Source organism: Microcoleus sp. B7-D4, assembly GCF_036705125.1.
GTDB lineage: Bacteria > Cyanobacteriota > Cyanobacteriia > Cyanobacteriales > Microcoleaceae > Microcoleus.
The window spans coordinates 19,863-77,533 of the sequence record NZ_JAUBTT010000003.1 but is presented as its reverse complement, the minus strand read 5'-3'; the positions used below and the strand labels follow the sequence as shown (position 1 = coordinate 77,533).

The 57,671-nt window shown below is 45.4% G+C and carries 42 protein-coding genes (1 of these 42 only partly in view); 13 read left to right on the top strand and 29 right to left on the bottom strand.

All coding sequences use genetic code 11. From position 1 onward, the window contains the following. The 9 genes from QUB12_RS01755 to QUB12_RS01715 form a co-directional block, all read right to left on the bottom strand. Positions 1-80 carry the beginning of a hypothetical protein gene (locus tag QUB12_RS01755; protein WP_333305195.1) on the bottom strand. The gene continues 412 nt to the left of window position 1, outside the view, so only the first 80 of its 492 coding nucleotides appear in the window; it begins with the start codon at positions 78-80; the stop codon falls past the left edge of the window. A gap of 123 nt (positions 81-203) precedes the next feature. Then, a complete protein-coding gene (locus QUB12_RS01750; protein ID WP_333140359.1) occupies positions 204-941 on the bottom strand; it encodes a PEP-CTERM sorting domain-containing protein in 738 nt (245 codons plus the stop codon). Positions 942-1,303: 362 nt separating this feature from the next. After that, positions 1,304-1,447, bottom strand: coding sequence for a hypothetical protein (locus tag QUB12_RS01745; protein ID WP_333300549.1), 144 nt, complete (start codon positions 1,445-1,447; stop codon positions 1,304-1,306). 369 nt (positions 1,448-1,816) lie between these two features. Then, entirely contained in the window at positions 1,817-2,035 is a 219-nt protein-coding gene (locus QUB12_RS01740) for a hypothetical protein (RefSeq protein WP_333105450.1), read from the bottom strand. Positions 2,036-2,179: 144 nt separating this feature from the next. After that, on the bottom strand, positions 2,180-3,397 hold the full coding sequence (locus tag QUB12_RS01735) for a DNA double-strand break repair nuclease NurA (protein ID WP_333305193.1): 1,218 nt from the start codon (positions 3,395-3,397) through the stop codon (positions 2,180-2,182). Between the two features lie 399 nt (positions 3,398-3,796). Next, entirely contained in the window at positions 3,797-4,591 is a 795-nt protein-coding gene (locus QUB12_RS01730; protein WP_333305191.1) for an HAD family hydrolase, read from the bottom strand. Between the two features lie 37 nt (positions 4,592-4,628). After that, positions 4,629-5,369, bottom strand: coding sequence for a DUF928 domain-containing protein (locus tag QUB12_RS01725; protein ID WP_333305189.1), 741 nt, complete (start codon positions 5,367-5,369; stop codon positions 4,629-4,631). Positions 5,370-5,504: 135 nt separating this feature from the next. After that, positions 5,505-6,239 carry a DUF928 domain-containing protein gene (locus QUB12_RS01720; RefSeq protein ID WP_333305187.1) on the bottom strand — a complete coding sequence of 245 codons (735 nt, stop codon included), beginning with the start codon at positions 6,237-6,239 and terminating at the stop codon, positions 5,505-5,507. A gap of 285 nt (positions 6,240-6,524) precedes the next feature. Continuing rightward, positions 6,525-7,265, bottom strand: a complete 741-nt coding sequence (locus QUB12_RS01715; protein ID WP_333305184.1) for a DUF928 domain-containing protein — start codon at positions 7,263-7,265, stop codon at positions 6,525-6,527. Positions 7,266-7,600: 335 nt separating this feature from the next. Between QUB12_RS01715 and QUB12_RS01710 the strand changes: the two genes are divergently transcribed. From QUB12_RS01710 to malQ, 4 genes are all read left to right on the top strand, one after another. Next, entirely contained in the window at positions 7,601-9,391 is a 1,791-nt protein-coding gene (locus QUB12_RS01710) for a CHASE2 domain-containing protein (RefSeq protein ID WP_333305182.1), read from the top strand. 74 nt (positions 9,392-9,465) lie between these two features. Further along, on the top strand, positions 9,466-10,224 hold the full coding sequence (locus tag QUB12_RS01705; RefSeq protein WP_333140347.1) for a MinD/ParA family protein: 759 nt from the start codon (positions 9,466-9,468) through the stop codon (positions 10,222-10,224). 175 nt (positions 10,225-10,399) lie between these two features. After that, on the top strand, positions 10,400-10,525 hold the full coding sequence (locus QUB12_RS01700) for a photosystem II protein Y (protein WP_333140345.1): 126 nt from the start codon (positions 10,400-10,402) through the stop codon (positions 10,523-10,525). A gap of 463 nt (positions 10,526-10,988) precedes the next feature. Beyond that, a complete protein-coding gene (gene malQ, locus QUB12_RS01695) occupies positions 10,989-12,497 on the top strand; it encodes a 4-alpha-glucanotransferase (protein WP_333140343.1) in 1,509 nt (502 codons plus the stop codon). A 527-nt stretch (positions 12,498-13,024) separates the two neighbouring features. Here the strand turns inward: malQ and QUB12_RS01690 are convergent. Together QUB12_RS01690 and QUB12_RS01685 are read right to left on the bottom strand one after the other, a co-directional pair. Next, complete coding sequence (locus QUB12_RS01690) at positions 13,025-13,906, bottom strand: RodZ domain-containing protein (RefSeq protein WP_333140341.1); 882 nt, start codon at positions 13,904-13,906, stop codon at positions 13,025-13,027. Beyond that, entirely contained in the window at positions 13,903-14,697 is a 795-nt protein-coding gene (locus tag QUB12_RS01685) for a pseudouridine synthase (protein ID WP_333140430.1), read from the bottom strand. Before QUB12_RS01685 ends, QUB12_RS01690 begins: the two co-directional genes overlap by 4 nt. A 617-nt stretch (positions 14,698-15,314) precedes the next feature. On the opposite strand from QUB12_RS01685, the gene QUB12_RS01680 reads away from it, so the two are divergent. Continuing rightward, entirely contained in the window at positions 15,315-16,106 is a 792-nt protein-coding gene (locus QUB12_RS01680; RefSeq protein ID WP_333140339.1) for a DUF2993 domain-containing protein, read from the top strand. A gap of 114 nt (positions 16,107-16,220) precedes the next feature. On the opposite strand, the gene QUB12_RS01675 is transcribed toward QUB12_RS01680, so the two are convergent. The 8 genes from QUB12_RS01675 to QUB12_RS01640 all read right to left on the bottom strand — a co-directional run bounded on the left by QUB12_RS01675 (position 16,221) and on the right by QUB12_RS01640 (position 33,144). Beyond that, positions 16,221-17,138, bottom strand: coding sequence for a phosphatidate cytidylyltransferase (locus QUB12_RS01675; protein ID WP_333305180.1), 918 nt, complete (start codon positions 17,136-17,138; stop codon positions 16,221-16,223). 400 nt (positions 17,139-17,538) lie between these two features. Beyond that, positions 17,539-18,132 carry a precorrin-6Y C5,15-methyltransferase subunit CbiT gene (gene cbiT / locus QUB12_RS01670; RefSeq protein WP_333140335.1) on the bottom strand — a complete coding sequence of 198 codons (594 nt, stop codon included), beginning with the start codon at positions 18,130-18,132 and terminating at the stop codon, positions 17,539-17,541. Between the two features lie 99 nt (positions 18,133-18,231). Next, positions 18,232-19,818 (bottom strand): aminotransferase class I/II-fold pyridoxal phosphate-dependent enzyme, encoded by a 1,587-nt coding sequence (locus QUB12_RS01665; RefSeq protein ID WP_333140333.1) that lies wholly within the window; start codon positions 19,816-19,818, stop codon positions 18,232-18,234. A 440-nt stretch (positions 19,819-20,258) separates the two neighbouring features. Further along, entirely contained in the window at positions 20,259-21,860 is a 1,602-nt protein-coding gene (locus QUB12_RS01660) for a penicillin-insensitive murein endopeptidase (RefSeq protein WP_333140331.1), read from the bottom strand. 349 nt (positions 21,861-22,209) lie between these two features. Then, positions 22,210-23,400 carry a WD40 repeat domain-containing protein gene (locus tag QUB12_RS01655; RefSeq protein WP_333140330.1) on the bottom strand — a complete coding sequence of 397 codons (1,191 nt, stop codon included), beginning with the start codon at positions 23,398-23,400 and terminating at the stop codon, positions 22,210-22,212. A 55-nt stretch (positions 23,401-23,455) separates the two neighbouring features. Next, positions 23,456-27,949 (bottom strand): nSTAND1 domain-containing NTPase, encoded by a 4,494-nt coding sequence (locus QUB12_RS01650; protein WP_333305178.1) that lies wholly within the window; start codon positions 27,947-27,949, stop codon positions 23,456-23,458. Positions 27,950-28,016: 67 nt separating this feature from the next. Then, positions 28,017-31,979: a caspase family protein gene (locus QUB12_RS01645; RefSeq protein ID WP_333140326.1), complete on the bottom strand. Its 3,963-nt coding sequence runs from the start codon at positions 31,977-31,979 to the stop codon at positions 28,017-28,019. Between the two features lie 103 nt (positions 31,980-32,082). Continuing rightward, positions 32,083-33,144, bottom strand: coding sequence for a C39 family peptidase (locus QUB12_RS01640; RefSeq protein ID WP_333140324.1), 1,062 nt, complete (start codon positions 33,142-33,144; stop codon positions 32,083-32,085). 579 nt (positions 33,145-33,723) lie between these two features. On the opposite strand from QUB12_RS01640, the gene QUB12_RS01635 reads away from it, so the two are divergent. Beyond that, positions 33,724-33,972: a gamma-aminobutyric acid A receptor, epsilon-like protein gene (locus QUB12_RS01635; RefSeq protein WP_332979482.1), complete on the top strand. Its 249-nt coding sequence runs from the start codon at positions 33,724-33,726 to the stop codon at positions 33,970-33,972. Between the two features lie 132 nt (positions 33,973-34,104). Here the strand turns inward: QUB12_RS01635 and QUB12_RS01630 are convergent, their stop codons facing one another. Further along, positions 34,105-34,461, bottom strand: a complete 357-nt coding sequence (locus QUB12_RS01630) for a hypothetical protein (RefSeq protein WP_333305176.1) — start codon at positions 34,459-34,461, stop codon at positions 34,105-34,107. Between the two features lie 121 nt (positions 34,462-34,582). Here QUB12_RS01630 and ychF point away from each other — a divergent pair, with 121 nt between their 5' ends. Then, positions 34,583-35,674 carry a redox-regulated ATPase YchF gene (gene ychF, locus QUB12_RS01625; RefSeq protein WP_333105604.1) on the top strand — a complete coding sequence of 364 codons (1,092 nt, stop codon included), beginning with the start codon at positions 34,583-34,585 and terminating at the stop codon, positions 35,672-35,674. Between the two features lie 27 nt (positions 35,675-35,701). Further along, positions 35,702-36,067 (top strand): phage holin family protein, encoded by a 366-nt coding sequence (locus QUB12_RS01620; protein WP_333140429.1) that lies wholly within the window; start codon positions 35,702-35,704, stop codon positions 36,065-36,067. A gap of 150 nt (positions 36,068-36,217) precedes the next feature. On the opposite strand, the gene QUB12_RS01615 is transcribed toward QUB12_RS01620, so the two are convergent. The 3 genes from QUB12_RS01615 to QUB12_RS01605 form a co-directional block, all read right to left on the bottom strand. After that, positions 36,218-36,664, bottom strand: coding sequence for an NUDIX hydrolase (locus tag QUB12_RS01615; protein WP_333140319.1), 447 nt, complete (start codon positions 36,662-36,664; stop codon positions 36,218-36,220). Positions 36,665-36,843: 179 nt separating this feature from the next. Then, a complete protein-coding gene (locus QUB12_RS01610; protein ID WP_190659407.1) occupies positions 36,844-37,296 on the bottom strand; it encodes a DUF3531 family protein in 453 nt (150 codons plus the stop codon). Between the two features lie 128 nt (positions 37,297-37,424). Next, positions 37,425-38,441, bottom strand: a complete 1,017-nt coding sequence (locus QUB12_RS01605; protein ID WP_333305174.1) for a Sll0314/Alr1548 family TPR repeat-containing protein — start codon at positions 38,439-38,441, stop codon at positions 37,425-37,427. Positions 38,442-38,885: 444 nt separating this feature from the next. Here QUB12_RS01605 and QUB12_RS01600 point away from each other — a divergent pair, with 444 nt between their 5' ends. Beyond that, complete coding sequence (locus QUB12_RS01600) at positions 38,886-39,557, top strand: energy-coupling factor ABC transporter ATP-binding protein (RefSeq protein WP_333053058.1); 672 nt, start codon at positions 38,886-38,888, stop codon at positions 39,555-39,557. 152 nt (positions 39,558-39,709) lie between these two features. Beyond that, complete coding sequence (gene rsmG / locus QUB12_RS01595; protein WP_333305171.1) at positions 39,710-40,453, top strand: 16S rRNA (guanine(527)-N(7))-methyltransferase RsmG; 744 nt, start codon at positions 39,710-39,712, stop codon at positions 40,451-40,453. 265 nt (positions 40,454-40,718) lie between these two features. On the opposite strand, the gene QUB12_RS01590 is transcribed toward rsmG, so the two are convergent. The 3 genes from QUB12_RS01590 to rpiA form a co-directional block, all read right to left on the bottom strand. Further along, a complete protein-coding gene (locus QUB12_RS01590; RefSeq protein WP_333140310.1) occupies positions 40,719-41,474 on the bottom strand; it encodes a Fe-Mn family superoxide dismutase in 756 nt (251 codons plus the stop codon). A 216-nt stretch (positions 41,475-41,690) separates the two neighbouring features. Beyond that, positions 41,691-42,896, bottom strand: a complete 1,206-nt coding sequence (locus tag QUB12_RS01585; protein ID WP_333305168.1) for an aldo/keto reductase — start codon at positions 42,894-42,896, stop codon at positions 41,691-41,693. A gap of 353 nt (positions 42,897-43,249) precedes the next feature. Continuing rightward, on the bottom strand, positions 43,250-43,966 hold the full coding sequence (gene rpiA / locus QUB12_RS01580; protein WP_333140306.1) for a ribose-5-phosphate isomerase RpiA: 717 nt from the start codon (positions 43,964-43,966) through the stop codon (positions 43,250-43,252). A gap of 214 nt (positions 43,967-44,180) precedes the next feature. Here rpiA and QUB12_RS01575 point away from each other — a divergent pair, with 214 nt between their 5' ends. Then, positions 44,181-48,632 carry a tetratricopeptide repeat protein gene (locus tag QUB12_RS01575; protein ID WP_333140304.1) on the top strand — a complete coding sequence of 1,484 codons (4,452 nt, stop codon included), beginning with the start codon at positions 44,181-44,183 and terminating at the stop codon, positions 48,630-48,632. A 243-nt stretch (positions 48,633-48,875) separates the two neighbouring features. Here the strand turns inward: QUB12_RS01575 and QUB12_RS01570 are convergent, their stop codons facing one another. Then, entirely contained in the window at positions 48,876-49,004 is a 129-nt protein-coding gene (locus QUB12_RS01570; protein ID WP_333140301.1) for a hypothetical protein, read from the bottom strand. 50 nt (positions 49,005-49,054) lie between these two features. Next, the gene (locus QUB12_RS01565; protein ID WP_333305166.1) at positions 49,055-53,008 is read right to left on the bottom strand and encodes a PAS domain S-box protein; all 3,954 of its coding nucleotides are present in this window, start codon (positions 53,006-53,008) and stop codon (positions 49,055-49,057) included. Between the two features lie 387 nt (positions 53,009-53,395). On the opposite strand from QUB12_RS01565, the gene QUB12_RS01560 reads away from it, so the two are divergent. Then, positions 53,396-53,533 carry a hypothetical protein gene (locus tag QUB12_RS01560; RefSeq protein ID WP_333305164.1) on the top strand — a complete coding sequence of 46 codons (138 nt, stop codon included), beginning with the start codon at positions 53,396-53,398 and terminating at the stop codon, positions 53,531-53,533. A 255-nt stretch (positions 53,534-53,788) separates the two neighbouring features. Beyond that, positions 53,789-54,376, top strand: a complete 588-nt coding sequence (locus tag QUB12_RS01555) for a cytochrome b (RefSeq protein WP_333140295.1) — start codon at positions 53,789-53,791, stop codon at positions 54,374-54,376. A gap of 127 nt (positions 54,377-54,503) precedes the next feature. Here QUB12_RS01555 and QUB12_RS01550 read toward each other — a convergent pair whose 3' ends face one another. Next, complete coding sequence (locus QUB12_RS01550; protein ID WP_445300649.1) at positions 54,504-57,440, bottom strand: alpha-mannosidase; 2,937 nt, start codon at positions 57,438-57,440, stop codon at positions 54,504-54,506. Positions 57,441-57,671: the final 231 nt, after the last annotated feature.

Here is a 57,671-nt window from a genome sequence, read left to right as displayed (position 1 = left end):
CCTGCCTCCTGCCTCAAAACTCCAATTTCTAGCGGAGGGCTGCAAAGGTGAGATGCTCCCTCTGGCAATCCTGGCCGCATGAGGCAAGCGGTGTTAAGTGTGTGGCCTCAAGGCGCGTTTTGGGTGTTTGTTGGGGGATTAGTCGGCTGCACTTCCAAGTGGGTTTTCGAGCAAGCTGTTGCCCGCAACTGATAAGTTGAGATTTAAACTCTTGTCAAACGGTAGATTAACCGCATCGGCGTTGTTTTATGCTGCGGATTTGATTTCTTTCGTTTCAGCCATCCTCCCAAGCCCAGGGCTATAGCTGAACCAAAGATTGTGGTCGGTTCAGGCACAGGCTCGGCAACGTCGGCGGTTTCAATTACTAGACTGGAACGACCAAGAGCATCAGTACCTCCCAGAGCGACCCCACCAACGTTCAAGAGACTGATGGCAAACCCAGCAAAAGTATCGCCATTGCTAACTCGCTGATTTACAAACGGAGTTACGTCAAAGTTAAGAGTATCACCCGGAGATGAGGATGATATATCTACAGAAGTTAACAATACTTCATCCCCCAAAAGATCTGATGCTTCGGCTGTTCCGTTTCCTAAATAGCCAAAGATGCCCAGAGTACCAGGACGGCCTCCTTGGAAACTGGATATCTTATCCTGAAAGATAGCACTACGAATAATTGTGTTAGGAGCAAGAAAAAAGTTGCTAATATTAAATTCAGCTAACCTGGTTGTTATACTACCCGGCCCGTATGACACGTACTCATCCCCAGGGATAAGCCTAACGTCCTCATACACACCCATCTGATACATACTTGCGGTCGCTCCAAATTGGATAGTAGGTGTCAAGGTAAATGTAGCTGCTTTAACTTCTTCGCTTGTTCCCAGAACAAAACCTAGAGCGGTGCAAACAGAGGCAACGGCAACTTTGCGGTATAGATTCTTCATACAAACTACATTTCCTTTTGTACTAAACAACTTGACTAAAAAGCCCATTTAGTAATCAAATTACCTAAATACTAGCTAGCTTACTGAAAAAACCATAATTCTTTATTTAACTTATTCAATCTTAACTAGAAAGTTAGCTGAATCAATGCTCTAAAGAGCAAGTAACGATCGCCATTATCAAAACAGAACCGCTGCGACCATCGCCTCAAACCGAATCATCCATCCATCCATCCACACTCCGAACAATCCCGATGAACAGGTGGCGTTTCCTATTTGGGATAAGTCATTTCGCAGCGGGGACATTGACCAGTAAACAGTGGGTGGGTATCCAAAAGTTCTAACTGTTGTTCCAAAGTCCACCCCTATCTCGGTTGCAGGATGAGTTCGCCGTTGTAGTAGCTTGCACCTTCGGGTTCCCATAGTTCCTCCGGCGGGGCGTTGGGGTTGACGGGGTGACAAGCAGGTTGAAAGCAAAGCTGCGTCAAGGTTTTGAGTTGAGTGACCAAGCGAAAATATCTTCGCGGGCGTGAGTGAATAAAAGAGAATGGCGAGATCATTTGAATCAGGTTCAAGGATCTCTCGGAGGATCTTATGAGTAAGATAAGCCTGTCAATAATCCGCTATCTTTTTTGAGGTTCAGGGGCTTCAATGCTTTTACCATCAAGATTCCAGAGGCGTTGTCACCCCCTCAATGATTTTTCCCCGATCCCCATCGGACCCTCTCCCACTCTCGCCTATGGGTAGCAGCTTATTATATCAAGTCTGATAGTGAATACCCTCTAAGTTGGGTTGAGGAATGAAACCGAACACTATCGATTTTAGATTTTAAATTTGTCCTCGCATCTAAAATCTAAAATCTAAAATCTAAAATCGCCTCACTTGCCCGAAATCATTTTTCCCAGGGTTTCCGGCAAGTGAATTATATGTTGGAAAAGCTGATTTGGGCCGATGCCAAACAATAACTGCATCGTCAGCACAATTGCTGCTAAACCAATCGCTGTCCCGATGCTGGCTTTCAATACTTTAAAAGCCCAATTAAAGACTAGCCAAGATACAAGTAACGAAGCAATTAAGATAATTATTTCTATTGGCATATAACATTTTTAACTTGATTTTAACTCTACATAACTTACGCATCAATACCAAAGAAACCGGGTTTTTTATCTGTGTTAAAGGCTTAAATGCAGTATTTCTGTAAAAACCCGGTTTCTGCGTCCCAGATTACTCTACTTATTACTTTAAGCAATACTGCCGCGCTTCCGTGTTTCCTTATAAGAAATTCCGACATTTTTTAAGCCGGCTTTAATCATTTGCTGCTCTAACAAAGCGAAAAAGCGAGTTCGATCGCCCCCCGTGACTACCGCTTGATTGTGAGCTTCTGCTAGCGTCACCGGATACCCACCGCCTTTGTGTACTTGAGCCAGCATCATTCCTAATGCTAAATCTAGCTGTGCTTTATCTTGTGCTACCCATTCCGGTACTTCTATTCTAGCAATTTCTGTGCCAACGTGAACGTAACAGAAATAGACGGAATTAAGACCATACAAATCTAAAATTCGAGCTTGGGATTTCCACAAAGGGCTTCTTTGTCCCGGTGACAGGATTGTTGCCCACAATATGGCATCCCGCAAGGGTTCAAATTCTTGACAAGGTGCTTTTTCGGCGAAAGAAATTGTGGCGGCAAATCCGACGTTCGGGCAATTTGTCATGCAGTCTGGGACTTCGTGGGTGCAAGCTTCAAACCGTAAAAAAGATAAGCTTTCGGTGCTGCGAGAAGCACTTAAGTATCCTAACAGCGGAATTCCTGCTAAACGCAACTTGTCCCAAGATTCTAAAATTGGCAGCAAAATTTGATCGCGCGCTTCGCTGGGTAACTGTTCCAAAAACCAATAAATCAGAGAACCGTCTACCATTGCTAAAGCTGGCGCGGGCAATTTATTGTCGTTAACTTTTGCCCAATTGCAGCCCATTTCTGCCAAGGCAATTGCTTCGGAAACTGCCCGCCGATATCCCATCCATTCTTCGGTTCTAATTCCCCACTGTCGCGAACCGTACAAGTCTTCGGGTTTGTAGAAAACTTCGGGTACGCTGTCTAAAACTGGGTGGCGGCTTTGCCCGTAGTGCAGCATGACTGTGCCGACGTTTAGCAGGTAGCAGTAGGCTATTTCGTGATGGTTGGGGGAAATTTGCGATCCGTCTGTGGCAAAGACTGTGTGGGCGGCGGGGGGTGCGGTGATGTAGGTGCGATCGTCTAAGGGCTCGATCGGCGTGGCAGCATTGAATAAAGTGCGATCGCGCCAATTCTCTTGCAATTCCACCAATTTTTCCTGTTCCGCTGCAGCCTTTACCAGCAAATTCTGAGCCACTTCCAAACGTTGGCGAGCGGCAGCCGCTTCCACATTCAAATGTTGGCTCATTCCCTGCATTGCCTTGGCTGCTTTAGTTAAATCGAGCATGGGTTTTAAGTCTCAATATCAGAAAGCTTTGAAGCTGAGAAATTATCAAAACACTTTTCAATTTTTTGGTGCCGAAGCTTGGTTTTTTGTCATACACGCGGTTTGATCAACTAAAATACTTCGTAGCAGCCCGCAGAAATAGTAAAAAAACCCGGTTTTTGAGGTCAAGAGTACCTGAAAAAAACCTTTTTTTTTTGTCGAGATCCTTGCTTTTTTGAGGAATTTCTGTTATATTTATCTTATAATGGGATGGTGGCAAAAATATTATTTTTGCCACCATCCCATTATATTAAAATACCATGTCTACGCCGCAAAAGTCAACAAAAAAGATGTAAATTTTTGTTGTTTTTTTTGACTCTGAAAAGCGAAAAAAAAATCCACCTGTCCACAAATCTAACATCAACAGTCGCTCGGCAGCCAATCGGCAAAATCTCCGGCAAACTGGGACAGAGAAAGCAATTGAACGGGTGGATTTTGAGCCACAGATTCCCGTTCTGGCAAAGTATTGTAACCCCAATCAGCCAAAAATAACCTCACCTGAGATAAATCCGGCTGCTGCTTCACCGACAGCAAGGTTTTTAACCGGTCTTCCACAAACCAAATAGTCGAATCTTTGCCAGACGCAGCCATAAATTCCCGCAAAATTTGGTGTTTGGGCTTGTTGTATTCCTTACCAAAAATCAACTCCGACGGCATTTGTACGCCTGCTAGCTGCAAAAGTTCCCGCACAAAACGGCCTTCCTTGGTAGTGACGATCACCACTTTCACCGAACTCTCCTGCAACGAGTGCAAGCGATCGGCAACCCCTGGATAAAAGCGGTGCAAAGACAGCCACCCAGCTAAATCCTCAGCAATCCAATTATCGCGCAATCCGTCTAACATAGCGCCGACAGACTGCGCTTTCAAATTATTTTCGGTCAATAAATGCGGTACTATATTGGGCCACTCTAGCAAAATTTGCTCTGGGGAAATTCCTGTCAGCAGTGCGCGGATCAGCAGCGGCATTTCCCAACCAGTTTCGATGGCGGGTCGCACTCGGTAAAAACTCAAAGCTAAATCTGGATCTGGTACTGTTTCGACTGGTTTCCAGATTTGACAGTAGGTACGCCAAGCAGTTTGGAAATATTCGATTAGTCCGTCACAAATCACACCGTCAAAATCAAGAGCTAGAATATTTGGCAAGTTCTTAGTCATTAGTGAAGAATCATTAGTTGTGAGTCAGGAGTCATTCTTAAAAAAACTGAACCAGGGGTTGATTAGCGATCGAATCAAGCTTTTGGGACTGCAACAAGTGCCTCCACTCGGCTGTCAGCATCGCATCGTCAGGAGCTTTACGTCGCATATCAGCTAGAGTAGCCACAGTATCGTACCAAATCTCATTTTTAGCATAAGCGATCGCTCTAGCCATAGGATCGGGATTTGCCAACTCGCTTGTGAGACTTGGCACAGGTTCAATTCGTTGCACTAACCCATGAACATAATAATCCGTAGATCGATCTTCTGGATCGCAAACCACCGAAAACACCCATTGATATTCCTTCCCAACCTCAATAGATTTCTTTTTGTCACGAGTAGCAGGAATGCTAACTCCGACAATCCCGGCTTTTTCAACTGTGAAAGTAGTTTCGTAAATTAGCGTTTGGTTTGTATCTTGAGTTTGCAAAATAAACTCTAATCGAGTCGAAGCTTGAGAAATATAAGCAAATAATATTGGCGATTCTGCTACCGTTAAACCGCGATTGCTCGGAGGGATTAAAGCAATAATAGATAAGTCTCTCGGACAGATCACGCCAGCAGGTGTCCCCTTTTTCCGGTTGTCCGGGGCGCCGAAATCAGGATGTTTGAAATTAACATTTTGACTAAGCAGAATTGGCGCAGAGTTTGCCAGCATTGGCGCCGAAAAACTTGGGAAAATACCTGCGATACCCGATAAAGCCAGCGAAAATACAGCATCATGTAGAAAACGTTTCATTCTTTCACCAACTTGTAGAGATTTTACCGATCTCTGTCTACTGCGCGTCAGGAGTTAAAACCCCTGGCGCAACCCAAAAATTGGTCAACCTTCCTATCATATTAGGAACCACAAAGCCATGAGAGATAGCCAGCCTTAAAAAGACTGAACTAGCGGTTGACCGGCAATCGATTCTAGTCCTTGGGACTGCAACAATTGCGTCCACTCGGTTGTCAGCCGCGAATCATCGGGTGCGAGGCGCCGCATTTCGGCTAGAGTAGCAAGAGTCTCGTACCAAATCCCATTTTTAGCATAAGCAATCACCTTAGCCATAGGGTCGGGATTTGCCAAATCGTTCTTGAGATTTGCCTGGGGTTCAATTCGCTGCATCCATCCTTTAACAATATAATCTCCAGAACGCTCCAGAGGATCGCAGGCTAGTGCAAACGACCAGACATATCGCTTACCAACCTCAATTTTTTTTGTCTTGTCTTTCTCCGAAAGGCTAACTCCAACTATTCCAGCTTTGTCATTTTTTAAAGTAGTTTCGTAAACTACTTCGGATTCATCTGCGTTTAGCAAAATAAACTCTACTTGAGCTGCCGGTTGAGAAACATATACAAAAAATGTTGGCGACTCTGTTAGCGTTAAGCCAATATTGCTTTCAGGTACTAAGGGAGTAATGAATAAACCATCCCGTAACTTACAGCCTCGATGCGTCCCCCCTTGCCGGTTGTCGGGGGCTGTTACATCGGGAGGTTTGAAATTAACATTCTGACTCAGGAGAATGGGTGCAGGTACAGCCTGCATCGGTGTCAGCAAACTGGGGAGAGTAACGGCGATCGCCAATACAGTCATCACCAGTGCAGTAAAATGTATAAAACGTTTCATTTTTCCACCCACTTGTAAAAATATTTATAGAACGCATCTCTAATGTAAACCCGGAGTTTTAGCCCCGGGCGCGATCGAGTAAATGGGTCAATCGATTTTCGATTTTCGATTTTAGATTTTAGAGGCGACCCCCCGGATAAATGCGGGGGCAATAAGTGATTTTAGATTTTCGATTTTGGATTCATTCCACGGATAAATCACGTGGCGGGTACCACATGAAGAAATTCGTGGTCAATTTTCACATCGCCATCGGCAGACCGACCAAACTTCAAGAAATAGCGAGATTTAAAGAGGCCCAACCAGCGGTTGAGTTGCAACAGATTCCAGTCCTTGGGACTCCAACAATTGCGTCCACTTGGCTGTCAGCTTCACATCCCCCGGTGTCTGGCGCCGCATTTGGGCTAAAGTAGCGAGAGTTTCGTACCAAATCCCATTTTGAGCATAAACGTTAAGCCTAGTCATGGGGTCGGGATTTGCCAAATCGCTCTTGAGTGTTGCCTGCGGTTCAATTCGCTGCACGAAGCCTTTAACAACTAAATCTGCCGATCGGTCTTCCGGGTCGCAAACCATCGAAAATGACCATACGTATCGCTTGCCAACTTCAAGGGATTTGTTGTTGTCCACGGTAGCAGGAATACTAACTCCTACAATCCCGGATTTGTCAAGTTTAAAGGTTTTTTCGTAGACTACTTTGTCTTCGTTTTCGTTGAGCAAAGTAAACTCTATTTCGGGCGAGGTGTTAGGAATATAGACAAAAATTGTGGGAGAATCTGTTAGGGTTAAACCGATATTAGTTGGAGGCATTAAAGGAGTAATAGATACACCCGCTGGACAAAGCTTGTTGCCGCGATGTGTTCCTCCTTGTCGGTTGGCGGGGGCTGTTACGTCGGGAGGCTGGAAATCAAAATTTTGACTCAGCAGAAGCGGCTGGGATTGTGCGCGCATCGGTGCAAGTGAACTGGGGACGGTAGCTGCGATCGCAGATACGGCGACAGCAAGTGTAGCCCGATGTAGAAAACGTTTCATTTTGTTGTACCTTTCAGTATAATTGCAAACACAGGCATTCGCTGATGGCGACAAATATTTTTGAGATGCTAGTCGAGGGCGCAGATACACAATTTCAACCTTTACATATCATCAATAACATTTATTAATTCGATCGGCAAGTGCATTCTCCGTCCGAAAAATCAGGTTGCCTAGGTTGCCAGTATCATTGAATACAGTTGCTCGCTACGTAAGGTAAATTTTTGTAACAAAGTTCTCGGAGTTTCCGAGTGTTCTAAGATGGAGGAAGTCTCCAGCAGGGGGAAATGTGAAACAACTGCTGTTCCAGAAACGAGTCAAACTTTTATGCTCGGATAATGAGTAAAATATCTAACAACATTCGATCGGCAGCGACTCAATTGAGTCAAAGGTATAAACCATCACTAGCATTGGCTAAGTCTGTATTAATTGCCAGCGTGGCAGTAACATTATCCTTGATGGGGGCCAGACAGCTAGGAATACTCGAACCAGTAGAATTAAGCGCTTACGACCAAATGGTGAGGTGGCGTCCCGATGAACAGCCAGACTCGCGTTTGCTAGTTGTGGGGATTACCGAAGCAGACATTCAGAAACTGAATCAGTGGCCAATATCCGATCGCAAAATAGCTGAAATCTTACAAAAACTCGACAAAATGCAGCCTGCAGTCATCGGTTTAGATGTACTGCGAGACGTACCTTTAGGAGACGGGCGCGAGGAATTAACTAAACTTTTACAAAAAAGCGATCGAATTATCGGGGTATGTTTAGTCACCGACGGAAGCCCGGACAATCCCGGTTCTCCGCCTGCGCCGGGGCTGCCAAAAAACCGGGTGGGATTTGCAGATTTCGGAGTCGATCCGGGTGGCATACTCCGCAGGGCTTTATTATTTATGAAACCGCCGAAAATTGAGGGCAACTCCTCGGTTCAAAAACATCTTTGCAATGACAATTCTCAAGTTTTAGCTTCCTTCAACCTCCACCTAGCACTCCGCTACCTGCAAGGGCAAAAAATCTCTCCCAAACTTGCACCAGATCAATCTTTATGGCTGGGAAAAACCCAATTAAAACAACTAGCAAGCAATGACGGAGGATACAAAAATGCCGATGTCAGGGGATATCAAATATTAATTAACTATCGTTCCAAGCAGCAAGTCGCAAACCAAGTCAGAATTACCGATGTTTTAGAAGGGAAAGTTGACCCAAATTTAGTTAAAGATAAAATAGTTCTCATCGGTTACACCACAGAAACCGTTAAAGATTTATTTTATACTCCTTACAGTGGGCGACAGCAAAGCAACCAATTCATGCCTGGTATCGTGGCACACGCACAAGTGGTCAGCCAAATTTTGAGTACAGTTTTAGACAACAGACCGATGTTTTGGTTTTGGCCGGAATGGGCAGAAATCCTGTGGATTTCGGGATGGTCAATTGTGGGAGGAACCTTGGCATCGCGGATGGCTCACCCAGCGAAGTTGACAGTGACATTCGGAGCACTGCTGTGCGGGTGCTGCGCGATCGGCTTTGGGATTTTTCTGTTGGGAGGGTGGGTGCCTGTGGCAGCGCCAGCCTTAGCATTAATCGTAACTGGCGGTAGCATAGTATCAGCAGACAGATTTAATAAAGCCGGATACGGGAAAGCAATTAGCGATCGAGTAAAACAAGTCTTCAAAATCGAAATAGACCAAGCCAAAAAAGAACAGCAAGTCGCAGAAATCACAGAATCTGATTTCTTTAAAGAATTGCAGCAAAAGAAAGATAAACTGAGGATTAGCAAACAAGAAACCTCTGAAAAAACACCTTCCGAACCCCAAGAAATAATTGCCATTACCCCAGAGCTTCCCAATGTCGAAAGTCAGACAGACGAATATCTAGCTCAGTTGCAGGAAAAATCCCAACACCAGAAGCAGCGCGCCGCCGTGACTGAATCGGAAAGCGCCTCTCCAACGGGTGTCCCGATAGGTAGCGGTGGTGGTGCTAGTTCCGCCGAAACTAAACCTGATGACGAGTTCAGCGATTTGCAAACCAAAGCCAAACAGATGCGGCAGCGCAGGGGCGCCCAAAAGATGATAAAAGAGGAAAAAATTGATACTTTCACAGATAAGGAGGATTTGGGGGGGAAGGAAGAATGACCGACAACTCTACTGCATCATCGAGAATTGCATCATAATGGGTTCTCGCAGTTTCTTACCCTAATACGCAGATCATGTCCAAAATCATCTCTGTCCACTCTTACCGGGGCGGAACTGGCAAATCGAACACGACAGCAAACCTGGCATCTATTATCGCTCGCAGCGGAAATCGGGTCGCCATTGTGGACACAGACATTCAATCACCGGGGATTCACGTGCTGTTCGGTTTCAGCGAGAGCAACATGGATCGCTGCCTGAACGATTACCTGTGGGGCCGCTGTCCGATCGCGGATACGGCCTACAATGTGAGTTCGCTGCTGCCAAAATTAGCCAGTAACGGCAACCTCTACCTGATTCCTTCGAGCATTAAAGCAGGGGAGATAGCGCGAGTTTTGCGGGAAGGCTACGACGTGGGACTGCTTACCGACGGCTTTCAAGAACTGATCGAGGTTTTGAACTTAGACTACCTATTTATAGACACGCACCCGGGGCTCAACGAAGAAACCCTCCTCAGCATCACCATTTCCGACATCCTGCTGCTGATTCTGCGTCCGGATCAGCAAGATTTTCAGGGAACGGCTGTCACGGTAGATGTGGCCCGCAAATTAGAAGTTCCCAAGATTTTGATGACGATCAATAAAGCCCCTGAATCCCTAGATTTCGAGGATTTGAAGCAACAAGTAGAGAGTATTTACAACATTCCAGTGGCAGGGGTACTGCCCCACAGCGACCAGATGATGCTGCTCGCCAGCAAGGGAGTGTTTGCGCTGCACTTCCCTAACGACCCTCTAACTAAGGTTGTGGAAGGGATTGCCAAACAGATTGTGGGATAATTGCTGCAGCGAATGCCGATCGCCCGCCCAGGAGTTTCGCTTTCGCTCTCCATTCCTGCGGAGCCATGTCCTCCTGCGTATCCCGAATATTTGGTTAAAGAGTCAGGAGAATGGCGACAAAATGAGATACAAATAGATTATGAGAATTTGTTAAAAAACTTTAGGAGGAGAACTCATGGAATTTGACTTCCGCATACTAATAGTATTGATGCCCGTATTGTTGGCGGGCGGCTGGGCTGCTTACAACGTCGGTGCTATAGCTCTCAAACAAGTACAGAAAATGTTGAACAAGCAAGCATGAACTAAGCATTATCACCAGTAATTTCGCAGCCGGCTGTTTTTTGAGATACAAAACAGCCGGCTGATTTGTGCATGGGATCTGCTTAAGTGATGGCTGATTCTTGGTGGGCAATTTACGACTGCAGAGAGAGGGGGCAAAAACCAAAGAAAAGTTACGTTTAAAGATTAGGCAGAAACCGGGTACGCTCAAGCAAAATACTTGGTTGCAGCAAACGAGCCTGGGTAAAAAAACCTAGTTGCAAAAGCAGGGCGATCGTGTAATTTCTGATTTTGATGTTTTGAACTTTACTCAGGATTTATGAGTAGAGTGCCCTAAAAATATTTGGTAAGCACGTTATCGCAGAAAATATGAGACAATCACAAAAGTATTTGCCCTAAGAATCGCCCTAAAAACTACGAAGTTTAACTTGTAGGGAATATCGGTCAAATTGTCAATGTTAAATTCCTATATCTTGAGATAGATTATGCTTTTTCCCCGATCGAGCGGCATGCTAGTCCACCCCACGTCCTTTCCCAGTCGATTTGGCATTGGAGACATGGGAATAGAAGCATATCGCTTTATTGACTTTTTAGTAGAGAGCGACCAGCAATACTGGCAGGTATTGCCGCTGGGGCCGACAGGATACGGCAATTCTCCTTATTCCTGCTATTCAGCAATGGCGGGAAATCCGCTGCTGATCAACCCAGAAATGCTGCGTGACGCTCAATGGCTCGCCGATGAAGACTTCGCTAATTTACCAGAATTTCCGCTCGATTATGTAGACTTCGAGCGGGCGATCGCCCTGAAAGTGCCTTTGCTAAAAAAAGCTTGCGAAAACTTCAAAGCCAAAGCATCCCCGATCCAGCAAAAAGAATTCTCAGGTTTTTGCGAAAGCAAAGAGAATTGGCTGGAAGATTACGCCTTATTTATGGCACTAAAAGATCACTTTGGCGGTGTTAGCTGGAACAATTGGGAACCAGAAATTGCCCGTAGAGAGCCAGAGTCGCTAGAGAAATGGCGCCAGCAGCTAAATGCTGAGATTTATTACTACAAATACGTCCAGTTTGAGTTTTTTCGCCAGTGGACGGAGTTGAAACGCTATGCTAACCTGCGGGACATTAAAATTATTGGCGATATACCGATTTATGTAGCTCACGACAGCGCGGATGTATGGTCTCATCCAGAAATATTTTGCTTGGATGAAGCCACCGGAGAACCAGCTTTAATGGCGGGAGTCCCGCCTGATTACTTCAGCAATACAGGTCAATTGTGGGGCAACCCGGTATACAATTGGGAGAATTTGCAAGCAAATAATTTTGAGTGGTGGGTGCAGCGTTTTGAAGCGATTTTCGCTTATGTAGACGTAACTCGGATCGACCACTTTCGAGGATTTGACGCTTACTGGGCGGTGAAGCGCGGACAAGAAACTGCGATCGAGGGAGAGTGGATTAAAGCGCCGGGAACAGCTTTGTTGGATCTAATTAACGAGAAGTTTGGCAACTTGCCGATTATCGCTGAGGATTTAGGGGTAATTACTCCAGAAGTGGAAGCTTTGCGCGATCGATACGAGTTTCCAGGAATGAAGATTTTGCAGTTTGCTTTTGCCGGTGGTCCGGGCGATCCTTTTTTGCCTTTTAACTACGATCGCAACTGCGTAGTTTACACCGGCACCCACGACAACGACACGACTGTCGGCTGGTTCAATCAACTGCAAAACTACGAAAGAGATGAGGTTTTGCGTTATTTGGGCTGCATCGATCCCCAAGGAATTCACTGGTCTTTAATCCGCATGGGCTGGATTTCTATTGCTAATATGGCAATTGTGCCGTTTCAAGATTTGTTGGGTTTAGATACTGACGCGCGGATGAATTTTCCGGGGAAACCAGAGGGAAATTGGGGATGGCGGTATCGACCCGAAGCTTTGAATTGGGAAGTGCGCGATCGGCTCAAAACCATGACTTACATCTCCGGCCGCGCTCCTAATAAACATTGATTATCGCGAAGGGGTAATTGGTAATTGTTAATGGGTAATATCCAATCTGTTAGCATCGGAATTATTCCTATCTCTATACTCTTGATCTGCGTGAATCAGCGTCAATCCCTTGTCATCTGCGGTTCAGAAATTCTCTTTTTTTGACCGCAGATACAGGCAGATAAACACAGATTAACGCAGATGAATGATATCAATTACGCTTGCACCATCCGTGATTGTTAACCGAAAGCATCCAGGCTACAAGCCCCCGGATTCATCCGTCCAGAAATAAAAAACCTGTATCCCATGAAACTTGCCGAACGTATTTATCTCGCGCAAGTCAATGCTTCAATTCTAAAATCTAAAATCTAAAATCTAAAATCGATTGACTGTTGACTGGATTTGACTATTCCGATGCTACCGGGTTTGATAGAATGGGTAATTGGTAATTGGTAAGGAGTGCATCAAGACGGACATTATAATTAAACTCTGTGGACTGCCCGCTATTACCTATTACCTATTACCCATTAACAATTACCAATTAACACTCAACCTTCATTCTTGGGCGGTGCTGAAGGCTTGAGTTCGCTTGCTTTAAAAACAACTTCTTTGGCGACTCCAGGATCTCCGAGTGGTTCGGCTTGTCCGTTATTAACAGCAACCATTACCCCGCCGGCGTTACCTGCTACGACGACCAATTGCTTTTGAGCCCCCCAGGTGCGAACAGTCCCGGTCGGCAAAGTTCCCTCAAACTCTGTTTTACCATCGACTTCAACTTGCATCCACGATTCTGCTTTAAAAGTGACGTTAACCATCACTGGTTTATTGGCAGATTTATTTGAATTTTGACCGGTTCTTACTGCTTCGACAGCCTCGTAACTATCCGGTTTCTGATTTTGTGAGGCTCTTGATGCCTCAGCAGCGGCGCGAGCTTGTTCTTGCTGACCAAGCGCTAGTTCTTCGGCTCCCGCACCGTTTTTTGCGGTAATAGAACCGCTCATCAACTGAGATAAGACATTGACCGAACAGATAATTAGAAATGTGTAAAAGAGGTAGAGGTGCATCGGCCGCAACTGAGGCCCATCTTGCCAGGATAGCTTGGTTCTCGATCGGGGTGGCGGTTCGATCGGGAAAAAGTCGGCAAACTGAGTTCCGTCCAAACCCATTGCTTCAGCGTAGCGCTTGATCAAACCCTGAGTGTAGACGGGCTCGGGAAGTTGGTCGAGTTGACCGTCCTCGATTGCTTGTAGCAGATTCCGCCGAATCATTGTTACCACGGCTACTTTGTCCAAACAAATCGACTGCTGTTCGCGGTACTGACGGAGTTGAGTTCCAATTTCCGCTAGCTTCTTCTGAGCTGTTTCTGGCTCTTGGGAGTGCAGTTTCTGCTTAGTTGTTTTGAAGAATAAAAACAATAAATTCTTTGTCATATGCTGTGCTCCTGGGAATTTACTGGCACGCTTATTGATGTTAGGTTGACTAGATTCCATAAATAAATAATTTCCGCATCTTCTAGGGGTCGGCAGCAGCCTGGTGGCAATATTGGCGAACCAGGCCGCTGCAATTGAATCGGGCCAATGGCTGTGCGGTGCAGGCGCACCACGGGATATCCCAAGATCTCGGCTGTTCGCCGAATCTGTCGGTTTCTGCCTTCTGATAGAATGACTTCTAACAGAGTTTGGTCTTGCGCGCGATCGAGAACTTTAACTTTCGCGGGCAAAGTTTTTCTGCCGGACAAGATGATGCCCTGACGCCACGTTTGTAGTATGGGTTCCGGGGGATCGCCGCTCACCCAAACCTGATAAGTTTTGGCGATCGAGTGACGCGGATGGGTCAAACAAAATGTCAGCTTACCATCATTGGTGAGCAAGAGGGCGCCGGTGGAATCTGCATCTAAGCGTCCTACGGGGTGGATGCCTTGACCGGATCGCAGTTGTGGTGGCAGCAAGTCGAGAACTTTCGATCGGGCCCTTGGATCGCTGCAAGTAGAAACTACGCCGGCCGGTTTGTTGAGCAACAGATATACCTGTGCGGGTCGATCCGTTGGTTTCACTGGGACTCCATCGACTTGGATAAGATCGCGATCGGGATTCGCTTTTTCTCCTAAGCGAACAATATTGCCATTAACTCGGACTCGTCCAGCTACAATCATCTGTTCTGCAAGACGACGAGAGGCAATGCCCCACTGGGCGAGGATTTTTTGCAGCCTTTCATCAGACATGACGGGAGTGTGGAAATCCCCAACGAACCAGCGGTGGGGAGGAAACACGACACGGTTAATTGATTAACCGTACTAGCAATGCTCAATTCCTGGTTGGGAATAAATTATAATGCTGACCAATTATTAGAGGACGCCCAGCCTGGCACAGATTGTCCTTGTGCCCGGTGCAGATTGTCCTGATGGCATTACCCTGAATGCTGTGCAAAAACTACGACGAAAAGACTCGCGGCAGGCACAGGTTTGCACCGTTGGTTTGCGGCTGGTTTGAAAGGTGTGGGTCTGACCCGACCATAAACCAACACTACCATAAATCCCGTACTCCTGGTTAAATTTATACGCTCGATCGCGAATTTTTCATCGGGATCGCACAACTCGTGAACTCCCCAAAGATCCCAAGGGGAGAAAGGTGAGAATTTTTCTGCTTCTGGCGTGGCTGATGCCAGATTTCTGCTTGATTTTGGAGTTAATGGGACTTGTGTTCATCAACCCGGTTTCTAAGGAAAATCAGAGGTTGACGGCGATAGATATATGAATAAACCGGGTTTTTGAGGCCGGATGCACAAGCTCTAGTTAAATTTCTGTGCTTGAATATTAAGGTTTATATTCTGAAATCGTTTATGACTGTCGATCGAAACTCTCTTCAATTTGACAATAGAGATGGGGCTGCTGGCTCTGGTGGGACTGTTAATCTCGACCTTGAGCCGGGGAGACCTTCGCCGAGTCAAGGCAGCCGGATCGCGAGCGCGGTGCTGTCTCCGGCGGTACAGTTGTGGCTGCGATCGCAAGTTCAGCAGGTGGACGAGTTGAAGGTGAAAATTGAGGGGAGCGATCGACAAATCTTCAGCGGTGCGATCCCCAAAGTCACGGCTGCCGCTCGGGGTGCTGTGTATAAAGGACTACACCTAACTGAAGTTGCCATAGAGGGCTGTGGCATTCGCATCAACCTCGGTCAAGCTCTCAAAGGCAAACCCCTGCGTCTGATGGAATCCGTTCCCGTGGCAGGCGTTTTGAGGGTCAGCCAAGCGGATTTGAATGCGTCGCTGAAAGCGCCTTTGCTGGCTGATGCTTTGAGCGAATTTTTGCTGCCTATGCTGCCACTAACAGATAGGGAAAAGTCGCTGAAGTTGCAAAATTCGCAGATTGTAATTGAGGCGGGTTTGTTGACGCTTTCGGCGGCAATTTTGCGCGCTGGCGGTAGGCAAATTCCTTTGGTATTGCGGACTGGTTTGCGGATAGCCAGCGGTCGCGAATTGATGTTTGAATCACCAGAAATCGAACTCAATGGAGAATTAAAAAGCAGTGATTTCAATGGTTTTAAAATTGATTTTGGGCCGGAAGTTGAGATAGAAGAATTGATTTTGAGTCCGGGGGAGATTGTTTGTCGGGGAGGAATTAGAGTTTTGCCTTAGTTAGTTGACAGTTGGCTTTAACCTGGTTCTTCGGTAGAGCCTGGGAATACATACCCAATGCCCAATTCCCAATTCCCAATTCCCAATTCCCAATTCCCAATTCCCAATTCCCAATTACCGATTAATTAAAAAAGAGTCGATCGCGGGCAACAGTAAAGTGACAAAATAGTAGACTAACGGCGCGGTAAAAACATAACTGTCGGTGCGATCGAGAATGCCGCCGTGACCGGGGATCAACTGTCCCGAATCCTTAACGCCGGCGTCTCGCTTCATCATCGACTCAGTTAAATCTCCCAACAGGCTAGCAACGCCAATCAACAGACCAAAAGCAGCCCCTGTATACTGCCACCCCGGCCAGTGCAAATACCAAGAACCAGCGACTGCCACGGCGATGCTGCCGCAAACTCCAAATACGGCACCTTCAACGGTTTTTTTAGGACTGATGTGGGATAGGCTAGTGCGCCCGAAGAATTTGCCGACAAAATAAGCCCCAATGTCAGCGGCCCAGATGCAGAGGAAAGCCAGCAGCAGCGAAGTCAATCCTAAAGATATGTGGCTGGAAGTTGTCCAAGACGGCGGCGAGGAAATGTTAACGGGCAAATTGCTTGCTACTGCTTGCGAAAGTTGGGTTGTAGCAAGATTGCCTGGGTCGAGGCCGACTCGCAGCCGTACCCAATAGCTGGGCAAATAACCGCCGTAGAACAATCCTAAAACTGAGGAGGCAATATCGGCGATCGTCGATAATTTAGGTTGGAATAACAGGTAGAAACAAATTAATGTTCCCGCTAAGGGGAACATGGCATCTACGAGTTCCGGTGCTAGGGCGGCAGTAATTAATAGCCCTTGACTGACGGCTAAGGTAGTTTTGGCAGCGGGTGCAATACCTTTAGCCCTGGCTAATTGAAAATATTCCAATTGCCCTAGGTAGACGATGACTCCAAAGCCGACGGTGAAGTACCATCCGCCCATAATAATCATTCCCAAAGCAAGGGCGATCGCAACTATTCCACTCAGGATACGAGACCAAGGCATAAAATGAATTTCTCTTGCAGACGGCGGTGGATCATTCGATTTTGGATTTTGGATTTTGGATTTTGGATTTGAGATTTTGGATTTTTCTAGAGCACGAGTTGATCCCTTGCACAACTAACCCCCATCCCCCATCGGTCATCCAATATCTCAAGTCAGGCGGTCAATCCAGCTATGGTGGCCCCTATTCTTAAGTATGAAGGTTAATTGAACGTAAAAAAGGTTAAGAATTACATTTAGGAATGGGCATAGGGCATTGGCCAAACAGGGCATTGGGTATGTATTCCCAGGATCTGCCGAGGAACCAGGTTAAAGTTAACTGTCAACTGTCAACTGTCAACTGTCAACTGTCAACTGTCAACTGTCAACTGTCAACTGTCAACTGTCAACTGTCAACTAACTTCTAATCCAGCTTTTCGCCGCTGAGAATAAATATGGGATTGACGGCGGCAAAGGTTTGACTGAGGCCGCGAGTCTCCAAGCGGTTGACGGCGGACTGGACTACTTCAATGTTGCGGACTTGCAACTCGGCGAACCCTTCGGAAAGGGCGTAAAGATTCTCTAAATTGCCAGCGGTGGCGACAACTCTACCGTGGGGTTGCAAGTACCGCCAGACTTCTTGGAGAATGGCTTTAATGGGGCGACCTCCTTCGATGCAGACTCGGTGGGGGGGTTGGGGCAGGTTTTCCAGGCATTCCGGGGCACTGCCTTCTATGACTTCTACGTTGTCGAGCTCGAATCGATCGCAATTTCTGCGAATCAAGCTTGCTACTTCTTCGTCCCTTTCGACGGCGATAATGCGACCTTTGGGACACAGCAAACCTGTTTCTACGGCGATCGTACCAGTACCTGCACCGATGTCCCACACGACTGAATCTGCTTGCAGCCGCAGGTGGGAGATTAACAGCAGTCGGACTTCTCGCTTACTCATGGGAATTCCCGGTAAACGTTCAAATAAGTCATCCGGGATGCCTGGAGTGACGTAGGGCCAAAGCATAGTTATATTTTTGATTTTTGATTTTTGATTGAAGCAAGACGGCAGTTGGAACTCGCCGAAGAAGTAGAAATTCTCCCAATTTCCCCCAAGCCTTAATATTTACTGTCGCACAACCTTGAGAGTTTGGAGGTTTCTATCGCTACAACCTGTGATTTTGCCGCCGGCGGCAAGGATTTGTTGCAGGTAGTCAACGGCTGCTGGGGTAATGATTTCACCGGGCATCAGGACTGGTATTCCTGGGGGATAGGGACAGATGAGTTCGGCGCACAGGCGATCGACTGCTTTGTCTGCAGGTAGTGTTTCGGTTGAGGAAAAGAATGCCTCGCGCGGGGACAGTGGGGGAGGGGAAAATCGGGGGGGGGAGAGAATCTCGTCTTCTTTCTGACTTCTTCTTTCTAACTGAGATATTGCAGGATGCTCAAGAACGGGCAAGATGCCCGTTCCACAACACATCAAGTTTCTTGTGGGGAGTAGGGGTTGGGCATCTTGCCCGCCCCTAAAAGGCTTATTGACTATCGTGTTAGATGTGACTTCTAAAAGAGTTAAAGCTTTAACTAAATTGTCAATATCTGATTCTGTATTTCCCAAGCTGATAATAAATGTTAGATGTTGGGGCATGGGAAGTTCTGCGGTGACGCCGAGTTGAGAGTGCAGAATTTCATCTGCAGCAAATCCTGTGATTCCTAAATCTGATACTTTTACTGTTAGCCTGGTGCGGTCTAATGCTGCAAAACCCGGTGTATTTAAAGGTTCTAAAACTGATAAGCCAGGAATTAGATTGATGCGCGATCGCGCTTTTTCGGCTAGCAGTAAAGTTTGGGTCATTAACTGTTCGCCGTGGAGTGCCATTTGTTGGCGGGCTGCGTCTAGGGATGCTAATAATAAGTAACTCGGACTGGTAGATTGTACTAACTGCAATGCTCTATTTAATTTTTGGATATCTATGCGATCGCCCTTGATGTGCAGCATCGATGCTTGTGTCATTGCACCGAGGGTTTTGTGGATGGATTGTACTGTTAAATCGGCACCTGCTGATACTGCTGGTTCGGGCAAGTTTGGATGAAAGTTAAAGTGCGCGCCGTGGGCTTCGTCTACTAATAACGGTATGTTGTATTGATGGGTAATTTGGGCGATCGCCCGCAAATCTCCGCAGACGCCGTGATAGGTTGGGTAAACTATCATTACTGCTTTGGCGTCGGGATGTTGTTCTAATGCGGAGGCTGTGGCTTCTGGGGTGATGCTGTTGGCAATATCCCAATCCGGGTTGTACTCTGGATTGACAAAAATGGGAATTGCACCGGATAAAATTAAACCAGAAATTGCCGATGAGTGGATATTTCGAGGTAGGATAATTTTATCGCCGGGGCCGCAAGTCGCTAAGATGGCGGCGATAATTCCGCAAGTCGAACCGTTAGCCAAAAACCGAGTTGATTGGGCTCCAAATGCTGCGGCGGCTAAGTATTGAGCTTCGGCAATTGCACCTTCTGGGTTAAAGAGATTGTCTAACTCCGGCAATTCCGGCAAATCCGATCGAAATACTGCCGCACCGAATAAGTCAATTAGGGGTTGAGAGATTCCTTGTCCGCCTTTGTGTCCGGGGGCGTAGAATGGGGCGTGGGGGTGATTTGTGCGATCGCGCAAGGCATCTAATAGAGGCGTTTGTTGTTGAGAGTTTGCTGGTGACACGCTTAATCCTGATTTGATTATTTGGAATTATAGCAACCGCCGAGGTTTCACTGGAGGTTATTAATTGCTGAAACCCTTGCGGGCAATTCCGCGATTGTATCGACTTCTTCCTTTTTCCTTGCAATCGCCCACAAGCAACACCGTCTCAATTTCAAACTTCTCTAAAATGACTTAACATCGACTGCTTAAGTATGAAACCCAAACAGTTGAAAATCCTGGCTACTGCTTTACTTATGGTTTGTCTAGGGCTGTAGTTTCAGTTAAAGGACAAAATTATACCACAGTCTACGGCTATTTTTCAGCTTACTGTTGTGAGGAAGTTTTGGACGATCGCGCACTACTGTCACAAACTACCAAGACGCTTTAACCGATTGACCCAAAAGCTATCAAAGTTAAGCTTTAATTCAAGGTAGATTATTGAGTCGCGATCGCCCAAAATTCTATCCTAATTGAGCTTGCCAATTCATTGCATATTGTGCAATCAGCTCTGCCTGGTCAGTCCAATTAACGATTTGACGTGCTTTAATAAAGTCCACGTCGTTGCCAGAAATACAGTCATCCAGCTTGATACCCGCAAACACACCCCACTTCATACCGTGCACCAAGATAAAGAGTGCAATATCAGGGTGAATCACTAGATCGGGATTGTTAACTAAGTCTAGCGATAGCAAATCCGAATATTTCCGATAATTGTAATCCCAGGTCAGTTGCACGTACCCCCGTCCGTAAAACGGATAATAGCGCAGAGTTTTGCGGTGGTTCTCCCCTTCAGGTTCGCCCAAATAATACGATTCCTTTACGGGTTGGAAACTATCTGCAGTTTCATGTTCAACAGTTGCGAGAATGTAAGCAATTTGAGCTTTAGAAGTAATTCCTTGGCGATGAGCTTCTTTGATAATTGCCTGCACCGCTGCTTCTTTATCACCGCCTTTCCAATCAGGTAACTTTCCAGCACCCTGCTTGGCATCGAGTAAAGCTTTAGCGGTTGTTGCCCCTAACACATCCCCGCCATCAAGTTTACGGCTGGCTTTAAAACTTCTTAAGGCTTCTTGCGTTTGAGTGCCGTAAATCCCATCAACAACCTCTAAAAGATGATTAGCGCGTAAGATGGTTTGAATTTCTGCACAGAATAGTTGATCTTCCACTAACACTCCAGAGTCAATATCATCAAAAGGAATCGATTGCTTTTGGTCAATCACGTCTTGGAGTTTCAGGCCGGATGGTTGGCTGGAAACAGCACGAGACTGTGCAGAAATTAATTGTGTCAGTTTAGTTTGCGTTACAAATCCCGCAATTCCATCAACCTGCAAGCCTTGTTCAGCCTGAAATTTTCGGAGGGCGGCATCAGTTTCGGTGCCAAAGATACCATCTGTTGTAACTGAAATGCCAACGTTGGCTAAATCTTCTTGAAGTTTGCTGACTCGTTCTCCCTGCATCGGAGGTATCACCAGACGCAAATCCCCGTCTTCGTCGCTGCTATAGGGGGCTGAATCAATTCCAGGGGAAAGGAAACTCACATGAAGGTGATCGTCATGTCCATCCCAAAATTCTACCCCTGTAATTTGTGGATCGTTGAACAAAATTGTTTTAATACGCAAAATTGGATTATTGTAGAATAAATCTACCAATTCTTGAGTGCGTTGGCGAGAGTATTTACTATCGTAATAGGTGAGAGGAATTTCTTCATCAGTGTTAGCAACAAGAGCAATATCAACATCGAGTCCCTTGTCATGAGAGCTATGGCCTGGAGTTGGCCCTTCTGCTGTACTGATGTCTCCGATGCCAATGCGGGGTCTAGGATATTTTTTTACCCACTCATTACACACATATTTGAGAGCCTGAATCACTTCGGGACGACCATAGCAATTGTCTCCGTAACATTCATAGCCATCTCCATTGGCAGGCATTTGTTCAAAAAAACCTCGTGTTCCCCAACTGAATTGCTCGATTTCTTCTGCTGTAAAACCAATATGTGCCGTGCAGTGGGTATGGTTATGTTGCAAAGTTTTAGAGCGTAAGTTGCGATTGATTTCTAATACCATTGTTAATTTCCTTTTTAGAGTGTGTTTTTCTGTTGCAAGATCGCTTTTTAGGAAGGCGATATTCGCCAATGCCAATGGCAAGGTAACGGAATGGTTAACATAATGACTCCTGAGTAACAGCCGATCGCAACCACTATATCCCCGAAAACTAAATTCAGCTTTGTCGATCGTCCAAATACCTGACCAGGAATTTCTTGATGGTACCCGCCACGTGATTTATCCGTGGAATCAATCCAAAATCGAAAATCGAGAATCCTCAAGCCCCCGCATTTATCCGTGGGGTCGCCTCTAAAATCTAAAATCTAAAATCTAAAATCGATTGACCCATTTCACGCATCCTTGAGAATTGCTATAGTTCGATCGCCCAAAAACCAGCGATTTTCCCCACAGGCTGATAATTGCGATCGGCCAAAGTGCGAACAGGCTTACCCTCCGCAACATCCCAGAGTGCGATCGTCCGATCCCAGCTTCCAGAAGCCAGCATTTTACCGTCAGGGCTAAAGGCGACACTCTCAACCCAGTCCTGATGGCCGATCAAAGTTTGAATCCGTTTACCCGTCGCCACATCCCAGAGTCCGATCGTGTTGTCAAAACTCCCAGAAGCCAGAGTTTTGCCATCAGGAGTGAAGGCGATACTCAAAACCCCTTGGTGATGACCCCTCAAGCTTGCAAAAATTTGACCCGCAGCCAAATCCCACAGTATGATTTTGTTGTCAAAACTGCCAACAGCCAGAGTTTTACCATTAGGACTAAAAGCAATACTCAAAACACAATTCTTGCCATCTGTCAAAGCGCGAATCAGTTTACCCGTAACCACATCCCAAAGTTTAATAGTTTTGTCGCTACTTCCAGAAGCCAGAGTTTTACCATCGGGACTAAAGGTAAAACTCTCAACCCAACTCTGATGACCGATCAAGGTGTGAATGAGTTTACCAGTAGCCACATCCCAGAGTTTGATAGTTTTGTCGCTACTGGCAGAAGCAAGGGTTTTACCATCAGGACTAAAAGCAATCTTCAAAACCCAATTTTTATGACCCGTTAACCTGTCAATAGATTTACCAGTAGCCACATCCCAGAGTTCGATCGTGTTGTCGAAACTTGCAGAAGCGAGGGTTTTGCCATCCGAACTAAAAGCAATACTCAAAGCTCCTTTTTGAGCGCCTCTGAAAGTTTTAATAACTGTGCCCTTAGCCACATCCCAAAATTTGATACTTTGGTCGAAAGTCCCAGCAGCGAGGGTTTTACCATCGGGACTAAAAGCGACACTCCAAACAGAACGCTGTTGCTCTGCCGAGGGATCTATCTGCTGGATCTGTGCCACATCCTGAACTTGAATAATTCTGTAATACCCCAATCTGGTTTTTTGATTAAAAAGTAAATTTGCATCAATACTACGCATTTTAATTGTCGCTTTTTCTACCGATCGCCACTGCCACCCTGTCAAGCAATACGCTAATATCAATGCTAAACTACCAAAACCAGTCAATTTTATGAAAAAATTGTGGTATTTTTCTTTGCCAAATATCGCCTTAAACTCCATAGCTGATTTCCTCCCTTAACCCTGAATAATATTTAGAGGCTTCTACTTTGACCATCTAAGAGCCGCGATTTATGCGATCGCACACCTGGCGGTCTTCTGTACTAAGATTGACATTAGGATTATTGAAATAATCGCGCATCCAAAAGCAACCATGCTTTAATAAAGCATCGAGTTCTAAACCCTCCAAATTCCACAAAATCATCGTCGTATCATCGCTACCCGATGCCAAAGTCTTACCATCAGGGCTGAAACTAAGACTGCGAACTGCCGCAGTATGCCCCGGCAGAGTAGCGATCCAAGTGCCATCCGGTTTCCAGAATTTCAGCGTCTTATCGTCACCCGTCGAAGCTAATATTTTGCCATCCGGGCTAAAACTGATACTATTAGCTGCCACCCTATGCCCCGTCCACCTTTTGAGCAAAGTGCCATCTGTTTTCCAAACTTTAAGCGTGCCATCATTGCTAGCCGAGGCAAGAGTCTCACCATTTGGGCTGAAACTAACGCCATAAACCTGAGCCTCATGCTTCATAGTATTTAGCAAAGTTCCATCCATTTTCCACAGTTTGACGGTCTTATCAAGGCTTGCTGAAGCAATAGTTTTACTGTCAGGACTAAAACTAAGACTCTTAACTGAACCGCTATGTTTAGAAAGAGTATTGAGCAAGGTACCATCTGGCTTCCAAAGATTCACTGTGGTGTCATAACTTCCAGAGGCGATCGTTTGACCATCAGGGCTAAAACTAACGCTCACAACTTGAGCTTTATGACCAGAAAGCGTATTCAGCAACGTGCCATCTTGTTTCCAAAGTTTTACTTTGCTATCCAAACTACCAGAGGCGATCGTTTGACCGTCGGGGCTAAAACTGACGCTATAAACTGGTGCTTGATGCCCAGAAAGCGTTTTAAGTAAAGAGCCATCTCGTTTCCAAACTCCAGCCAATCCGTTAGCACTTGCCGAAGCCAATGTGTCATTTTTTGGGCTAAAACTAACACCCAAAACAATATCAGTCTGCTCCGTCAAAGTTTTACGTAAGCTATTATTTAACTTCCACAGTTCAATGCTATTATCAATGCCGGCAAAGGCAAGAGTTTGACCGTCGGGGCTAAAAGAAGGGCTCCGTCCAGTTAAAGTATTCAGCAAAGTACCATCGCGTTTCCAAATTTTAACAATATTGTCAGCACTTGATGAGGCGAGCAACTTACTGTCTGGGCTAAAACTAACCTTGAAAATATGAGTATTATGCTCAATAGTTTTAACTAAAGTGCCATCGGGTTTCCAGATTTTTACCGTCTTGTCTTGACTTGATGAAGCGATAACCTCACCATCCGGGCTAAAACTAACACTCATAACCGGCGCTTTATGACCAGAAAAACTTTTCAGTAAACTGCCATCGAGTTTCCAAAGCTTGACCGTTCCATCCGCACTGCCAGAAGCAATAGTCTGTCCGTCTAGACCAAAACTAACACTACTAATCGGCCCTTTATCCTGAATGTTTTTCAACAAAGTGCCATCGCGTTTCCAAAGCTTAATTGTTCCATCAGTGCCAGCCGAAGCAAACATCTGACCATACCGCCTAAAACTCACATTAATAACCTCCCCTTTATGCTGAGAAAGAGTATTAATCAAAGTGCCATCGGATTTCCAAATTTTAATCGTCCTGTCCGCACTAGCCGAGGCAATAATTTCTCCATCCGGGCTAAAACTAATGCTATAAACTTCGTTGGTATGTCCCGAAAGAATCCTGAGTAAAGTCCCATCTAATTTCCAAAGTTTAATCGTATTGTCTGCACTAGCAGAGGCAATGATTTGATTGTCAGGACTAAAACTGATGTTATAAATAGGAGCTTTGTGACCTTTCAAGCGATTGGATTCTCTGATGCGATAAATAACGGATTGCAGGGCTGACACAACCTCCTCCTGCGTGTTTGAAGAAACCCAAACTGCCTGTTTCATTATTTTTCTGGCTTTTAAAGCTTCTATCAAAGCATCTAATTCTCTATCGGAGCTAAAAAGTTGTTCAGCCGATAGCGCTAAGCTTCTGCTTTGGGCTTGTAGATTTTGATTCCATTGATAAAATAGAAATCCTAATGTCACAGCAAAGGCTGTAGAAATCAGGCTAATTTTGCGGCGGAGGTTGTTACGCCGGCGTCGGAGGCTGCGCTGTAAAAATTCTGCCTCTACTTCGTTAAACCAATTTTTATCGTATTTGAGATGTTCGTCTAATACGTTCAGATAAGGGTTGGTATCCCAGAGAAATTCTTCTTGTTTTTCTTGGCGGCGTTTTTGGAGGCTGGGTTTGCGCTTCCAGGCTTTAATCAAAGTTGCATTAACCTGGTCAAGAACGTTTTGACAAGAGAGGAGGCTGCTGTCTATAAAATTAACAATGGGTTCTATTTTTTCTTGAAAACTAAGTAGTTTTTCTTGGCTTTTCCACTCGATAGCTGCTGGAGTTAGCCGCCGTTGCAAAATTAAATTTTCCTGATTTTCTCGTTCCCATACTATTAGCTTTTGCCATCCTCGCATCAAGACATCGTGGGCCGGTTCAACATAGCCTTTGCCTTCGGTATCTCGCCCTTTTACTAATAGACGTGCGGCACAAAATTGCTCGATGGCTTTTTGGACTCGTTGATTTTCCGGTTCGGGATAAATTAATTCTTCATCTAATACCCGCCGCCGAGCTAATTCACCACCGCCTACAGCTACCATTCGCAGCATGATGTGGCGGATGGTTTTTGCATAAGCACGATCGCTTTTAAGTAATTCGTCATATTCCGCGTCTGCTCTTTGGGTGAGACTGCGTGTAACTCCGCCCAATTCTTCATAGTCTTCTTGAGTAATTGCCCGATTATTTCTTTTCCCTTCTCTGACGTTTTTAATATAGTTAAAATAAAGTTCGCTCAGGGTGAAAGAAAGTAAAGGTAGTGCTCCGGGCATTTGTGCGACTTCATCAATTAATTGCTCTACCAAGGTGGCCGGTTCAAAATACATTACCTTAGCAGCAGCAGGATCGACAATCGCTTGGCGTAATTCTTCCCGTGTCATGGCGGGAACAACAAATCGTGATTTTTTCCAATAGGGCTTTAATGCTGTATCTCTAAATTGAGGTTCAAAATCTGAACGTAAAGTTATGACGATTCGCAACCAATCAGGGAGAGTTTCTAAGGATTTTTCTAACCAGTTTAAAAATAATTCTTGTTCTTGGCTATCTTGGCTGAGAGTCACTACTTCTTCAAATTGGTCGATGACTAACAGCAATTTTGTGTGAGTAGTAAAATTTTTCCAGGCACTTAGTTTGTATAACAAGCTTTGCAAAGTTTCTCCTGCTTGCAAACTGGGAGAGCTAGTGCTGGCTTCTGGTAAGTCTTTGTCAGAAACCAACTCGTTAGAGATAAGTGATTCTGGTAAATTTTCGTTTTCTAGGGCAGAGTTTAAAGCACTGAAAGGAGACTCACCCGGACGAATAGGAGAGAGGATGCGGCAGTTGGGTTGAGTTTTTTTCAATTGGGGAAGTAATCCAGCTTTGACTAAGCTAGATTTCCCTGAACCTGATGCGCCTAGAACCACAGTTAAGGGATGTTCTGTGACGAATACAACTAATTTTTCAGTTAAAGCCTGTCGCCCAAAGAATTTGTCGCTATCTGCTTCTTCAAATGATTGTAATCCTTTGTAGGGATTGGTGTTTTCATTGAGTTTGGGAGCGGGGGGCAATTGATTAATGTCAAAACCAGGAAGAATAAAAATATATTCGCCCTTATCATGGTGTTTTAACTGTGCAAAACCAGGGGTTTGTTTAGCTGCTATTTTGCAGAATTCTGATTGTAAATAGGCATAGAGTTCGGTTGCGGTAATCACGCCATCTTTGGTAAGGTCTGCTTCTCCCTCAAGCGCCTTGAGTAAAAGTTCTGCAAAGGGAGAGTGATTAGAACTTTCGCTTCGCTGTCCAAACCGATACAGGGAGTCGGCGGCTTTTTCATCATGCGCTGCTGAGGTAATGACTTGCTGGGCGCAGCCTGATGTGTAGCGAGCGTACCGTTCGCGATATACTTTTTGCGATCGCACTGCCTCCCGATGAACTGCCGCCCAGCGAAAAGTCCCAGCAAAGCAGCAATCCAGGATAATTAACGAATGGCGGCATGGCAGTTGGATTAAGCTATCGTGCAATCGCTGCATCGACAGCCAAGTGTCGCTATCATCTCGTTCACCATCTTGAGGAATCAAAAAGCCAGCCGGGCCTTCTGCATTGTCGAGTCCATCTAAGGCGATGCCATGTCCGGCAAAGTAGAACAAAATGCGATCGTCCGCTGCAACTTGCACTTTATTGCCATCGGGAAAAACCAGTATTTTCTCGGCAAAGCCTGCCAAGAGCTCGCTGATATTAGACAGAGTGGCATCTGTATCTAACAGTAACAAAACTTGGTATTGATACTTTTCCTCGATCAGATGGGCAAGTTGTTGAGCATCATTGGCTGCTGTTTGCAAGGGGGGAATGTTGTTAAAATAGCGATCGATACCAATCACCACTGCCAGACTGCGTTTAATCTCCGACATTCTTTAATTCCCCCGACTAATTTATTTCAAGTTTCAGTTTAATTCTGGTAAAACTGTCAACCAAAAACTAATTGCTAGTTCTTTTAAACTGATAGAGTTCTTGTTCGTTTGACTGACTCGTTGATTTTTGATTCACTGGTTGTTGCACGGGAGAACGAGGCCAGAGACCAATTAAGCCAATAGCCGCTGCGATTAAAAACGCAACTAGCCAAATTCCTAAACCTGTTATCCTTGAATTATTTTCTGTTTGAACGTTTAGCGTACCCGATCCAAATGAATGTGCACGGGTGAGATTGTTCGAGGCTGGAGAAGAACTTTCTACGGGAGTTTTGGCAAGCTGTTGTGCAACAGGTAGATGGTTGACTGTATTTTTAACCACAGGCTGAGAATTCATACTCTCTGGCTCATCCTCTACTCTTGCCGCCGCCAAAGGCTTTACTAATAACGGGCTATTGCCATTTGGACTGAGGAAAAGAGCCGCTGCCAGAGCATCTAACCCAGCCTGATGTGTAAAGTAGCTAAGATGGTCGCACGCAGTATCCGGTAATAGGATTTTGGGGGCAGGAGAGCGGTTAGCACTGACATTTTTGATGCTCGTTAAAGCAACGGCAATATCATTAGGTTGACTGAAAAATGCCAATTCTACAACTCTGTCTTTAGTTTTACCAAAAAGGTTGGTCAATAACCGCTGTAAGGGATTTGATTCCTTGTCTGGTTGAAATTCTAGAGCTTTTGAAACAATTGAGCGATCGCCCGCAATAATTGTATAGGGAACCCCTGGGTCAGGATTTTCGGCAAGTTTTTTCAGAAAAGCAGAATCCGGTCGCATTTGCTCTAGCGAGTAATCATTTGCTTCTAAAAACTCCAGTAATTGAGCAACTATTTTGGTCGGCCAAATAATTTTTGAAAGTTGATTCAACCCTATCCCAAGCGCTGTGAAAACCCAATCCTGTACTGTAGGCCAAGGAGAACCCCCATTAGGTGTCCCTAACATCACCAAGTGCTGGACAACCTGATTCCCACCTTCTCGCTCAATAAACCAGCGAGAAACCAAGCCCCCCATTGAGTGAGCCACAATATGCAACTGCTTGCCGTGATTTCCTCCCAAACCAACTGCTTGCAATCTTTGACCTAATAAGCGGCTATTTTCCTCTATGGTTGTTTGGATATTCTCGTAGTCAAAAGTCAAAACTAAGTCATAAATTTCTGCAATCTGTCGCTGTTGTCCCTCCACTTCTACTAACGTCTGTCTGACACTAGGAACCATACTTTGCGTGTCCCCTATAATCCCGTGAATGTAGAGAATGATTCGCTGGGCTTTGGCAACTCTAGCTTTAACTTGCTCTGGATTTTTTTCGTAGCTGACATCACCTTTTTCGCTGACCTCTGCTACAGCTAAAATAGGATATTCATAAGGTCTTCCCAATTTTTGATGGGCGACTTTTTCAAAGAAAATTCTGATGGACCCGTGAAGGCTGCGACTGCTAACTGTTGGTTTGGGTAAGCGTTCCAGCGTAATCTCTGTTTTGCCATCTTCTGTTCTCGCCCCTCTTCCTAATGGCAAGAAAAATTCCCCATCATAAGCAAAAGGTAATATATGCTCATTTTCCGCTAATTCTTGATTGACCAACAAGTTGAGAGGGGTTGTTGGTGTCACCGCTTCATAATCTTCTACATCACTTAACTCCAAAGCACTTAACCCTGGATCAGTGCCTCGGCTGGTTGTAAATTGGAAAGATTCACTCACGCGATTTTGTTGCCGCAAAATCGCAGGTAAAATCAAATTCCCTAAATCTCGACTCGCTTGCGGTACAGTGGTGAGATTCACTTTCGCTTTTAAAGTTGGATGAGCTTGAACTTCGACGGCACCCTGTTGTAAGGCAGTGCTGCGATTAGCCTTAATTGGTTGAGCATCTTGAGGTCGGACAATTGTAATCGTGACTTCCTTTGTCATCCAATCATCATAATTTCCTTTTGCTCTCACGGCTTCGCGAGTATTAAGTTGTGCCATCAAGGTATTCAGAGTTCCCTCTGTTTCTCCAAGAGAACGAGTCAGTTTAGGCGGCGCTAGTCCATCTTGTTTTAGCAAGCTAGCATCAAATTCTGTGGTACATACAATTAGCTTGAGAATATCCTTATATTCAGTAATGCCTTGTTCAAAATATGCGTCTGGCACTTGAAATATAATATCATCAAAGCTGGTAATACTAGAGGGATTTTCTGAATTGTTGGCGGGGAGCAATATGCTGCTATCTCTGTCAAAAAATGGAGTGTCTACGGCAAAACTTTCGGAAAGAACGATTACATTACAAAACAACTTCTTGTCACTTTTATTAGTCAGCCTTATTTGGATGTTTGGCGCTTGCCACTCCCCATTGTCATAGGCGTAATCGACACGCATCTCAGATGAGGAGATGTTTCCGTCTCTATCCCCTGGCGAAGATTCTTGCTGACCGCAAAGCAGAATTATTTCCATTTCCACTTCGTCGGTTTTAATGCGGCTAGTCGCAGGAGTGGAGAGTTGTAAAATGTTATTCCAACGGGCAATATGTTCTAAACGATAAATCACCTGTAAAGCAATTTCATCTGTGTATTCCGACTGATTTGGTTCTTCGGGGATCGGAGCAACTAAAGGCCGGTTATTATCAGGCTGTAAAATCCAATACTGACCCTGACTGACTAACAGATGGTAATCTGCATCTTTAGCTTCATTTACCTGCTGCACATACAAGGAAGGTTTGTTGCCAATTGCTGCTTTTGACAGTGCTTCTTGCAGATTTTTGATGCCTTGGACTTCACTTTCATCGCCCTTAATGTAAATTTTCAACGCTGGCAACGGCAAACTTGTCACCACGGCCCAATAGCTCTCAGTTTCTGATAAGCTGTCTTGACCGTTAATAATTTCTACTTGGCTGCGTTGTGGCAATACCTGAGTTACTCGTGCTTCGCCTAAAGCTTCTGAAAGTTGGCGCAACTTTTCGGGACTGCTGCCATAGGGGAAAAATGCTAATCGAGTATCTCCCCCATTAGAGGGTTTAGGAATTCCGTGAATAGACCCTCCATCAATTACCCAATTCCGAAGGTTTTGACTGTGAGTTAAGGTGAAGTAGTGAGGCCGTTCTTTAATAGCACCGCCCAAGAAAGGTTGGTCTAAATCCTGCCTGTCGGTTGCTTCTACTTGCGGCGACTGTTCTTTGACTTTTCCGGTCACGAGAGCATTCATATTTCTCGCTAAATCTCGATAGGTTATGTTGCCATTGGTTCGCTGTAGTGTTTGCAGCAAAAAGTAAGAGAAAGCTCCTCTAGTTTCTCCATCCTCAGTTTTGTATTCTTTCGCCAGTTCGTAGTCTCTACAGGCCGAAAACAAAATGTGTTTTCCCTTGGGCAAAATGACACCTGTTGTCTTTTTTTCTGATTCTTTAGAAGTGCTTAATATTTCCTGGATTGCTGGTGCGTCTTCGGCAAAAATAAACGTGCTTAGGGGTCGCTCTCGCGAGTCTACTAAGGCGCGGCGCACTGTTGTTTCTGCGGGTAAGTCTCTGGTGCCCGAACCGGAGTGGCAGCAGTCAAGAATGACAACAATGCGGGGTTCTTTTAGGGCTATTTTGGATATGAGGTAGGCTAGTTCTTTATCAGCTAAGTCCCGACCATTTTCTGCACGGCTGTCATAGCACACTAAAGTTTCATCTAAGCGGTCTGCCTCTAATTCCCAAAATTCCTCTGGTGATTTCTCTTGAGCGCCATGACCGGAATAGTAAAATAAGACAACATCTTCGCTGTCAGCGTTGCACAAATGCTGCTGGAAACCGCTGATAATTGCCTGACGAGTGGCATCTTGATTGAGCAGTATCCAAGGTTGGTCTGTAGGCTCTATCAGTTTCCATTCGCTATCTTGAGTAATTCGCTCTCGCAGATAAGCTTCTATAGCTTTAATATCGTTAACACAACCTTTTAAGGGAGGGACGAGAGGATTAGATGCGGGAGAATAGTTGTCAATACCAACTAACAGCGCGTAAATTTTTTTTGCCATAACTGCCTTGTTTAATTAAAGTGTTTAAATTGGTTTTAATCGTTAATAGCTAATATTTTCTAGCTATTAACGATTCTAGGAAATGGAAAAATGACACCAACTCTCACGAGCGGGAAATAAAATGTACCCAAAACCTTCCATCGGGGGGGATGCAGGTATCTTTAATCATTCCGTAGGAGTAATGCAGGAATTTACCCTTTTCATCGTTTCCGTCGGGTTCATTGCGCTCGTATCCATCGGCGAACCATTCCCCATAAGGATCGTGAACAATGAAGCCTGTGCTGTCATAGCCAACGAAGACAACGATGTGACCTTCTGGATAAGTAAAATAGCCATGTACAACTGCTGGGTTTCCACTCGCTAACCAATCTGTAACTTGTTCAATGGTGGCCGTTTCACTGTAGTTATCTTTCGCTCCATAGTCGCGCACAATTTGAGCTAGATCGTAACCACTATGCCGGCTTAATCCTTGATCTAAGGCATAGTTGTAAAGCTCATCCTCAAACTGCCCCTCACTGTGCCGACGAGGAATCTTTAGATACTCCAAACACATCGCTATTGAAGTAACATTGCAAGAACCATCAGGGTTCATTTCATTATCTCTCTGAGATTTGTAAGGAACCGGCAATTTAACTTCATCGCGTTTTGGATAAATTCTGGTAGTGCCTTCAAAAACTTCGGCGTGTTCTCCAAAAATATATCCAGTCCAAGTATTCTCAACAGGAGTATCAGCTAAGGTGATTTTTAAATGACCGCGCTCAACTTCAAATGATGCAACTCTGAGGGTGACGCCGACTTTGAGATTGTGTTTTTCTGCCGGCAATAAAGCATCGGATTGCAACGGTTTATTTTTAAGGAGAGTATCTTGGATAATTTTAACCTGAATTGAGGGAACCCCTTCCGCTCCTCGCGTTGCTACTTTATCAACTTCGAGGAGTTCGGTAGCTGTTCGTTTTCCCAAAAATCCTGGTTCATAGCAGCGATTTAGTTTTTGGAAGCGTTTTAAAACAGCAATAGAAACAGGGCCAAAGATATCTTCTACTGTGGGAGAGAGTAGCCCTTGAGCGATCAGAAGCTCTTGGATTTCCAGGCTTAACTCTCGATCGGCTACTATTTTGCTGACATCGTATTTGATATTTGTCTCGACAAAATCTTGGAGATGCATTTTTTATGCCCCTTTATGCCTCGGGTTTCCTTGTTGCATAGACCGAAACAGATTTGGATTGGGAGAAACTTTTTGCTTAATCCTAAAAATCTGTGACAGCGTAGGTTTAATAGTAGGAGAATAATTCCCAAAAAGTTCCTAGCTTTTAGTTGAGTCTTAAATTAGCCAAAAGGCCAGCTCGCCACTGGCCGTAAGTACAGGACAGAACCTGTACTTTTGGCTAGGTGTCGTGCAAAACCACAGGCTGGCAAGGCTTTTCGGAGGGCGATCGATTGGGCGATTTGAGATTTGAGATTTGAGATTTTAGAATTGCTCCCACGGGCTGTAGCGATCGCACGTGATGAGTACGCTACGCTTTTTTCAAGGGTTCACGGCCTGTACCGGGGGCCTGTGCCCAAATTGCATTCCGTCAGCATAAAAAATCAAATACAAATAAACCCGGTTGCTGTCATCTACTCCAAACAGCCGATATAAAATGCAGCTAAATTCCACTTAAAACAAATTTTCACTATTTAGATAGATGTCGTATTTTTAGTTTTTTATCTACGCTGATTGTATCGAGTTATTAATAGAATTGCCGTGATTTTTCCCAACCCTAGTCCGTTTCCAGGCCCCCAGATTCCCAGTACCGAACCGGGGCTGCCGACTATACCCGCATCGCCACCAGTGCCGGGCCCCGTACCCGAACCGATTCCCGGCCTTGTACCGGAACCGGTACCTGCGCCAATTCCCCAGCCAATTCCCGAACCGGTGCCGGAAACTGTACCCTCTCCAATTCCTCAAACAGTGCCGGAACCTATTCCTCAGACAATCCCTGAACCGGTGTAAATTATGTTTTAGTCGATCGCGAAATTTAAGATTGTTTGTCAGGCCGATCGCAAGAACCGGTTTCTCCAAAGTCCCCAATATTTTTGTGGAATATCAGACTTGAAAAAACTCGGTTTTTGCCTAAATTATCAATTAATTGAAGTTGAGCGCATTCTCTTTACAAAGGTCAACAGCACCCAAATCAGTGGATTTGCCGTCCGAGTATTCGGCCCTGACATCGAAAATACAGCCCGCATCCGAGCCGCCGTAGTCAGCTTGATCCCACTTAAAATCTGCCTTTCCCCGATCGGCAATGGGGGCATCTAGCTCGTTTTCTCCCCAAGTATCCTTATGGGGAGGAGACATATAAACGGCTGTCATCGTCTTGCCGCTGTTGTTAATCACCGAAATTTTGAGCATCTCAGCGAAAACGCTAGCTGCTGTGAGCCCTAACAGAGGCAGCGACAGCCCCGCAGCGATCGTTACTTTGCTTAACCACTTGTTAAGCATTTAGCCATCTACCTCAAGTTAGATATTTATTCAAGCTTAGCTGTGGAAGTTAGAACACACACGTCAGATATATTGCTGATACTTATGATATTTTGAAACAGTGATATGTTTCTAAATAGCTATGCTTACTGCCGGAATTGTCGGACTGCCTAATGTTGGCAAATCTACTTTGTTTAATGCTCTGGTTGCTAATGCCAAGGCGACTGCTGCTAATTTTCCTTTCTGTACGATCGAGCCAAATACGGGTATCGTGGCAGTGCCAGACGAACGGTTGAAGGTGCTGAGCAATATTTGCAATTCCGCGCAAACTGTGCCGACGCGGATGGAATTTGTGGATATTGCGGGTTTAGTAAAGGGGGCGAGTCAGGGAGAAGGACTGGGAAATCAGTTTTTGTCTCACATCCGGGCTGTGGATGCGATCGTCCACGTTGTCCGCTGTTTTGACAATGACGATATTATTCACGTTGCGGGTTCTGTCGATCCCCAGCGAGATATTGACATTATCAATCTCGAATTAATTCTAGCAGACTTAGCTCAAATTGAACGCAGGCTCGATCGCACTCGCAAGCTAGCCCGCAACAATAAGGAAGCTCAGGCCGAAGTGGATGTACTCGAAAAATTAGTCGCGGTTTTGAATGCGGGGAAACCGGCGCGGCAGTACAATTTCACAGATGAAGAAGCTCAATTAGTTAAAGGTTTGGAATTACTGACCAACAAACCAATTATCTATGCTGCTAACGTATCGGATGACGATTTAGCAACGGGAAATAGCTATGTCGAACAAGTGCGGGAAGTAGCAGAAGCAGAAAATGCTAAGGTTGTCATAGTTTCGGCGCAAGTTGAGTCAGAATTGGTGGAGTTATCTGAGGAAGAACGAACGGATTTCCTAGAATCTCTGGGGGTAAAAGAAGGTGGCTTGAAATCTCTGATTCGAGCTACTTACGAATTATTGGGTTTGCGGACTTATTTTACTAGCGGCCCGAAAGAAACTCGCGCTTGGACGATTATCGCGGGAATGTTAGCACCGCAAGCTGCAGGGGTTATTCACTCGGATTTTGAACGGGGTTTTATCCGGGCCGAAACTGTAGCCTATGAAGATTTGGTTGCTACGGGCGCGATGAATGCGGCTAAGGAAAAAGGCTTAGTTCGCAGTGAAGGAAAAGAGTATGTTGTACAAGAGGGGGATGTGCTGTTGTTCCGATTTAATGTTTAGCTTTTTTAAGGAGATTGCCACATGAAAATCGACATCTTTTCGCTGGCAATTGCTTGGGTGGTAACTTCAGTGAGCTTTTTTATAATTTCCAAGCTGCCCATCGGGGTAGATATTGACAGTTTTGGAAAAGCGATGATTTCGGCGGCGGTTTTTGGATTGCTGAATGCTTTTGTGCGGCCTATTTTTGTTGGAAATGTTGAACCCTTTGCGTTGCCAACTTATAGCTTGTTTGCGATTGTTATCAACGCTGCTATGTTTGGATTGGCGGCTTGGCTAGTCGAAGGATTTCGGTTGCGGTGGGGAATTTGGAGTGCTTTGCTGGGGGCGATCGCCCTCGGTTTTATTAACTCTCTTCTCTATGACGTGTTGGATAAGCTGCCAAATGTACGGTAGATCAAGGTAACGCGCGGGCGGAAGGAAGGGGCGGGTTTATTCATCCTGTTAGTTATCGCCAATATTTCAGGTGAAACCCGCCCCGACGGCAAATATTTTAGGTGTAATTCTCCCATATCAGGTATTTATTTTTTGGTATGGGTTGAGTTATTAGCCTTCACAGTAGTCGATAAATTTGTCGGGAACTAGGCGCAATTCGCCCGATCGAAATCGCTCGATCGGCATCCAAAATGCAGTATGTTCCCCATCTCCGTCTGCAAAATCCAGACTATCCAATTCATAAAATTTGGAATCGACAAAATCGCACTGGTATAGTTGTATTAATTCATGTCCGGCTTTGCCATTATAAACAAACAAGTTTTCTAAACAAGCCAAATATTTGATATTTGTTAACTCGGCTTGAATTTCTTCTTGAAACTCTCTTCGCAAAGCGTCGATGCTGTGTTCTCCAAATTCTATGCCACCGCCCAAAGCGCGGTAGAATGTTTCTTGTTTTACCGGATCTTCGCATTCGGACACGAAGATGCGATCGCCAGATCGAATCAATCCTAAAACAATGACCCGAATTTTACCTTGCATAATATAGCCATCAGTCATTAGTCATCAGTCATTAGTTATCAGTTAACTGGTTCCTAGGCTCTGCCTAGGAATCAATGTCCAGAGGCTCTGCCTCGCTTTCGGAGCAGCTTTCATAGGAGGCAGAGCCTCCGGATATGTGTTACCAGGCAGAGCCTAGTAACGAGTAGAATCCGCCCCTAATGAGTAATCACTAATGACTAATTATCAGCAGCAAAACCCTCTCTGCTCCTCCTATTTTCAATTGGCCAGTCTATATTTTCACCGCCGATAATTAGTTTTTCAATCGTTACGAATTCTTTACTGAGTTGCTGGAAAACATTAATCAAAACGTCGAGCCCAATTGCATCGCTAGTACCTAAATCAAACCAGCAGCGAGCCCAAGAACCTTGATACTCCATTTCTCCCATATTGTGCATCAAAGCCATCATGCTTTGGTCGGCTAGATTAACATCGTAATTCATATCACTGATGTCTAAGCCTTCATCTTGAACTTGCAAATTTTCCGCATTAAATCCTCCCAGTTTTCCCAAGAAAAACCAAGAGTCAAACACTTCTTCAACATACTGTTTTTCACCGTTTGAAGGCACGTTGCTGAACTTCAGCCAAATCCAGAGGTCAAAGGGGTTAAACTCGCGAAACTCTACTTGCATCAATTTTATCAAAGAAAGGGAATGGAATTGCAGGAATTGGATTGCAGGAGAGAGGAAAAGTGGGAGATAGGGAGACAGGGAAAAGTTTCCTCCTGACTCCTGACTTCTGACTTTCCCTCTGACTCTTTTTATAGTGGTGGTAAGGCCGCCGGCCCCCAGACTCCATCTGCATCTCTGATTTTATCGCGCATCGGGTCGCAGTCGCGAGATTTGCTGTCGAGACGGTTCCGGGTTCTGCACTGCTGAAAGAAGATTTCGGCTACTAAACTGCGCGGCAGTTGGTCGGGTTTTGCTAAGGCTGCCTCGAAGTTTTTGCGGGCTTCCTCAAGTAAGGTTTTGTTGCTGTCTTTTCCCTGGGATTGGGAAAACAAGATTTGTGCTTTTAGATAGAGAACTTCTGGATTGTTGGGCGTTTCTGCTAGGGATTTGTTGGCAAACTCTAAAGCGCGATCGTACTTTTTCAAGTCTCGATAGCCTACTGCCATGCCGCGATAAGCTAAGTAGCGGGGAGAGGCTTTTTGTTCGAGTCTTTGAATTGCTTCGTTGGGGTTGGAAAAGGGCAGGTTTGTGGCTAGCATTAAGTCCATGTAGCCTTTGATCAGGTTTAGTTCTGGGTCGTTGGGCGCTATTTTGTCGGCGGCCTCTAGGTATTGAAATACTACTCGCAATTTACTCAAAGCTTGGGGTGCGCCTTTGGCTGTTCCTTCTTTGGCTATAATGTTCGCCCCTTCTAGAAAGTGACCGGCTGCTGTGTAAATATTGCCGCGCAAGGGATTAGTTTTAGTCAAGTTTTCGCCGACTTCGCGGGTTTTTTGCGCGTAGGAATTCATCGAGTTGAAGTCTTTTTCGATGTAGGATAGGGATGCGGCCATCGCATAGGCTAGCGGCTCGTTTGGTTCGGCTGATAGTGCTTGTTGAACTTGAGTTTTTGCTTGTTTGTAGTTTCCTTGCTGAAACATTGTTTTGAAAGCGGTTTCGGTGTTGGGCCCGATCGCCTGCGGGTTGCTGCTGCGAAAGGGATCGCCCGCTACTGCTGAGTTAATGCAGATGCTGAGGGCGATCGCTGCTGCACTGGCGATCGCCCGCACTGTCTGTTTAGAACTTAACATTTGCTTGCCCACCGATGCTAAAGGGTTTTTCGTCATCGTCAATTCTCTCAATGGAATATACTGTAAACTAGAAACAAGAGAGTTAAATTCTCAGACTATCGGGCCGCGGTCAAAAAAAGAGTGAAATTTGCTTGATTTTTTCTAGCTGTTGCGGTATATTTTAATAATGGGAGTGTGACTTTCAGTATATAGACGCACAGATTTCCATTATTAAAATATACCATCAAAAAACTCAAAAAGCAAACACCAATCCTGAAAAAAAAAGAAAATTTTTGTTAAGATTTATGTAAAATAATTGTGGGCTAGCGGCCCCAACCAAAAACAGCCTTAACTATCAATAGCACAACCCGAAGTTCCCCGATCCAACAATAACTATTTTTCTGAGTGTTAACTGTAGACTGTTGAGTGTTAACAACTGCCAACTACCAACTGCCAACTACCAACTGCCAACTACCAACTGCCAACTAACAACTGCCGTTAATGCTTTATCTAAAAAACTTAGTATATCATCCTACCGCCTGTCCGAATCCTATTCTGAAAAATATTAACTTAGAACTGCCATCGCAGCAAATGGGGCTGATTGTGGGTCGCAGCGGTTCAGGCAAAAGTACGCTATTAGAAATATTAGCAGGTTTAGCCGAAAAAACTAGCGGCGACATCCGTTGGCGGGAACAAGAATTAACACCAGAACACTTGCAACAGTTAGGAGGGTTAGTATTCCAGTTTCCAGAAAGGCATTTTTGCGGAGGCACAATTTTAGAAGAATTGCGGTTGGGGCATCCTGAATTGGGACAAGAACAAATTAACTCAGCAATGGCAGAAGTGGGGCTCGGACATTTGCCGCTGCGCGCTTCCCCCCACGCTTTAAGCGGCGGACAACAGCGCAGGGTAGCCCTGGCGGTGCAGCTAATTCGGCAGCCGCATTTGCTACTTTTGGACGAACCGACGGCGGGTTTGGATTGGTCGATGCGGCGGCAGTTGGTAAGCTTGTTGAGTAAGTTGAAAAGTCACTGGACTTTGTTGATTGTTACTCACGATGCTAGCGATTTGTTGAGTGTAGCCGATAAATTTTGGACTCTAAACCACGGGGATTTGCAGGAGGTCGATCGGGCTAAATTAGAAGCTAAGGAAACGAGTTTTGTTAGTCATTAGTCATTAGTCATTAGTCATTAGTCATTAGTCATTAGTCATTAGTCATTAGTCATTAGTCATTAGTCATTCGTTAGTGCGGCGGGTATATCGCATTATGAAGCATTTTTAAGTGCAGAGAATTTGCAGAGCTTACAAAAGAGTGGGAATAGAAGATGAATCAGATTACAATGCCTGTGTTGCCCCAGATGAATGAGTTGTGGCAAAAAACGCTGAATTGGCAGCCGGATGAGTCGCAGCAACAACAATTTCAGCGACTTTATGAGTTAATTGTCGAGGGAAATCGCTCCTTGAATTTAACTCGAATTACTGAGCCGAGGGAGTTTTGGGAAAAACATTTGTGGGATTCTCTGCGAGGAATTGCGAAACTGCTGCCAGCTAATCACAATTCGGCGGAAAATCCCGAATTTGCCGCCGAGTCGGTGCAGAAAGCGATCGACATTGGGACTGGTGGGGGTTTTCCGGGTCTGCCGATCGCGATCGCCCTGCCGCAACTATCAGTTACTTTGCTCGATTCTACGCGCAAAAAAATTACTTTTTTGGAAACAGTTGTGCCGTCTTTAGGGATAGAAAATGCTGCGACTTTGTTGGGCAGATCAGATGAAATTGCCAGAGTGCCACAGCACAAACAAGCTTACGATTTAGCCGTTCTCCGAGCAGTGGGAGCCGCTCCTCTCTGCGCTAAATGCGCGCTGCCTCTGCTGAAAAATGGCGGTTTGGCTGTACTTTACCGTGGAAATTGGACGGTGGAGGAAGAGACGGAGTTGCAAAGGGCGATCGAGCATTTGGGCGGCACAGTTGAGTCAGTAGAAGCATTCACAACGCCGACGAGTCAGGGGGCGCGGCACTGCGTTTACTTGCGGAAAGTTGTACAGCAGTTCGAGCGTCCCGTGCGCTAGTAGGGACACGGCACTGCCCGTTAGTGTCAACTTAATGTCAAAAGTAGTATTAGTATACCGTCTACCGATTAGGTCCCGATCCCCCCTAACCCCCCGCCGGAGGGGGGGACAAGAAATATTCTCAAAGTCAACCCCTACTCCCCTTATTAAGGGGGATTTAGGGGGATCGAGACTGGGCTAAAAGCGAGATTTCTCAGGGGTTTCAGTCTTAAGTTGACACGAAGAAGGGCACGGCGCCGTCTGCTTTATTTCATCTAATTGAAAACTACCCGATCGCCTTTTCGTAGCGCTGGTTAATTTCCGCCCAGTTAACCACATTCCACCAGGCTTTCAAATAGTCGCCGCGCAAATTTTGGTATTTGAGATAATAAGCGTGTTCCCAAACATCGTTGCCCATAATTGGATAATTTCCCTGCATGAAAGGAGTGTCTTGATTGGGAGTAGTTGCAATCTCAAGTTTGCCGGCTTTTGTGCGGACTAGCCAAACCCAACCACTGCCAAAACGCTTTGTACCTGCATCATTGAATTTTTCTTTAAAAGCGTCAAAACTGCCGAAAGTTTGCTTAATTGCTGTGGCAATTTCCCCTGTGGGTTCGCCACCACCATTGGGACTCATGATTTTCCAATACATATTGTGATTTAAGTGTGCGCCGCCGTTATTGCGAACAGCCGTGCGAATATCTTCCGGCACTTTACTCAAGTCTCGCAGCATATTTTCCGCACTCACGTTTTTTAGTTGCGGGTATTTGCTGATAGCCTCGTTGAGGTTTTTAATGTAAGCGGCGTGGTGTTTGTCGTGGTGAAATTGCATTGTCCGCGCATCGATGTGCGGTTCTAAAGCATTGTATTCGTAGGGCAGAGGTGGCAGTGTAAAAGGCCCCGGAGTTTGGGCTATTTTTGGGCTTTCTGCAGTTGGACTTGGTTGCGTTAAATTATTCCCTGATGCTTGGCAAGCACCTCCGGTAATAGCTCCGACGCTGGCAGTCAGCAAATACAAGAAATCTCGGCGTTTGAGAGTCATAAAAAGTACCTAAGTGAATTATTAACTGTTTTATCTCAGATTGAAGCAAAATGGGAGTGAGTTGAGAAAAAAAGTTGTATCGCCCGAATGGATGAGACGGATGGGCGATGGTTGTGAGAGTTTCTCAAGTCTACGCTAATGGTGTGTGCGTAAGTAAATCTCGCGTGCTCCGGCTAACCAACCCGGTTTCTCTGTCGAAACCGGGTTTTTTTGCGATTATTCTTGGGACAAACGCTGGATGGCTTCGCCTCCAAAAAGCCGATCGGCTGCTTGGAGAATACCGGGAATTTTAGCAGCGTGGGGACTGTGGGCTAGGCAGCGGCGCAAGTCTAATTCATGGAGGCGATGGCGTTCCGCCCCGCAAGCTACGGCTTTTTGGCCGGGGAACCAGTGGCCCGCATTACCTAAAAGGTTGTAGCGCATCTTGCAATAGTCGATCGTATCGTAAGCCTGCGCCAAATTCCACAGCCACAGAATCACATAAATATTAATACCTCCGGGAGTATTTTCGATAGTTGGTAAACCGACGTGCCAAGTCTTAAACCAATCTTCTCCTAATTTATCAATTGCTGCTTTTTCTAATTTTTCTAATATCGGTGGCAATATTTCATCGGCTCTATCTAACAATTCTACAGTTTTCAGATGCTCGTTAAAATCTTCAGGTTTTGCTGCGCCCAAACTCAAAGTGTGTACTTGCGGATGCGACAAACAAAACAAATCATTAAACACCATCGGACTCAACGGAGAACACAAGTCTACCAATTTTTGCGGCGGGCTGTAAAGTTGACCGCCTTTGTCGGAAGGACTGATAATAAAAACGCCCATATCGTGACGTTTAGCAGCTTCAATAGCTGGCCAATTACTTTGATTGATGTAGTACCAGTGCAAGTTAAGATAATCAAATTGATTAGTTTCAATTGTTTTGACAATCACATCCGTCGGGCCGTGAGTGGAAAAACCAATAAACCTAACTTTCCCTTCTGCTTGCAACTTTCTCGCCACATCCATGCAGCCGCCCGGACGCATAGAATCCTCTAGCAATTCCCACGTATTAATGCCGTGCAGCGACAGTAAATCCACGTATTCTAGTTGCAAATAAGCTAAGGATTTATCAAAGTCTTCGCGGAAGTCTTGCGAGTGTGGTTTGGGGCTAACTTTCGTTTGCACTATCAACTTTTCGCGGGGAAATTTCGGGAAAATCCACCCCAGTTGCATTTCGGAAGTGCCGTAACCGCGAGCTGTTTCTATGTGATTTATGCCACATTCAATCGAGTAGCTAATCGTCGCTTCTAGATTTTGTTGATTGTCTGAGGGAATTTCATTGGCTGGCACGTCTTGCCATTTATACTGATATCTCATGCCACCGCAGGAAAAGACGGGCATGGATAATTCTGTGCGACCGAATCTGCGATATTGCATCATAAACAGTTGACAGTTGACAGTTGACAGTTGACAGTTGACAGTTGACAGTTGACAGATGAATCGCGTGGTTTTTAGGATGGAGATTTATAAACCACCCTAAAAATATTCCTCCGTCATACAGGAGTTTAAACCCCTGAATTTTGACAATCAAAGTCAAGGTAAGCCCAAGTGCATTTAAATTGTATAGTCAAATTTAAGAAAAGTCTTGTGGGGAGTAGGGGTTGGACCAGAAAGCCCGCCCTAAAAATACAATTTAGATGCCCTACAGCTTAACTCCCATATTGCAGCATTCTCCTGAACAGGCAAGATGCCTGTTCCACAAAGAGTTTTTGACCGCCAGTGGGCAGTTTTGACTATTTAGAAATCTCCCGTACTACGGGTTTTCCGTCTTGGATTTCCCCGACTAAAACCAAATCGGTACAGTCTACAAACAAACCATTTTCTAACACACCGGGAATGTTATTCAAGCTTTTTTCCATTTCTCCGGGGTTGGCAATGTCATCAAATTTGACATCTATTACCATATTACCTTGATCGGTAATTACGGGGCCTGCTTTTTTCACACCCATGCGGAGTTCGGGTTGGCCACCCAATTTTTCAATGGCGCGCATCACTGGTGTTAATGCCATCGGTATAACTTCGATGGGCACGCGAAAAGTCGAACCCAATTTATCTACGATTTTGGAACTGTCAACTACTACAATAAATTGAGTGGCGAGGTAATCGACTACTTTTTCGCGGGTGTGGGCTGCGCCGCCACCTTTAATTAAGTTGAGGTGGGGATCTACTTCATCAGCGCCGTCAATAGCCACATCAATTCTGTCAATTTCATCTAGTGTTGTCAGGGGTACTCCGTACTGTTTGGCTAACACTTCTGATTGAAAAGATGTCGGAACTCCTTTGATGTCTTTGAGTTGACCGGATTTTATGCGATCGCCCAATGCTTGAATAGTATAAGCTGTAGTTGACCCGGTGCCGAGTCCGACAATCATACCAGATTTTACGCGATCGGCTGCAGCAAAGCCGACTTGCTGTTTCATCAATTTTACGGGATCTTGTTCTGTGGTCATGTTCGGTACTCCTTAATAGTTTTAAGATTATACCATTTATTATGGATTTATTTAACCGCAGAGAGCGCAGAGAACGCAGAGAGGAAGAAGAAGAAGAGAGGGAACTCGCAAATTATTTCAAGTGGGAACTTCTCTCTTTTTTCTCTGCGCCCTCTGCGTCCTCTGCGGTTAAATAAAAAAAATCTAGTTCACAAATCGGTGGATAATTGCCACAATGAAAATCGGCTTTCTCGATACCTACACTTGGGATTACAATATTGAAACTCCTTACTGCAAACCTTTGGGTGGCACTCAGTCGGCTATTTGTTACTTAGCTGAGGCGTTGGCTGCACAGGGAAATGAGGTATTTTTGCTCAACAATACTTCCGAGTCGGGGATGTGGCGCGGCGTTGATTGCAGGCGCAGGGTGGGGGACAAATCTAATTTAGAATTGCTGCGATCGCTCGATTTTTTAGTTATAGTCAATATAGTCGGCAAAGCGCTGGAAATCAAACCGCTTTTGGGGCATCGAACTAAGTTAATTTTGTGGATTCATAACGAACCGGGCTTTGTATTCCTCGAAAATTTTAAGAATGAGCGAGAAATCAATGCTTGCGATGCCTTTGTATTTGTCAGCGACTGGCAGCGCGAGCAATTTCATCGGCGCTTTGGGATTGACTCTAATCGCAGTTGTGTTTTAAGAAATGCGATCGCACCTTGTTTTGCTAACATTTTCGACGATAATATTTCTATCCTCTCTCATAAATCTCGACCGCCCATTCTAGCTTACACCAGCACTCCATTTCGCGGACTCGATATTTTGTTAAAAGTCTTTCCCGAAATTCGTCAAGCTGTCCCCGGAACCAGATTAAAAGTATTTTCAAGCATGAAAGTACACCAAATAGACGACAATGATAACCAGCTTTTTTTCGGTCAACTTTACCGCCAGTGTCAGGAAACAGAAGGCGTGGAGTACGTCGGTTCCGTACCGCAACCCGAACTCGTCCGGCAACTGCGTTCAGTGGCGGTTTTAGCTTACCCGAATACCTATTTGGAAACCTCATCTATTGCCGTGATGGAGGCGATGGCCTGCGGTTGCCGGATTGTGACGAGTGAATTGGCAGCTTTGCCGGAAACAACTGCTGGCTTTGCCCGTCTAGTTTCAATGTCAGGCGTGGAAAATTTTGCATCGATAACTAATTGGAAGCGGGCGGGCAACGCAGATTGGGAGGGATATACAAGGCGGTTTTTAGAGGCGATAGTCGGAGTTTTAAATGAGAACCTGGGTGCGGGCAGCGCCACTGCTGAAAATCATTTAAGACAGCAGGTAGAATATATAAATCAAGGGTGTACTTGGTCTGTACGTTCCCGAAAGTGGGTAGAATGGCTGAATAGTATTAGTGTAAAACCTGTAAGAGTGGCAGAGCAAATGATCGGGAATTCTTTAGTAGGTTTAGAGGCAGTGAGAGATTATTTTCAAAAGGGAAATTGGCGGAAAGATCAGGGTGATCTCGGTGGCGCTATCGAGAATTATCAGAAAGCTTTAGAGTTTAATCCAGGAGATGCAGAAGTTCATAAAAAGTTGGCGGAAGTTTATGTTTTGCAAGGAGAATTTGAAAAGGCGATCGCCTCTTGTAATGTCGCTCTTCAATTTCAACCCACTTTTGCTCCTGCTTACTTGACAATGGGCAATGCCCTGCACAGTCAAGACAAACTGGAAATGGCAATTCAAGCTTACTTGCAAGCTTTAAAAATTCAGCCGGAATTTGCCGAAGCTAGCGCGAATCTCGGCAGTATGTATTACAAGTTAGGGCAATTGGAAGAGGCTGCCAGTTATTACCAAAAAGCTCTGGTAATTAATCCTCAATTGTCTTCGGTAAATATGATGCTGGGCAGCGTTTTGCAGCAGCAAGGAAACTTAGATGCAGCAATTAGTTGCTATCAAAAAGTGCTGCATCTGCAACCGGGAGATGCCAGCGCTGCTGAGAAATTAGCGAGTTTAATCGCACAAAAAGAGCGGCAAACTACTGACAGCAACTTTATCGAATTAGAAACAGAATCAGGGGAATCGCAACCAGTATCTGTCAACAAAGATGAAGGCTACGGCTTGCAGCCTTCGAGTATCAATTTGCCGGCAGCGCCCACCACTCAGACTTTAAATACTCCGTTTACCAACCCCGCTGAACTTTCCGAAGAAGTTACCTCGCTCAATGTTCCAGATAGCGGACAAGTTGCCAATTTTCAAGAAGTAGAACCGTACAATAAACTCGCAGAAAACTTTTTAGTTCAAGGTAAAATTAAAGAGGCGATCGCAGCTTGTCAGCAAGCGCTAAAAATTCGACCGGATTTCATCTACGCTTACGTCACTTTAGGCAATGCCTTGCAAGCAGGAGGCAAAACTGAAGCTGCAATTCGATCGTATTCTCAAGCCCTAGTATTGCAGCCAAATTTTGCGGAAGTGCGCGCCAATATCGGCAGTATGTATTTCAAAATGGGGCGTTTGGAAGAAGCGATCGCCCATTACCAGCAAGCCATCGCCCTGAGTCCCGATTTAGCGGGAGCTCACTGGAATTTAGGGAAAGTATATCACCAACACGGCAACATCGAAGCAGCGATCGCCTGTTTTAAAAGAACATCCGAACTCAACCCGCAGCTAGTCGGTGCAGACTTCCACTTTAACTTAGGTAATCGACTTTTGGGCCAAGGAAAGCGCGACGAAGCCATCGAATGCTACGAAAAAGCGCTCGCCATTAAACCGGATTGGGCCGAAGCTTACGGTAACATCGGCAGCGCGCGATCGCAACAAGGAAATCTCGACGCCGCCATCGCTTACTATCAGAAAGCTGTAGCTTTAAAGCCACATTTAGAAGTTTTGCACTTCAATATAGCCAACTCTTTTTTACAGCAAAACAAGTACGATGAAGCGATTACTAATTATCAAAACACTCTGAAAGTTAAGCCCGACTGGCCGGAAGTTCACGCTAACCTCGGCAATTGTTTTTCCATGCAGGGGCGGCTGGAAGAAGCTGTAGCCAGCTATCAGCAAGCTTTGGCATTAAAACCGAATTGGGCAGAGGTTTACTGCCGGATGGGACACATTCAAAAACAAGATAAGCCGTTGGAGGCGATCGCCCATTTTGAAAAGGCGATCGAATGCAACCCCAAATTTAGCGAAGCCTACCAACAACTGTGCGACTTGCTAAGCCATTCCACCAACCTCGCCGGAGCCCGCAGCGTAGCCGACAAATACTGCGAAAACTGCGGCGATGTCGCCCCAGTCATGTCAGCTACAGCCTACGTCTTTTCCTACCTGCAATCAGGTGTCAGCAAACAGGCAATTCAGAAACTCGAAGAAATCGAAAAACTCTGCTACGAAAAGGTCGAAACCTTTAGCGGGATCGAACTAAAACTGCTCTACGAAATCTTCCTGTTTGCAGTTTCTCACCTGCGAGACAACCGCGAAAAGAATGCCAGTTTCTACAGACTCATTGCCAAAGAATACTACCAAAAAGCCGTTCCTAAGCGCCAGGAAATTAACAGAAGCAACCTAGCCAAGTACCAAACAAAAGAACAGCGTCCTTTAAAAATCGGCTTCCTTTCCAAACACTTTCGCCGCCACTCAGTAGGCTGGTGCAGCGAAGCTTTAATTCGCGAATTAAGCCACATCACCCCCCACGTTCACCTTTACGTCACCGGGAAACTCCACCGAGATGAGGTTACGCAGCGGTTTGAAGACATGGCGGGCAAGTTTTACTGGCCTAAAAAATATCCAAACGGCTTTGCTGATGGCGGTGAAATCTTCGCCGAAGTAGCGCAAGACAACTTGGATGTTTTGATAGACTTAGACTCGATGACAGTCCCAACAAATGTCGAAGTGCTGTATCAATATCCTGCGGGAATTTGCGTTTCTTGGCTGGGATTCGACGCACCCTACATTTCAGATAATCACTACTTTCTGTGCGACGAACACACTCACCCCCCTGGTGTTGAAAAAAATTACTTAGAACAGTTAGTAAGATTGCCTGGTGGTTCGGTAGCAATTGGCGCACTGCAAAGCATTCCTGTGAATCGAGAGGCGATTAGAAATGCTCTCGGAATTGGCTTAGATCAAATGACTTATCTGTGCGTTGCGCCAGGGAGAAAAACCAATCCAGAAATGGTACGAGCTCAAGTTACAATTCTGAAGGAAGTACCAGATAGTGTGTTAATCCGCAAAGGTCAAGGCGACCCCGATGTTATTCACAGCACTTACCGCCAAGAATGCGAAATTCAGGGAGTAGATTTTGCTCGGATTAAGTTTATAGGGCAAACCCGAAGTGAAGAAGAACATCGGGCTATTTATTATGTAGCCGACGTGCTTTTAGATTCCTATCCTTACAACGGCGGGACTCACAATTTAGAGGCTTTGTGGGCGAATTTGCCAGTGGTAACTCGATCGGGCGACCAATATCTTTCGCGGATGGGTTACGCTTTTCTGAAAAGTGCAAATCTTGATGTTGGTGCGGCGTGGAGTTGGGAGGAATACACGCAGTGGGGAGTTAAGTTTGGCCGCGATACGGGTTTCAGAAATGCGGTGAAAGAGCATTTAGTAAAATCTAAGCAGCCAGAACATCTCGCACCTTTGTGGAATCCTAAAAAGTTGGCTGAGGATATGTATGAAGTGTTTCAAAAACTGTTAGCTAAATAGGTGGGGCATTGGGCATTGGGCATTGGGCATTGGGCATTGGGCATTGGCATAGCAATCCCTCATCATTAGTGAACTCCTTTCTTACTCTCTTCTCTTCCTCTGTGCCCTCTGCGCCCTCTGCGGTTCAATAAAAAAAGAGATATCAGGTAGAGAAAAACGATTTCTGGATATTTTTACCCAACGCCCAGTAAAGTTTTGTAAAAAAATCCGTGAAAATGCGTAAAAATTCTGCGCCGAGTCTGATTAATACATAGCTGATTCATAGTACCGCGATCGCACTAACTTTATGCCAGTTAGGGCGATCGTTTTTTTAGTAATACCAGTTTCAAACAAGAATGCAACTGTAGACAAGCTCCCAACCAGCAGCTTCATCAGTAATTCCCAAATCAAAAATCAAAAATCAAAAATCAAAAATAACCTGATTACTCACTAATCGCCACTCGATCGCGCCCGCCCGACTTAGCTCGATACAATGCCTTATCCGCAGCTTCAATCAACATTTTTGGGGAATTTTGACTTTGCGAAACGGTCGCAACTCCCAAGCTGAGAGTCACAGAATCACTGACAACAGACTTAATGTGGGGAATTGCCAAGGCTTTGACGCGGCTGCGGATTCCCTCCGCAACCGCCTGTGCAGCCACGACATCCGTATTTGGCAAAATTACCGCAAATTCCTCGCCGCCGTACCTAGCAGCCAAATAAAGGCGTTCTGCGGGTGCGTTTGTGCAAGCCTCCCCGATCGCCCGCGCCACTTGCTGCAAACAAGCATCCCCGGCTTGGTGGCCGTAATTGTCGTTGTAAAGTTTAAAACAGTCAATGTCGCACAGAATCAAAGATAGCGGTTCCAAAGAGCTCGACTGTTCCCATTCTCGATTGATCACCTCGTCAAAACGGCGGCGGTTAGCTAGTTGAGTCAGACTGTCCAAATTCGCTAACCCGTCCAACCGCTGGTTGGCCGCAGCTAACTGCTGGTAAAGTAAAGATTGTTCGATCGCGATCGCCACTTGAGTCCCCAACTGACTCAGCAAATCCACATCAAACTGCTGCCACTGGCGGGGTGCCGAACAGTGGTGGGCAATCAGCAAACCCCACAACTTCGGCACTTGACAAGAGCTGTTACCTTCCCTCGGTTCTATTCCCTGCTGGACAATCGGCACTACCAAATTTGCCTTCACCTGACAAGTCTCCAAAAAATTAAGGTGACACTCGCTCAAATTAGAAGCATGAATATCCTCTATGGCGCGAATGCGACCCTTTAAATACTGTCCGATGTAAGTAGTGGCAAAACAGCAATCCTCAATTCCCATCCCCTTGAGTGGCATCCATCCTTCTGCAACCGACTCCACCACCACATCTCCGTTCCAGTCGGGTCGGAAGCGGAAAACCAGCACGCGATCTGTTACCAAAAACTCCCGCACTTCCGCTACTGTAGTGTTGAGAATATCTTGGAGATCCAGAGAAGAACGGATGCGCGATTGAATCTGTGCGATCAAACGTTCCCGTTCTATTTGTTGTCGCAGCGCGACTTGGGCTTGCTTACTTTCAGTAATGTCCCGACCTTCCGGCAGCAACAATACTATTTTGCCAGTTTCATCCGCGACCGGTTTGAGAGAAAAATCAACAGTTGCCGTCCGATTTACACCTTGAACTTCCACTTCATAGCGGACAAATTCGCCTTTTGCCGATCGAGAAATCGCCTCTTGCAACTGTTGGCGAACTTCCTGAGAATCTCCCCACCAAGGCAAAAGCCAAAACGGTTTATTGGCAACATCCCGTAGCTTAATTCCCGCAAAATCCAGAGAAGTTTGGTTAGCTTCCAGCAGAGTGCCGTCGGGTTTCAATAAGCTGACAAATTGGAAAGAAGAATCAAAAATTGCCCGAAAGCGCCTTTGAGAATCTCCCAACATTGCCGTTACCTTTTCGCGAGAGGTAATATCGCGGAAGCGCCACACCCTGCCAATAATATTTTGTCCGACTCTAATTGGCTGCGTATAGCGCTCAAAAGTGCGGCCGTCTTTAAATTCTAGAATATCGCAACCTTCCGACTCCGCATCACTATAAAATTCTTTAACTCTCTGCAAAAAAGCCCTCGGATCTTTAACTTGCTTAGTGAGGAATGCCAGCCGCACAGTTCTATCCATTGAGTTTCTAACTTCTTCATAAATTCCCCACATTTGGACTAACTTTTCGTTATAACTAATCATTTCTCCGGCGGTAGTAACGGCGAGAATGCCGTCTGCCGTTGCTTCTAAGGTAGCGTGCAGCAGAGACCGCGATCGCTCTAATTCTGCTGCGGTCAATTTGCGTTCCGTGAGGTCTCGGACTGCTTTCACCTGTACTAAACGACCTTCCCAAAATACGAATTTGCTGCGAACGTCAGCAGGAAAAGCAGTTCCATCTCGCTTGAGAAAAATAGTTTCACAGACTGTATTGCTGGCTGCAGAAATCATTTGCGACGCCTGTTTGTATGATTTGGGCGACAGTAGTTCCAGCAAGCTCATTCCCGCCATTTCCGCAGGTTCGTAACCGAAAAGTTGGGCAAAATTGCTGCTGACGCTCAAAATTGTGTCGCGGTCAGCCACAGCAACTGCTTCAAAATAAGCTTCGCATTCGAGCAAGCGCGCTGCTGGCTGGCTGCTGCCATTTTCGCCGGCCGAATAGCTGTTGTTAATTAACTGTTGCAATTGCGTATTTGCCGAGTACAAAGCGGTCATGGCTTGCCTGTACATAGCAGTACGTTTCTCGACTTTTTGTGCGAGGCGATCGCGATATTCTCGCAGTTCTTTTTCGACTCTAATTAAATCAGTAATATCTACTGCAAACACGATTACGCCAGCGACTTTACCTGTTTCATCGCGGTAAGGTATTTTATCTGTCCGCACCCAGCATTTTTGACCCGATGCTGTTGGTAATAGTTCGACTTGCCCCTGTTTGGGAACGCCAGAATTGATTACTTCCAAATCTTCTAAATAATATTGCTCTGCTTCGTCAGGATATATTTCATAAAAAGATTTACCTTCTAATTGAGCAGCAGGCAAACCTCTCGATGCAGCGGCGGCTTGATTAATTCGCAGCAGGCGACTTTCGGTATCTTTGAGCCAAATCATCGCCGGCACGGAATCAAAAATAATTTGCTGTTCTTGTTGCTGCAGGCGTAGTTCGGCTTCTGCTTCTTTTCTTTTTATTATTTCTTTTTGCAGTTTTTGGTTAGCTTTTTTGAGTTCAGCAGTGCGTCTTTCTACTCTTTGTTCGAGTTGATCGTAGTATTGCGTCAGCAAGTTTTGCTGCTGTTCGTGTCGCAATGCTTCTAATTTTAACTTTTCGCTAGCTGACAAACTTGAGGATACAAAATCTGCTAATATTTGCGTAAATTCGTGTTCTTCTTCCGTCCAATCACCGTCGGAACCCTGGCGTTCAACGCTGACTATTCCCGCCATTTTACCTGCTAGCACAATCGGTACGCTTAACAGGGAAGTCGTGCCCCGATCGAGCAAATAAAGACTGACAAGTTCTCGCGTTCTCGGGTCATTTTCTGCTGCCACAGTAGCGATCGCACTGGCAGATTTTAAAGCTTGAAAATATGCCGGACAGTCGGCTGCTGTGATGATGATTTGTACGGAATGGAGTTTAGTATTTTGTTCGTAAAGGTCGATGCAGTGAAGCTGCGTTTTGTCTTCGCCATACAGCCAAATACTGGCTCGATCGCAGTTGACAATACTAACAGCGGTTTCTGTTACTTCGCGGATGAAGCCTTCTATATTGTGGCGTTCTTTAAGTTGACTTTTGGCTAATTTTGCGATCGCTAAAGTTGGACTGCGCCAATTTGCTCTCTGGTTGGGCGACCTGGGTGACTGCGAAGCAGCCTTAATTTCTTCGCAAACTAACAGTATAGCCGGCCGTTGGAAATTCGCCATTGAACGACCATTAGTATTTTCCTCTATTTTCCAATCTACCGTCGGCATTGGGCGCGCGGTTGCTTTTACTCTAATAATCTTGCCGTCTTTGCAAGTCAAGCAGCCTTCCCAATAGGCAATTTTTGGAGTGGGCGTACCGTTTTCCGGCTGGGCCAATCCGGCAAATTCTGCCTGCATTTTGCCTTGCTCTTGGCAGTAAAATATGTTAAAAATTGAATGACAAATTAATTCCTGCGATTTGTAGGCAAGGCGAGACGCGCCGAATTGATTGAGCGAAAAAACTCTTCCCAAAGCGTCTAGAACGAAGTAAATGCCCGGAAAATTCTCGTAGAGAGTTCCATACCAATCTTGTTCGACTTGTTGGCTGCACGAAAGTTTGGCTGTCGCGAAGTTGCCGTCGGTGTCGAGCAAGTGAGAATAGTTGGTTTCGGGGTTGCTTGAATTACTTTTTTTAGCAAACACTTTTAGCTTAACTCGACTGTAATTAATTTTACTTTCTGGAATTTAACTTTTTTGTGAAACTAAATTAAACCTGTTGTTTGAAAAAAGTTACAACTTGTAACAAAATTACCACTTGTCCAGCACCCTGATTTTCGCTTCCCAATGCAACCACTGTGTTTGTTTGTAGCTGGTACACGGTCGGCCGACGATATTTCCCGCTAGTTGCAATGCCAGCAGGTTTAGCTGCAATTACCCAGTCTGTACTTTTAGCATCCTAGACAATAAAAAAAACCGGCAATCACTGATTTTAAGTATATACGATAACACTCAAATACCTAGTATTGGGACTGACCTACTTCGGATTCGGTTTGGGATATTGGCCGGGGCTGCGGATGAACCGGGCGACGGTTGCAATTATCGGGTGAGATGAGTGCGGTGGCTTTGGGGATACTCGACCTGAAAACTGCTTGGGAGGCGATCGACCCCAGTACGATGTTTTGTGTTGGGAATGACCAAGAATTTCTTCATGTGGTATCCGCCACGTGATTTATCCGTGGAATCAATCCAAAATCGAAAATCGAAAATTCTCAAGAAAGAGCATTTATCCGTGGGGTCGCCTCTAAAATCTAAAATCTAAAATCTAAAATCGATTGACGATCGTGAATCTAATTAATTAGACTGTTTAATAAATATTTATAATACTTAAGTTAAGTAAATCTTATAATGCACAATCGGCCACGAGCTTTAGTCCTATAGTTTATACTTAATCTTGTGCAGCAAACGCTAAGGAGGTAAGAAAAAGTGAGTATCCAACCCGCTGCGAAACCCAGACTTAATTCTGCGTTCAAACAACTGATGTCCTTACACTGGGTAATGTCAGCTTGCTATTTAGTGCTGTTTATTACCGGTACGTTTATGGCTCAATTGCCGAGAGAATTGTTTATTCGAGGCCCCCTGTACGATTTTCACAAATCCGTAGCCGTGCTGACAATGGCTTTGCTGACTTGGCGGATTTTAACTCTCCTCCGGGTATGGTGGAAAAAATATACGAAACGCCTGCCAAAGTTTACAAAGGAATGGTACAAAAATTTTGCTCTGCACGCAAGTTTGTACGTTTTTATGTGGCTAGTTCCGGTTAGTGGTTTCTTTTTTTCTAACTCTTTCAAAAGTAACAATGTGAAATTTTTCGGCATTGTTTTGCCGGATGTGTTTCCGCAGAATTCCGCAATGGTTGATCTGGGAAGGAGTTTGCATTTTTGGCTGGCGTACACATTTTTAGCGTTCGTAATTTTGCATATTTTAGAGCAGAAGAAAGTTGTGAGAGCTAATTGGCGTAGGTTGACAAATTTTGTTAGCACTAAGTTCCCAAAGTCTCAAAAGGTGGGATAAATTTGCGATGGGGTACTATAGCCTTTCGAGCTCTCATAGGAGGTACTCATGGGCATAGGGCATAGGGCATAGGGCATAGGGCATAGGGCATAGGGCATAGGGCATACCTCACCACGCTTGAGAACCGCTATATCTGAATTGGTAATGATAAATTGACTGCAAAACTCGCTATTTTCCACGGTGATATTGTGAAACTTGTCCCATCATCTAACTTCTGGGGCAAATTTATGGGTTGTTCTAATAAATCGACGGGGTGACTAATCGCCAAACCCAAATCGCTCTTTAATTCCAACTTCGCCTCTTCACCATGACACTCGTAACACCGCAAAATCCACACATTAGAATCGTCTTCCGATTGTTTGAAAGCCATCAACACTAAATTTTCGGCGGACAAATCCAAAAACTTGCCAACTGTCGGCAGAGTCTTGTGGCCATTTTCCTCTAACTTGGGTAACACCTTTACTAGCAGCGGTAAATTCAACTCGTACCCCTGTCGAACTGTGCCGGCATCCTGCCAATTTCCAGCATGGGGATAGACGGCACAAGTAAATTCGGAAACTCCTACATCTGCTTGTTCATCCGGCCAAGTCGAGCCCCGAAGCAAAGTCAGCCGAATTTGATTTGGTTGAAGGTCGCAACCGTATTTGCAATCATTGAGCAAACTCACTCCAAAACCATCATTGCTGATATCAGTCCAGCGCAAAATCGGCACTTCCCATTTGGCTTTTTCGGCGGGTGTTTGCGGCTTGGTTGTGCGCTGAATCGCACCGCCGGGAATTTCGCAAGTTACAAAATCTGCTTCTACATTTAACCCAAAGGCTGCTTTTACTAAAACGTGCTTTTCTTGCCAATCTGTCACTGTCTTGATTTTTAGCAGCGGCGAACCTACTTCTACTATATAATCTTGGCAAAACTCCGACTTGCCAATTTGTCGGACTACGCGCAAACTCTGCCGTAATTCCCCCTCCTCTACCCAACAAATATCTTTGAGTATCGGCGCTGGTAGTTGATGTTTTTCATAATTTGGGTCAATGTTCCAAGCATCCCAATATTGGCCGCTGTCTTGAAATGCTTGCAGTTGATTGCCACCGGCTGCATTCAGGACTTCTCGGTTATTTACTTTATCCCAAATGCTGGATAAATCCCCGGTTTTGCCGTCTACTGTTGCCCGAATAAATTCATTTTCTAACACCATTTCTGCGGTTGCAAAATGCGTTTCTTGACAAGGTGTGTTTTTTTGTGCTATACCGTATGTAAGTTTCGATAACTCTGTCTTTTTTTCAGTTTCTGGACTCGCGGACGCATTATCCACAGTTTGAGCGTCTTCGCGACACAGCCAAAACACCTGGTAGCCAACGGCGGGGATATTATTTGCCCAAAATAACAGTGTAGAGTGCGATTGCGGTCGATCGCCCCTGACAATCTGCGAAGCCAGTCGCCGTCGCGAAAAATCGTAAATTTGCCAAGCTGAATCAGCGGCATCGGGAAGCGGTACAGCGACAACCTCAGAGCGCGACCAATTGAGAGTATTGAAAATCAAAATTGGTTGAGCGTCGGGCCCAGGAGGGGAAGGGAGAGAAATTTGAGCCGAGATGGCATCCAAAGATTTTAGCAGGATTTCGCGACAAGTGCGATCGACCTCAGCAAAAGCTAGATTAGCATCCGCATAAACTTGGGCGATCGCAGAACCGGGCAAAATATCGTGAAACTGGTTAAACAAAATTTGTTTCCAAGCAGATTCTAACTCAGATTTCGGATAAACCGCACCAGTACAAATAGTGGCCAGCGAAGACAGCAACTCCGCTTGGTAGAGCAATTCTTCGCAGCGGCGGTTTTGGCGTTTTTGGTCGGCGCGAGTCGTGTAGCAACCCCGGTGGAATTCTAAATAAAGTTCGTCTTTCCAAACGGGAAGAGTTTTGAGTTGTGAGATGGGAGGATTTGCATCCGAAATTGCCGACAAGTTGGACAATTCTAGCGCCCGCAAATTCTCCTGATTATCCGATTCAGAAACATCGCTTTCGGGCTTAGTTGCGGAAATTGCCGACAAGTTTGACAATTCTAGCGCCCGCAAAATCTCCTGATTGTCCGATTCGGGAACATCACTTTCTGGCGTAGTTGTCGCAACTTCCGGCAAAAACTGACTCTCAATCAAAGACAAATAATCAACCGCTTTCGCAAACTCCAACTTCGGGAAAAAAGGCGACATTTTCCAGCGTTTCGCCACCTCCAACATATCACGAGTCGGGCCACCGCCGTGGTCGCCAACCCCAGGCAACCAAAGAGCATCTTGCAAACCAGTCTTAACTTGCCAGTCAAAAGCATAACTTGCCATTTTCACAGATTCTATGCCTTCACCAATGGGAGGAGACATCATACTAAATATTTTAGTACCGTCCAACCCTTCCCACCAAAACGCACCGTGCGGAAATTCCGTTGAATCATTCCACCGCAACTTTTGCGTCACAAAATAATCAACTCCACCTTGCCGCAAAATCTGAGGTAATTGCCACCCAAAACCGAAAGTATCCGGTAGCCAAGCCACCCGCATCAATTCCCCAAATTTTTCTTTTGCATAAAGCTGTCCGTAAAAAACTTGCCGCACCATTGACTCAGCGGAAATCAAGTTTAAATCCGGTTCTACCCACATCCCGCCGACAACTTCCCAACGTCCGACGGCCACCTGTTTTTTAACCGCAGCAAATAAGTCCGGCCGATGTTCTTCCATCCAAGCATAAAGCGCCGGAGTAGAATGACAGAAAATCAAATCGGGAAACTCCGATTGCAATTTCAATACCGACTCAAAAGTTCGCTTGGCCGCTTCCCAAGTTTCCGGGACAGGCCACAGCCAAGCCAAGTCTAAATGAGCGTGACCCACCAAATAGATTTTACCTGTATATATAGATGTCAGCTCACCACTTTCTCCTATATATATAGATGTCGGATTGCTATTTTCTCCCACATCAAAAACCTCATCCCTTCTTCCTCCCTCTGCGCCCTCTGCGGCCTCTGCGGTTCCCTCATCTAAATCCCCCAAAAAAGATGTCAGTTCACCACTTTCTCCTATATATATAGATGTAGCCTCGCTATTTTCTCCAACCTCCGAAACTTCCTCCCTTCTTCCTCCCTCTGCGGCCTCTGCGCCCTCTGCGGTTCCCTCATCTAAATCCCCAGAAAAAGATGTCAGAGCACCACTTTCTCCTATATATATAGATGTAGCATCGCTATTTTCTCCAACCTCCGAAACTTCCTCCCTTCTTCCTCCCTCTGCGGCCTCTGCGCCCTCTGCGGTTCCCTC

Bases quoted from the DNA above. Each gene is read 5' to 3' on its own strand.
- QUB12_RS01725 (WP_333305189.1), bottom strand. From the start codon at position 5,369: ATGAAACGTTTTCTACATGATGCTGTATTTTCGCTGGCTTTATCGGGT.
- QUB12_RS01575 (WP_333140304.1), top strand. From the start codon at position 44,181: ATGAAAATCGGCTTTCTCGATACCTACACTTGGGATTACAATATTGAA.
- QUB12_RS01570 (WP_333140301.1), bottom strand. From the start codon at position 49,004: ATGAAGCTGCTGGTTGGGAGCTTGTCTACAGTTGCATTCTTGTTTGAA.
- QUB12_RS01680 (WP_333140339.1), top strand. From the start codon at position 15,315: ATGACTGTCGATCGAAACTCTCTTCAATTTGACAATAGAGATGGGGCT.
- QUB12_RS01630 (WP_333305176.1), bottom strand. From the start codon at position 34,461: ATGCTTAACAAGTGGTTAAGCAAAGTAACGATCGCTGCGGGGCTGTCG.
- QUB12_RS01600 (WP_333053058.1), top strand. From the start codon at position 38,886: ATGCTTTATCTAAAAAACTTAGTATATCATCCTACCGCCTGTCCGAAT.
- rpiA (WP_333140306.1), bottom strand. From the start codon at position 43,966: ATGACCACAGAACAAGATCCCGTAAAATTGATGAAACAGCAAGTCGGC.
- cbiT (WP_333140335.1), bottom strand. From the start codon at position 18,132: ATGCTTTGGCCCTACGTCACTCCAGGCATCCCGGATGACTTATTTGAA.
- QUB12_RS01610 (WP_190659407.1), bottom strand. From the start codon at position 37,296: ATGCAAGTAGAGTTTCGCGAGTTTAACCCCTTTGACCTCTGGATTTGG.
- QUB12_RS01655 (WP_333140330.1), bottom strand. From the start codon at position 23,400: ATGGAGTTTAAGGCGATATTTGGCAAAGAAAAATACCACAATTTTTTC.
- malQ (WP_333140343.1), top strand. From the start codon at position 10,989: ATGCTTTTTCCCCGATCGAGCGGCATGCTAGTCCACCCCACGTCCTTT.
- QUB12_RS01590 (WP_333140310.1), bottom strand. From the start codon at position 41,474: ATGACTCTCAAACGCCGAGATTTCTTGTATTTGCTGACTGCCAGCGTC.
- QUB12_RS01740 (WP_333105450.1), bottom strand. From the start codon at position 2,035: ATGCCAATAGAAATAATTATCTTAATTGCTTCGTTACTTGTATCTTGG.
- QUB12_RS01660 (WP_333140331.1), bottom strand. From the start codon at position 21,860: ATGGTATTAGAAATCAATCGCAACTTACGCTCTAAAACTTTGCAACAT.
- ychF (WP_333105604.1), top strand. From the start codon at position 34,583: ATGCTTACTGCCGGAATTGTCGGACTGCCTAATGTTGGCAAATCTACT.
- QUB12_RS01650 (WP_333305178.1), bottom strand. From the start codon at position 27,949: ATGTCGGAGATTAAACGCAGTCTGGCAGTGGTGATTGGTATCGATCGC.
- QUB12_RS01715 (WP_333305184.1), bottom strand. From the start codon at position 7,265: ATGAAACGTTTTCTACATCGGGCTACACTTGCTGTCGCCGTATCTGCG.
- QUB12_RS01720 (WP_333305187.1), bottom strand. From the start codon at position 6,239: ATGAAACGTTTTATACATTTTACTGCACTGGTGATGACTGTATTGGCG.
- QUB12_RS01685 (WP_333140430.1), bottom strand. From the start codon at position 14,697: ATGTCTGATGAAAGGCTGCAAAAAATCCTCGCCCAGTGGGGCATTGCC.
- QUB12_RS01585 (WP_333305168.1), bottom strand. From the start codon at position 42,896: ATGATGCAATATCGCAGATTCGGTCGCACAGAATTATCCATGCCCGTC.
- QUB12_RS01615 (WP_333140319.1), bottom strand. From the start codon at position 36,664: ATGACTGATGGCTATATTATGCAAGGTAAAATTCGGGTCATTGTTTTA.
- QUB12_RS01605 (WP_333305174.1), bottom strand. From the start codon at position 38,441: ATGACGAAAAACCCTTTAGCATCGGTGGGCAAGCAAATGTTAAGTTCT.
- QUB12_RS01640 (WP_333140324.1), bottom strand. From the start codon at position 33,144: ATGCATCTCCAAGATTTTGTCGAGACAAATATCAAATACGATGTCAGC.
- QUB12_RS01705 (WP_333140347.1), top strand. From the start codon at position 9,466: ATGTCCAAAATCATCTCTGTCCACTCTTACCGGGGCGGAACTGGCAAA.
- QUB12_RS01730 (WP_333305191.1), bottom strand. From the start codon at position 4,591: ATGACTAAGAACTTGCCAAATATTCTAGCTCTTGATTTTGACGGTGTG.
- QUB12_RS01735 (WP_333305193.1), bottom strand. From the start codon at position 3,397: ATGCTCGATTTAACTAAAGCAGCCAAGGCAATGCAGGGAATGAGCCAA.
- QUB12_RS01645 (WP_333140326.1), bottom strand. From the start codon at position 31,979: ATGGCAAAAAAAATTTACGCGCTGTTAGTTGGTATTGACAACTATTCT.
- QUB12_RS01700 (WP_333140345.1), top strand. From the start codon at position 10,400: ATGGAATTTGACTTCCGCATACTAATAGTATTGATGCCCGTATTGTTG.
- QUB12_RS01690 (WP_333140341.1), bottom strand. From the start codon at position 13,906: ATGACAAAGAATTTATTGTTTTTATTCTTCAAAACAACTAAGCAGAAA.
- QUB12_RS01750 (WP_333140359.1), bottom strand. From the start codon at position 941: ATGAAGAATCTATACCGCAAAGTTGCCGTTGCCTCTGTTTGCACCGCT.
- rsmG (WP_333305171.1), top strand. From the start codon at position 39,710: ATGAATCAGATTACAATGCCTGTGTTGCCCCAGATGAATGAGTTGTGG.
- QUB12_RS01675 (WP_333305180.1), bottom strand. From the start codon at position 17,138: ATGCCTTGGTCTCGTATCCTGAGTGGAATAGTTGCGATCGCCCTTGCT.
- QUB12_RS01710 (WP_333305182.1), top strand. From the start codon at position 7,601: ATGAGTAAAATATCTAACAACATTCGATCGGCAGCGACTCAATTGAGT.